The sequence below is a fragment of the Shewanella sp. SR44-3 genome (genome assembly GCF_014163735.1).
GTDB lineage: Bacteria > Pseudomonadota > Gammaproteobacteria > Enterobacterales > Shewanellaceae > Shewanella.
Genome location: NZ_JACJDV010000001.1, coordinates 230,687 through 288,357, shown reverse-complemented (window position 1 = coordinate 288,357; position 57,671 = coordinate 230,687). Strand labels below are relative to the sequence as shown.

Genomic DNA, 57,671 nt, shown 5'->3' with positions numbered 1-57,671 from the left:
GCGTTAAATGATATCGCAGCAACTGAATACGGTGAACATAACAATATTGAAGCTATTCTTCGCAAAGTGATCCCTTATATGGCTGCTGGCGTATCAGTGGCGGTTTAAACTAACTAAAAAAGGTCAAATAATGAGTATTATCATACTGCTTTTATTAGCAATCATAGTGCTATTTGGAGTGCGTAATATCAGGATGCAGTTTATCACTCGTCCTGTTTTTGCGTTTTTCAAAAAAGTGCTGCCTCCTTTATCAACCACAGAAAAAGAAGCCATGGAAGCGGGCGACGTGTGGTGGGAAGGCGAGTTGTTCCGCGGTAAGCCTAATTGGAATACCTTGCACAGCTATGGCAAACCAGCGTTAAGCGCTGATGAGCAAGCCTTTATCGATAATCAGGTCATGACAGCCCTGACCATGATTGATGATTTTGATATAGTGCATAACCGCAAAGACTTACCTCCTGAATTGTGGTCATATTTCAAGGAAGAAGGCTTTTTTGCGCTGATCATTCCAAAGAAATTCGGTGGCCGCGAGTTCTCTGCTTACGCTAACTCGACCATTGTCAGCATTATTGCGTCGCGAAGCGTCAGTGCTGCTGTGACAGTCATGGTACCGAACTCATTAGGCCCAGGCGAGTTATTGACTCACTATGGTACTGAAGCGCAAAAAGAGCGTTGGTTGCCAGCACTGGCTGTCGGCAAAGAGCTACCTTGTTTTGCATTGACAGGTCCAGAGGCGGGCAGTGATGCGGGTGCTATTCCGGATATCGGTGTGGTGTGTCGTCAAGAATTTGAAGGCGAAGAAGTGTTAGGTTTAAGCCTGACTTGGAACAAGCGTTACATTACCTTAGCGCCTGTTGCTACAGTGCTCGGGCTTGCATTCCAAATGCGCGACCCTGACGGCTTACTTGGCGACACTAAGAATATTGGTATCACTTGTGCGCTTATTCCTACCGATCATCCTGGTGTTGAAATTGGTCGTCGTCACAACCCTATGATGATGGCGTTTATGAACGGTACGACTAGCGGTAAAGATGTATTCATTCCACTTGATTGGATCATCGGCGGCCCACAATACGCAGGCAAAGGCTGGCGTATGCTGGTTGAATGTTTGTCAGCCGGTCGCGGTATTTCTCTGCCAGCCCTTGCTACCGCATCAGGTCACGTAACCACTAAAACTACCACAGCATACAGTTATGTGCGTCAGCAGTTTGGTATGTCAATTGGTTTATTTGAAGGCGTACAAGAAGCCCTTGCGCGGATCATAGGTAATACCTATCAGTTAGAGGCTGCGCGCCGTCTAACCACCACAGGTATCGATCTTAAAGTTAAGCCATCAGTGGTCACGGCTATCGCCAAATACCACATGACAGAACTTGGCCGTGATGTCTTAGAAGATGCCATGGACATTCAGTCAGGTAAGGGTATTCAGCTAGGCAGTAAAAACTACTTAGGTCATGCCTTTATGGCAAACCCTATTTCTATTACGGTAGAAGGTGCTAACATCTTAACCCGTTCATTGATGATTTTCGGTCAAGGTGCCACTCGCTGTCATCCATACGTGCTGGCAGAAATGGAAGCCGCCGGTATGGAAAATGAGACCGATGCCCTAGACAGATTTGACTCTTTATTGATGGGGCACATAGGTTACGCTTGCCGCAACGCTTTGACAGCCTTTGCCAGTGCCCTCACTGCGAGCCGTTTCATCAAAGCGCCAGTAAGCGGTGCTACCCAGCAGTATTATTCAGACATGACACGTATGTCAGCGGCGCTAGCCACCATGACAGACTTATCTATGCTGATCATGGGCGGTGATTTAAAGCGTAAAGAAATGATGTCTGCCCGTATGGGTGATGTATTGAGCCAGTTGTATTTAGGTTCAGCGACCTTAAAGCATTTTGAAGATAATGGCCGTCAGCAAGACGATTTGCCTATCGTGCATTATGTGATGCAACAAAGACTTCATTTTGCCGCTAAGGCACTTGAAGAAGCGAGCCGTAACTTCCCTAACTTGATTGTACGCGGCTTATTAAAAGTGCTTATTTTCCCGTTAGGTAATCACTTCAACCTGCCAAGCGACAAGCTAACAACTGATGTAGTAAAAGGTATGCTGCGCCCAGGACCTGCTCGTGACAGATTGACCTTCCTGTGCCCCGATTTTGAAGGTGATAAAGGCGGTATTGCAGAAGTAGAACAAGCATTCCTTGCCAAATACGCCAGCAAAGACATTTACAAAAAGCTTAAGCAAGCTCAACGTAATGGCCACCTTAAGTCAAAACAGCCTATGCCAGTGTTGTTTGAAACCGCGCTTGAAAAAGGCATTATCAACGACAGCGAATATGCTCAGTTGCAAGATGCCGACGCTAAGCGTTTAGCCGCCATCAATGTGGATGATTTCGATAAGCTATAAGCCTATTTGAATAGCATTTGCACATAAACAAAGCGCCGACTTAAGTCGGCGTTTTTTTTTGCTTTAATCAACAAGGCTGAAACTCTGTCATACAGGCTTGCCATGGCATTTTTATTCCACAAGAAGTCTTTGACACGTCGTGCTTTTGATTTAAACCGGAGTCCGTCCCTGACTCTTGATTTAAACTTATGTCGGCCGACCCGTCCGTGGGGCGGAAGGTTGGCTCACAAATCGCCATGGTTCACCTTTTTAGCATTCGCGTAACGAAAATATTACCCGGTATTCCAGAAAAGGTTATCATCAATTGGCTTATTAAACGGAAGCATCTAAAAGAGGTTGGAGTGAAAAGCATTCAAAAATTGAAGCTGAAGTTCGCAAGCTTGCTATAACCATCAATGCACCAGATTCACTTTTAAGGGTCTACGATCGCCCTAAAGGTGATAGGACACCACATATCGAGATACACGGGGATGTATACCACTATGTTTCTACAGAGCGAGGTTATGAAATATTTAGGAAAGTAATCAATGATGAGTGTGAACTGTTTTTTATGATTTTCCAGAGGATTACTCGAACAATGTCAGGTGATGATGAACTCAAGAGCAAAGGTGGTCATAGAGACTGTAGGAGAATTATTTTTTCTAGAATGACCGAATTACTCGGAATGGTTGATAGTGATTGGGAGCTAAAGCAAAAAGAAATTTTCGAACAAGTGTTAATTGTTGCCCCCTTTGAAGATGAAGAAGGAGGGCGTTGATAATTCAGTGTCAGGCTCGTTTTATAGATAGATATATTCGTCCAAACGGCCTTCGAAGTGAATTGATAACTGATATTGTTACTGTGAATGATACAAAAATGCCGCTAAATTTAGCGGCATTTTTTACTCTAAGTAGGAGCAGGAGCTGACGTTAGTCAGCTTACAAGGTGATTAAGCAACCACTAAGACTTTACAAGTGTTAGTGCCACCCACAGTTTCCATACTGTCACCCTTGGTCATTAATACCATGTCGCCACTCTTTAGGTAACCTTTAGCGGTTAGTAATGCTAAGGCTTTTTGGGCAACTTCATCAGCAGGGAAAGCAGTTGAATCAAATTCAACTGGCTTAACACCGCGGTAAAGTGCCAATTTGGCTAAGGTACGCTCATGACGGCTTAAGGCAAAAATCGGTAGTGATGAGCTGATGCGTGACATTAACTTAGCTGTCGCGCCAGACTCAGTCAGACTGATAATCGCTTTCACCCCTTCTAAATGGTTTGCCGCATACATAGTAGAAAGGGCAATGGTTTCATCAATACTGGTGAAACGCTGATCCATTCTGTGCTTAGACACAATAACACTTGGGTGTGATTCAGCGCCTTTACAGACAGACGCCATGGCCAGTACGGTTTCTTCAGGGAAGTCACCAGCTGCAGTCTCTGCTGAAAGCATAACAGCGTCAGTACCATCAAGCACAGCGTTAGCCACGTCCATGACTTCGGCGCGTGTTGGCATTGGGCTGGTGATCATTGACTCCATCATTTGAGTCGCAGTGATCACTATTTTATTAAGCTGACGAGAACGCTCAATCAATTTCTTCTGCACAGCAACTAATGCCGCATCGCCAATCTCAACACCTAAGTCACCACGGGCTACCATGACAACATCAGATGCTAAAATAACATCATCCATAGCCGCTTCAGTTTCAACGGCTTCAGCGCGTTCAACTTTAGCAACGATTAAGGCATTGCTGCCTGCTTCTACAGCCAGTTTACGGGCAAGATCTAAGTCAGCACCAGTACGTGGGAAAGAAACCGCTAAGTAGTCAACTTGAATAAGCGCAGCTGTTTTGATGTCTGCCATGTCTTTTTCAGTAAGCGCTGGCGCAGTTAAGCCGCCGCCTTTTTTGTTGATGCCTTTATTGTTTGATAAGGGACCAGCAACAGTCACAGTGGTGAATACCTTACGGCCTTCGACACTGTCAACACGCAACTGAACACGGCCATCATCTAGCATTAAGATGTCGCCGATGATGACATCGTCAGGTAATTGTTTGTAATCAATACCGACTTGCTTCTCATTGCCTTCGCCTTTGCCTAAGTCAGCATCAAGAATAAATGCATCGCCTAAGTTAAGCTGAATTTTCTTGTTGTCTTTAAAGGTGGATACACGGATCTTTGGACCTTGTAAGTCACCCAGTACAGCAACATGAACCCCTAATTCTTTAGCGATTTGACGTGCATCTGTGGCGCGTTTTAAATGATCTTCTGGCGAACCATGAGAAAAGTTTAAACGCACAACGTTAGCGCCAGCTGCAATAATCTTGCGTAGGTTGTCGTCGCGGTCAGTAGCAGGACCTAGTGTGGTCACGATTTTAGTTCTGCGGAACATAAGACACTCCGTTAATGATAAGAAAAAATTGGCTTACAAATTTGGCTGTTTGTTGAACAAATCCGAACTTGGCATGTCTCTGTGGTTGGGCATGCCTGTTGTTTGTCTCAAAATTCTGGCGCTATATTAGCAGATATAAAAACAAATGTAGTAAAGTTACATACAAATTACCCTGAAACTGGGGGTTATTTTTGTGACAGATAAGTCAATTTCGTCATAAAAAAAGCCAGACTAAGGTTTTAGCCTGGCTCCAATAGGATTCTAGTCGAAAAAATCCCCTAGAGAATAGAATCTTTATTAACCCGTGATTCTTTTAATACTTCTTTTACGCGCTTGAGATTTTCTCTGAATCTTGGTCCACGCCTTAAGGTAAAGCCGGTCGCCAGTACGTCTATGGTGACCAGTTGCGCTAAACGTGAAGCCATAGGTAGATATAAATCGGTATCTTCTGGTACTTCCATGGTTACAGGCAGGGTGCATTCCTGTGACAAAGGCGAGTTTCTGGCTGTAATGGCAATCACAGCGGCGCCATTTTCTCGTGCGATACGGGCAATTTCAATTAGGGATTTTGTGCGTCCAGTATGAGAAATCAATACCACAACATCGCCTTCGTTACAGTTAATGCAGCTCATGCGTTGCATTAATACATCATCGAAACAAATGACCGGTACGTTGAAGCGAAAGAATTTATTCTGCGCATCGTGGGCCACAGATGCCGAAGCTCCGAGGCCAAAGAAGGAAATGGTTTTCGCCTGAGTCAGTATGTCTACGGCTTTGTGAATAGCTGCAGTATCTAAGCTCTGGCGGGCGGTATCCAAGGATGCCATGGAAGATTCAAAAATCTTGGTGGTATAAGAATCAGTGCTATCGTCTTCTTCAACATGGCGACTAACATAAGGAGTACCATTTGCTAGGCTTTGAGCTAAATGGAGTTTAAAATCAGGAAAACCTTTAGTGTCTAGACGGCGGCAGAAGCGGTTTACTGTCGGCTCACTTACATCAGCCATTTTGGCTAACGTTGCTATGCTTGAATGGATAGCGGTTTGGGGTGATGAAAGGATCACCTCAGCGACTTTTCGTTCTGACTTACTAAATTGGTTTAGACTGTTTTGAACCTTTTCAAGGGTATTCATAAGCATACGTCCGCTATAAAAAGATAATGTAATTTACTATCATAAAGGCAGATGTCACGGTGAAAATAGTTGTTTTGTTACCTCTGACACCGTTTTGTAGTAAATTTCCAATAACATATTGTGTAGGAAAGTGTGTAACTGAGTCATTTAACTAACGAATAATATCAGATTTGCTATAGAAATGCCTATATGTGTTCAGCAATCAATAATTGCAAAATATAGATGCATTAAGCTAATTCTGTTGTTATATTACAACAAAAGTGTGTTTTTATTCATCGTAAGGCTGAATAGAGCATGGCTAAATAACAAAAGGAGCGCTTTTTGTAATGGGCAAATCAATTAAAGGAGCCAAAGCCTGTGACTTTGTGCTGTTTGGTACCAAGGGTGATTTAGCGAGGCGTAAACTGTTACCCTCATTGTATCAATTGGATAAAGCCGAACTGCTAGACAAAGATACTAAGGTTATCGGTGTAGCAAAAGATGCCTTTAGCAAAGATGAGTTTGTTGAACTTGTCACTAAAGCGTTAACCACTTTTGTCAAAGAGCCATTGTGCGAACAGACCTTAGCGCGCTTCGTTAGCCGCTGCCATTATATCGGCACAGATTTCACTGACGCTGAAGGCTACAGCGCATTTCACGCGTTACTTGAGCCAAGTCAGCGGGTGATGGTGAGTTACTTTGCCACTCCACCTTCTATTTTTGGTGACATTTGTCGCTGTCTGCATGAGCAAAAACTTATTCATCCTGATACTCGTGTGGTGCTTGAGAAACCTATAGGCACAGATCTCGAATCATCGAAAGTGATCAACAATAAAGTTTCTGAATACTTTAATGAAAATCAAGTTTACCGTATCGATCATTACCTAGGTAAAGAGACGGTGCAAAACTTGATAGCGCTGCGTTTTGCTAACTCCTTATTTGCTTCTAAGTGGGACAACCGCACCATAGACCATGTGCAAATCACGGTTGCCGAAGAGGTGGGTATTGAAGGCCGTTGGGGCTATTTTGATACCGCAGGCCAAATGCGCGACATGATCCAAAACCATTTATTGCAAGTGTTGACCTTGGTTGCCATGGATCCGCCTGTCAACCTAGATGCGGACAGTATACGTGATGAAAAAGTCAAAGTACTTAAGTCCCTAAGACCTATCAATCTTGATAACGTCTATGAGAATACCGTGCGTGGTCAATACAGTGCAGGCTTCTTGAAAGGCTCACCCGTACCAGGTTATTTAGAGGAAGAGGGCGCCAATGTCCGCTCTAACACTGAGACCTTTGTGGCACTGCGTGTTGATATTGATAACTGGCGCTGGGCAGGAGTTCCCTTTTATTTACGCAGCGGTAAACGCATGCCATTTAAGAGCTCAGAAATTGTGGTGTATTTTAAAAATCCACCGCACAACCTTTATCGCTCCAGCTACCGTAATTTGCCGCCAAACAAGCTCACTATTCGTCTGCAGCCCCATGAAGGGGTAGAAATTCAGATGATGAACAAGGTGCCAGGTTTGGAGCAAAAAATGCGTCTGCAAACCACAAAGCTCGATTTAAGTTTCTCAGATACCTTTAAGAATGAGCGTATTGCCGATGCCTATGAGCGTTTGTTGTTAGAAGCCATGCTAGGTAATCAGGCGCTATTTGTACGCCGAGATGAAGTGGAGCAAGCTTGGACTTGGGTTGATGGCATCATTCAGTCTTGGGAACAAAGCGGTGAGAAGCCAAAGCCTTATCCCGCAGGAACTTGGGGGCCCGTCGCTTCGGTTGCCTTGATAACCAAAGATGGCCGTTCTTGGGACGAGTAGGAATAACCATGATTAAAGATACAGTATTTAAAGCCTTTGACAGTCCAAGCGCACTCGAAGCTAAGCTTGCAGAGGCTATTGCGCGCCAACTTCAAGATGCGGTGGACTCAAGAGGTAAAGCAAGCTTAGTGGTATCGGGCGGCTCAACGCCGTTGAAATTATTTGATCTACTTAGCCACAAAGCTATTGATTGGGCGCAGGTTTACATCACTCTTGCCGATGAACGCTGGGTTGATAACCATGAAAAAGATTCTAACGAGCGCTTAGTTCGTGCCCATTTACTCCAACATAGAGCCGCTAGCGCCAAATTTACTGGCCTTAAAAATATGTTCTCAACTGCAGTTGCGGGTTGTGAAATGACCATCAGCTCACTGGCGCACTTTCCGCGCCCGTTTGATGTGGTGGTGCTAGGCATGGGCACTGATGGCCATACCTGTTCTTGGTTCCCCTGCAGTGAAGCGCTCGATAACGCCCTTAATACTCAAGATTTATGCGCTGCAGTGACACCCACCACTGCGCCCCATGAGCGTATCACTTTATCAAAAATGGCGATTTTAAATAGCCGTCAGATCTATTTACACTTAGTAGGTGAAGCTAAATTATCCGTTTATCATCAGGCACTTGCCCATGATGATGTGTCCAAAATGCCAATTAGAGCCGTTCTTGGCCAGCGTAAAACGCCGGTCGACGTGTTTTATAGTGCGTAAGGAGTAGTAACATGAACTCAGTCGTACAAGCTGTCACAGACAGAATTATTGCCCGCAGCCAAAAGTCACGAGCCGCGTACCTTGCAGCTTTAAATGACGCACGCCTTAAAGGCGTGCACCGCAGTGCATTAAGTTGCGGCAATTTAGCTCACGGCTTTGCAGCCTGCTCTCCAGCCGATAAAGACTCGTTAAGGCAGCTGACCAAAGCGAACATAGGCATAGTGACAGCCTTCAATGACATGTTATCGGCTCATCAGCCCTATGAGCATTATCCTGAGATGTTGAAAAAAGCCTGTCAGGATGTTGGTAGTGTTGCTCAAGTTGCCGCTGGCGTGCCTGCCATGTGTGATGGCGTGACTCAAGGTCAGCCAGGCATGGAACTTAGCTTATTAAGCCGTGAAGTTATTGCGATGTCATCAGCTGTGGGCTTGTCTCACAATATGTTTGATGGTGCCTTGTTACTGGGTATTTGCGACAAAATCGTGCCAGGATTGTTGATTGGTGCCTTAAGCTTTGGTCACTTACCTATGCTATTTGTGCCAGCAGGGCCGATGAAATCAGGTATTCCTAACAAGGAAAAAGCCCGTATTCGTCAGCAATTTGCTCAAGGCCAGGTGGACAGAGCGGCCTTGTTAGAAGCTGAATCTGGCTCTTATCATAGCGCGGGTACTTGTACTTTCTACGGCACAGCTAACTCTAACCAGTTAATGCTCGAAGTGATGGGGTTGCAGTTACCTGGCTCATCTTTTGTTAACCCAGATGACCCACTGCGTGATGCACTGAATAAAATGGCCGCGAAACAAGTGTGCCGTTTAACTGAAATGGGCACTCAATACACACCAATTGGTGAAGTGGTGAGTGAAAAATCAGTGGTTAACGGCATAGTTGCACTATTAGCAACGGGCGGCTCTACCAACCTAACAATGCACATAGTGGCCGCCGCGCGCGCCGCTGGCATTATCGTCAATTGGGATGATTTTTCTGAGTTATCAGATGCAACGCCACTGCTTGCCCGCGTATACCCAAATGGTCACGCCGACATTAACCATTTCCATGCTGCTGGTGGTATGGCACTGTTAATTAAAGAATTGTTAGATGCAGGCCTGTTGCATGAAGATGTCAGCACTGTGGCAGGTTTTGGCTTACGTCGTTACACCCAAGAGCCAAGACTCATAGACGGTGAGTTACGCTGGGTCGATGGCCCAACTGAAAGTTTAGATAAAGAAGTGTTAACCCATGTAGCAACGCCATTTCAAAGTAATGGTGGTCTTAAGCTAATGAAAGGTAATTTAGGCCGCGCGGTGATCAAAGTGTCTGCAGTTAACGAAGAAAATCGTGTGGTTGAAGCGCCTGCGGTAGTCATTAACGATCAAAACGAAATTGATGCCTTGTTTAAATCTGGCTCGCTTGATAGAGATTGCATCGTGGTGGTTAAAGGCCAAGGCCCTAAAGCCAACGGCATGCCTGAACTGCATAAACTCACGCCATTCTTAGGCACCTTGCAAGACAAGGGCTTTAAAGTGGCTTTAGTGACAGATGGCCGCATGTCTGGCGCATCAGGCAAGGTGCCTGCTGCGATTCATTTAACCCCTGAAGCCTTAGATGGTGGGCTTATCGCTAAAGTGCAAAATGGCGACCTTATCCGAGTAAACGCGCTTACCGGTGAGTTAAGCTTGTTGGTGGATGAAGCGGTATTAGACGCTCGTGAAGCCGAAAAAGTTGATTTACATCATTACAGTTATGGCATGGGTCGTGAGCTATTTAGCGCACTGCGTCGCAGCCTTAGCAGCCCAGAAACCGGTGCAAGAAGCACCAGTGCCATAGATGAACTCTATTAATAAGGAATAATTACTCATGCTAGAGAATAACTGGTCTTTGCAACCGCAAGATGTTTTTAACTGCAGCCCTATTGTTCCTGTAATGGTTATCAATAAAATAGAGCACGCTGTACCTTTAGCCAGAGCTTTAGTGGCGGGTGGTATTAAGGTACTAGAAGTGACATTGCGTACTCCTTGTGCCTTAGAAGCTATTGCTCTTATCGCAAAAGAAGTTCCTGAAGCCTTAGTGGGCGCTGGCACGGTATTAAACGAAGCTCAGTTAAAGCAAGCCGTTGATGCGGGCTCACAGTTTATTATCACGCCAGGGGGCACACCTGATCTATTAAAAGCTGGAATGAAAGGCAAGGTGCCATTAATTCCAGGCGTGGCAAGTATTTCAGAAGTCATGGTGGGAATGGAGCTGGGTTACACCCACTTTAAATTTTTCCCAGCTGAAGCGTCTGGCGGCGTTGATGCACTGAAAGCATTTTCAGGCCCATTAGCTGGCATTCGTTTTTGCCCAACAGGCGGGATCACTCCAGATTCTTACCAGCGTTACTTAGCATTGCCGAATGTGGATTGCATTGGCGGTAGCTGGATTGCGCCAACCGATGCAGTCGATGCGCAAGATTGGCAGCGGATCACTGAACTGTGCCATGAAGCATTGAGCCCATTAAGCAATGCCTAATTGCTTTGGTTAACTGTGACTTAGGCCGCTGTTAAACATAAAGCCCATGGCTCCATTAATCAGGAGCCATGGGCTTTTTTATTACCTGACTATTTTATTAGCTCTATGTTTGATGACAGGGATAAATGAGCGAGTCGCAGTGCTTAGGCATTTTAAAGCCATCCTAGGATGGCTTTAAAATCATGCCATTGAGTTAACAGATAAAGTCAGAATTACTGATAACTGCTGGTGTGTACGTTTCTCACCGCGCGGCCTGATGGGTCGATAATCCCTTGTAAGCTCTCATCCCAAGCTAAGGCTTCTGGGGTTGAGCAGGCAACAGATTTACCACCTGGCACAGTTTCTGCCGCGCCAGAGATATTATAAAACTCTTCAAAGAAACAGCGGTAGAAATAGGCCTCCTTGGTTTCAGGAGTGTTATAGGGGAAGCGGAATTTAGCGTTAGCCAGCTGTAAATCGTCCACTTTTCCCGCTGCTTGCTCTTTTAAGCCATCAATCCACGAGTAGCCAACCCCATCACTGAACTGTTCTTTTTGACGCCAAACCACTTCTTTAGGTAATTTGTGCTCAAAGGCTTGCCTTAAAATGTGCTTCTCCATACGGCCATTTGTAGACATTTTAGCTTGTGGGTTGATGCGCATTGCTACATCCATAAATTCTTTATCTAGGAAGGGCACACGGGCTTCCAAACCCCAAGCAGCCATGGCCTTGTTGGCACGTAGGCAGTCGAATAAATGCAGTTTATCTAACTTACGCACTAACTCTTCATGGAATGCTTGGGCATTGGGCGCTTTATGGAAATATAAGTAACCACCAAAGAGTTCATCAGCGCCTTCACCTGAAAGCACCATTTTAATGCCCATGGCTTTGATTTTTCTCGCCATTAAATACATAGGTGTTGCTGCACGAATGGTAGTGACATCGTAGGTTTCTAAGTGGTAGATGACTTCCTTAATCGCATCTAAGCCTTCTTGGAAAGTGAAATGAATTTCGTGGTGAATAGTGCCAATAGCATCGGCGACTTTTTTAGCGGCGATAAGATCTGGCGCTCCTTCAAGACCGACGGCAAAAGAGTGCAGCTGTGGCCACCAAGCATCAGATTTATCATCATTTTCAATGCGATGCTTAGCAAATGTTTGAGTGATAGCAGAAATAACCGATGAATCTAAGCCGCCAGAGAGTAGTACCCCATAAGGTACGTCAGACATCAGTTGACGCTTAACAGCCGCTTCTAAGGCGTCGCGTAATTCATCGACACTGGCTGGGTTGTCTTGCACTGCCGCAAAGTCGCGCCAGTCTCTGTGATAATAAGTGACTGGGTGTTCATTTTGTGAGAAGTAATATTGCCCTGGCTGAAATTCAGCCACTGTCTTACACACTGGCATTAGGGCTTTCATTTCTGAGGCAATATACAAGTTGCCTGTGCTATCGTGGCCTGAGTAAAGCGGAATGATCCCCATATGATCACGGCCGATAAGGTAGCTGTCAGTGGTTTTGTCGTAAAGCACGAAGGCAAAAATACCGTTGAGTTTATCGAGAAAATCACAGCCATACTCCTGATATAAAGCCAAAATAACTTCGCAATCTGAGTTAGTCTGGTAGCTGTACTTGTCACCAAGCTCAGCTTTTAGTTGCTTATGGTTGTAGATCTCACCGTTCACCGCCAGCACTAGGTTGCCATCTTGGCTGTAAAGTGGCTGAGCACCGTGCTCGATATCTACAATCGCTAAACGCTCGTGGGCAAGAATTGCCTTTTCACCGGCATAAATACCTGACCAATCAGGTCCACGATGACGCATGAGTTTTGACATCTCTAAGGCAACTTGGCGTAATCCTTTCGCGTCTGACTGTATATCTAAAATGGCAAATATTGAACACATGGGCGACTCCTAACAACACAGTAAAATTAATTTATTGGCGCTAACACCGTTTCTTGAAACCACAATGCCACTATTTTTGATTACTGCCAAATGTAATTTTTATTAAAACCTCAACTTAACCTGCTTTTTAACATGAGATATTGGTGCTAATTGCTTTAAAAAATGATGGATCCATATTTATTTTGTATTTTTATTGATGAATGTTCTTTTTTATTGCAGATGTTGATAGTCTGCTTAGTGATTACTCAGTGAAGGGCTAAAGATTGCGAATAGCTTAACTGGGTCAGTTAATGGGCTTAGATAGCTGGTATTGGTAGCCTGTATTGATAGCCCAGTTCTATACCTCATTGATAAGCCAATAATAACCATGGTGACTGCAATTAAGTACCAGGTTAAGTATCTTGGTGGCACAGGCGTAAAAAAGCCCAATCCTAAGATTGGGCCATCAGAGCATTAAATCAGTAAGTGGATTTAAACCTTTGATTTAAAAGCCGCGCGGTAAGGTTTGGCCGGCGATGTTGGCAAGTTTTTCACGCCATAACTGTTTTGGAGTTAAGCCTTTATTTTGTGCGTTTTTAGATGCATTTGCAGTCGCTAGCGGCTTGTTTGTCGAAGTCTTAGGGGCAGGTTTCTTTACGGCTTTACTCGCAGCAGTTTTTGCTGCAGGAACCGTTTTTTTCGCAGGGGCTTTTATCGCAGTTGGGGTGACAGCGGCGCCAGAATTGACTTCTGCTAACATCTGCTCGAGATCGCTAAAACGCAAGGACTTACCTTCGTTTATCTTATACCAGCTGCCTTTTTGTACTATTTCAATCTTCTCGGAAGATTGCTTTTCAAGGGCCAGTTGCAGTTGGGCGATAACCTCTTCTTTAGTTAAATTTGACATGTTAATAACCTACTCATGTTTTTGTTAAAACTTATGATTACAATTTGCTAGGTGCAATTTTAGAGTGAAACTAGGGTAAAAGTCCAATTTGAGGCAGTTTCGGGCATTAAACGAGCGTTTTAATCTCTTTTTGTGACATATATACAAATTTATTAGGCTATTTGTATATAATCAGTTTTATTGAACGCCTTTGAAAACAGCAAGTTTGGAGCAAAAGATGACGGCAAGCGACGGCATAACACGTACTCAGTTAGTGGCCTATTTGGATGAGTTTTTAAATGTCAGCCAATTTAAAGACTATGCACCTAATGGACTGCAAGTAGAAGGTAAAGATAACATACACACAATCGTCACTGGCGTTACAGCGTGCCAGCCCTTAATTGAACAAGCCATAGCGCTCAATGCAGACGCTATCTTGGTGCATCATGGATTTTTTTGGAAGAATGAAGTTGAAGTCATCACCGGCATGAAGCATAAGCGGATAAAGGCATTAATCAATAATGACATCAGCTTGTTTGGTTATCACCTGCCGCTAGATGCGCATCACGGCGTGGGCAACAATGCTGAACTTGCCAGAGTGTTAGGCATTATTAGTCCTCGGGTTTGCCCGCAAGTGTCACAAGATTTACTGTGGCACGGCCATTTAGATGTACCTATGTTACCTGAAGCTTTTGCCGCCCATTTATACACAAGCCTTGGCCGTGAAGCTTTGCATATTGGTGATAAAAGCAAACACATTCGCACAGTGGCGTGGTGCACAGGCGGCGCACAGGACTACATTGATGAGGCGGTAAGGCTTGGTGTGGATGCCTTTATCAGCGGTGAAGTATCAGAGCGTACTTTTCATAGTGCCATGGAGCAGGATATTCACTATTTTGCCGCCGGACACCATGCCACAGAGCAATTTGGTATTCAGGCGTTAGGCGAGCACTTAAGCCGTGAATTTGGTTTAAAGCATCATTTCATCGATATTATCAACCCAGTGTGATCTGTCTTTAATTGAGAATAATAGTCAATCCCTTGTTAACCCTGCCTTAATTCATGTCCTGCAGGCTCTAATAGCTTTTCTACAAAGAATCGCTATATAAATAAAAATGCCAGCTGATGCTGGCATTTTTATCGTTCTAGTCACTCCCGTAACAGAGAGCTTTAGCTCTGAGCGCCAGTTGAGGCGTGTTCGGAGGCTTCTGTTGGCGTATAAATGCCAATAAGCTTGCGCATCATGGCTTTGCTGTCTTCGATTGCGATATACAGGCAAGGGATCAAGCATAAGGTCACTACGGTCGCAAACAACACACCAAAGGCCAAGGATACTGCCATCGGGATCACCATCTGCGCTTGCATGCTGGTTTCCGCCATAATGGGCACTAGGCCAATAAAGGTGGTGAGTGAGGTGAGCATAATGGCCCTAAAGCGGCGACATCCAGCATCAATGACCGCTTGCTTTAATGGCACGCCTGCGCGGCGAGAGTTATTGACATAATCCACCATCACAAGTGAGTCGTTGACTACTACACCCGCGGCGGCAATGATGCCAAATACTGACAAGGCACTTAAGTCTATGCCCAGTATAATGTGACCCAACACTGAGCCAATCACCCCAAAAGGGATCACTGACATTATCATAATTGGCTGTAAATATGACTTAAGCGGAATAGCCAACAAACTGTAGATCACCAGTAGTGAGATAATAAAATCACGCATCTGAGTATCAGCGCTGTCGAGCTGCTCTTGTATGCTGCCAGACACCTCGCTATGAACTCTTGGATACTTGGTCAGAAGCTCAGGCATAAAGTTATCGCGTATGTCTTTGGCGAGCTTAAAGGGTTCTGCTTGCTCAGCATCGACCGAGGCCCACACATTAATGGTGCGATTGCCGTTTTCGCGGCGAATACTGTTGACACCTTGAACTACAGTAATTTCAGCCACTTCAGATAAAGGTAACTCTGCGCCTTGAGAAGTTCTTATGCGCACATCTTGCACTAAGGCAATAGAGTTTCTTTGCTCTTCTGGGTAGCGCAGCATGACTTTGACTTCTTCGCCGTTACGTAAAATACGCTGAGCTTCAAGGCCGTAGAAACTATCGCCCACTTGGCCTGCAACATTGGCTAAGGTGAGCCCTAGGCTGCTGGCTAAGGGTTTAAGCTTAAACTGCACTTCTTTGGCACTGGATTGACGGCTGTCGTTAACGTCGCTAACGCCTTTAAGTGAATTGAGCTTCTCTTTTAGTGCGATAGATGCAGCTACCAGTTGTCCTTCATCTTTGCCTTCCAATCTAAAGCTAATATCTCCGTCTTCACGGCCGCCGCCAAAGAGACTGTCTTGGATAGTAAATGACTTCACCCCAGGGATTTGGGGTATGGCTTGACGCCATAATTCAGCCACTTCAAAGGTGTTCAGTGGACGCAGTTCAGGGTCAACCAGCTTAGTCATCACCTCAGCGCTAGTGCGGCCACGAAGGTCAACTTGCATGTCTGAAATCATGCTTTGGCCATACTGCTGCTTAAGATCCTGATCGACCTTGTACAAAGCACTTTCAATGGCGAGAGCTGCTGCTAAGGTGGATTTTTCTGAAGCATCAACATTCATTTCAAGCTTCACCCGCGGAAAATCGTGGGGGATTTTAGGTTGACCAATGAAACGCACAAGACCGCCTGTGTACAAACCAATACAGATTAAAATCAAGCTAATAAATACCATGATAACGGTATAACGGTAATGCACTGCAAGCACTAAGCTTGGGCGATAAACATGGGTGATAAAGCGGCTTAAGTTAACTTCAACTTTACCTTGAACAAAGTTAACGCCGTTTCTAAGCCAATCCAGTGGATTTTTAGAACCTGGTTTGACGACTTTAGGTTTTTTCATGTGTGCCAAGTGAGCAGGCAAAATGAGTTTTGATTCTACAAGTGAGAACAACAAACATAACACCACAACAAAACCAATGGCTTGACCAAACGCAGAGGAGGGGCCGTCATCCAGAGTGATAGGTAAGAAAGCCGCGATGGTGGTCAGTACGCCAAAGGTTGCCGGCATAGCTACGCGCTTCACACCTCTTATGACAGAGTCGATATTCTGGCCTTTTTCTTCACACTCCGTATGGGCACTTTCACCCATAACGATGGCATCATCGACCACAATACCCAGCACTAGAATAAAGGCGAACAAGCTAATGACGTTAATAGTGACGTCAATGAATCCCATCGGCATAAATAATAAAGTGCCAAGGAAACACACAGGTAGCCCCATCATTACCCAAAAAGCCAAACGCACTCGTAAGAATAGGGCAAGCATGAGAAACACCAATACTGCGCCGCTTTTCATGCTGTCGAGCATCAATTCGAGACGACCATCGAGGTAGTAGGTCATGTCCACCCAAGGTTCAAACTTAACCCCTTGCGGTAGGACTTTTTGTTTCTGGGCAACATAGTCACGAATGGTGGCCGCTACTGCGGTAATACTTTGGTTTTTAGCGGCGCCTATGAAAAAGGTCACCGAGTTTTTACCATTAAATTTAGAGTATTGAATGCCATCTTCAAAGCCATCATTGACTTTGGCAACATCACCAAGCAATAAATTGGTGCCATCTTCTAGGGTTAATAGTGGTAAGTCTTCAAACTCATAACCAACATAGGCTTGGTTTTGTACCCGTAAATTGATGTAACCGTTTTCAGCTTTGATTTGGCCTGCTGACATATTACGTGAATAGCCACGTACAGCGTCGGCAACATCATTAAAGGTGAGGCCGTATTCACGCAGTTTATCTTTACTGACTTCAATGGCAATTTCATAGCCTAGCCCGCCGTAAAAATCGGAAATATTAACCCCAGGTAGCTGCATGATTTCATCGTGAACTCGCTCCCCTAACTCTTTAAGTTGTCGCTGCGACAAATCACCATAAAGACTTAAGTACATGACTTCTTGTCTTATTTTAATGCGCTCTACTTTTGGGCTTTCCATGGTCGCAGGAAAGGTAGAGATGGCATTAATTTCAGACTTAACTTCTTCTAATACTTCCTGTGGATCGTAAGAGTCTTCAATCTGAAAATAGCCGCTGGCCACATTACGGTCTGAATAGCTTATTATCCGCTTAAGTCCTTGCACGCTTTCTAGGGCCTGCTCAATCTTGATGGTAATGCCTTCTTCCACTTCTTGCGGTGCAGTGCCAGGATAGACGGCACTGAATTCAATCCAATTGATTTCAACTGCGGGAAAAAACTGTTTACGGATGGTGTTTGCTGTCAGTAAACCACCGACTAAAATGATAAACATCAATAAGTTGGCTGCAACAGGGTTACGGGCAAACCAGGCAATGAGTCCTTTGTGGGTGTCTTCCATGTCTACTCCTCGTTACTCATGGCTAAATCAGTTGCGCTTGGCTCTTTTGCGGGCTCTTTTTGCAACACTTTGTCACCAGGAAGCGCAAGTTTCATGCCTTCAACAGGATAATCTAACGCGGAAGTGATAAGGCTAGCACCATTTTCAATGCCTTCGGCAATCACCACATCGGCGCCTTGTTGACGAATAATGTTAACGGATTTGTAACGTAAGGTTTTGTCAGTATCTAAGATTGCGATTTGGCCATTAACGATGAGGTGGCGAGGTACAACGGCAACATTGCCGGCATGGCTACCATCGATTTTGGCGGTAACATAAGTGCCGTATCTCAGCTCATTAGTGTGCAGCGGTGCAGTTTGTTGTAAACCATAAGGGTCGACAATTTCTGCAATCAAATAGGTCATGCGACTTTTATTGTCCACCACCCCTTCACTGCGAACAATTTTGCCATGCCACTGTTGGGCACTGCCTGCAAAGTTACCGGCAAGGGTGACCTTAGCGCCAATCCCCATATTATGCAGGAATTGAATTTCTTTATCGGCAAGGGGCAGGCGTACTTCGGCTTTATCTGTACTTAAAGTTGAGCCAATGATGCTGCCTTTACTGACATAGGAGCCTAGGCCAATGGCACGGCTGGCAATTAAGGCATCATAGGGAGCGCGGATAACGGTGCGCTCAAGATTACGCTTGGCGCGATTAAGGCCAGCTTCTGCGCTTTTTTGGCGGGCAATTTCTTGGGCAAGCTGCGGCTTACGTAAGCTTAGTGCTGTCGGAGTACCATTGGTAATTTGTGCCCATTCTTTTTCGGCCACTTTAACGTTGGCTTTCTCTTGCACTAATGAGGCTCGACTTGAGGCTAGCGTTGCTTGGGCATCGAGAAGGTCTGACTCATAATCACTGGGATCGATTTTGGCTAGTATGTCACCTTGTTTAACAAAACCACCTTTGACGAAGCTCTCTGATAAGTAAAGAATCTCACCGTTAACTTGGGATATCAATTCAGTTTGATATTTAGCACTCACCACCCCATAAGAACTGACTGAGAAAGTCATAGGTTGATAGTTGATTTCTTCAACGGACACCAGTGGAGTATTGTCCACTTTAGGTTTTTCTGCCGGAGGCTCTTTTAATGCCGAGATCCCAACGAGTCCTGCGATACCTAACCCTATCACTGCAATAGGCAATATAATCTGTTTTTTAGTCGCCACAACACGTCCTCTTGTTAAGCTTATGTATTGTTTTTGTTATTCTTGCAAAGTCATGTAGACCAGCCTAGTGTGTGTATAATAAAGGATTTTTTACCAGCATGTGATCTCAATATGTAAATGTGTATGTTCTACTAAAGAATAAATATAACAATATGGCTAAATTATCTACAATTTGCTTCGAGCTGGCATTAATGTTCTTGAATGAAAGGCCTTGTTGTTTGAACGAGAGCAAGACCAAGCCGTGATGAAATTGAACTTGAAAATAACTTAGGCTTAATTCAAGTAATGAAAAGTCGGGTAGGAGGTTTGTAAAAAAGCCAGTCAATAATTTTAACTGGCTTTTTTGAGGCTGTTATCGCAAATTACACTGCTTTATAGGTGTATGACTACTTTTTAGCATCTAGCCTTTTGCGTCAAGATAGCGCTCGGCATCTAATGCGGCCATGCAGCCGGTACCGGCAGAGGTGATCGCTTGGCGATAATGCTGATCCATTACATCACCACAAGCATAAACGCCTTCTATACTGGTTTGAGTCGCATTGCCTTGTAAACCACTGTTTACTTTTAAATAACCGTGGTTCATTTCAAGTTGACCTGCAAAAATACCGGTATTTGGACTATGGCCAATGGCAACGAACACCCCGGCAACCGCTAAGTCTGTGACAGCGCCATTTTTAGTGCTCTTTTTCTTAAGGCCAGTGACGCCCATGGCATCGCCTGTCACTTCTTCAAGGGTTTCATCTAAATGCAGAATGATATTACCGTTGGCGACTTTATCCATTAAGCGATCGATTAAGATTTTCTCAGAGCGGAAAGTGTCACGACGGTGAATTAAATGCACTTCTGAAGCAATATTACTTAGGTATAAGGCTTCTTCAACGGCGGTGTTACCGCCACCAATAACGGCAACTTTTTGGTTACGGTAGAAAAAGCCGTCACAAGTCGCACAAGCTGACACGCCGCGGCCCATAAAGGCTTCTTCCGAAGGCAGACCTAGGTATTTCGCAGAAGCACCCGTTGCAATGATCAAGGCATCACAAGTATATTCGCCGTTATCGCCTTTTAATCGAAACGGACGCTCAGTTAGTGTGACTTCGTTGATATGATCAAATAGGATTTCGGTATCAAACTTTTCAGCATGCTCTTTCATGCGGTCCATCAAAGCTGGACCGGTTAAGTCATGGGCATCACCTGGCCAGTTTTCCACTTCAGTGGTGGTCGTCAATTGACCACCTTGCTGCATCCCTGTGATCATCACAGGCTTTAAATTTGCGCGTGCAGCATAAACAGCAGCGGTGTAACCAGCAGGGCCTGAACCTAAGATAAGAAGGTTACTATGACGAGCTTCACTCATTTTTTATTCTCCGTGGATATGCCTTAAGCAATTTGCATCAGATTGTAGGGAATTTAATGTCTTGGGTAAAGACCAGTTCAGGTAACAAAAGCGATTGAGATAATCTGAAGTGTCAATTAATACCATTGGTGCAAGGTCTATAGAGCAGCTTTTGTTAAATACTCATGTACTCACTGACTTTCGTCTAGTTCTGTATTTGGCGGTAATGATATTGCAGCGGTGTTGGCCATGGCATCGTTAAATCAAAAAGCCCGCAGTATTCAGTGAATAATACGGGCTTTTTTAGTGTCTAGCGTTACAGAGATTATTGGGCTTGTTGGGCGGGCTCCCAGGTTAACCACTGTGGATCAAAGTCTTGTTGGAGTGTGATAATGCTACCGGATGCCAGTGCATTGTCTGCTTGAGTCACATCTTGGGTGACCACATTTATGCCGCCTGCCAGTATGGTTTCTAATGAACCGGTTTCAATTTGAGCACCAGAAAATAATCCCACATCAATTTTAATCCCTGAGGTATTCCAGAATAAGCTCGTTTGGTTTACAAGGTGGGCGTACTTGCCTTGAATATGGGCAAAAAGCTGTACTTTATTTCCAGCAGCATTTAGCTGGACACCATCAATTTGTCCAATGGCAATACCGCGATAGAAAATTTGCGAGCCGGTTTTTAATGAACCCAGCTCTTTATCTTCTAAGGTAAATGTCAGCGCATCTTCAGCGAGATTGGCGTAATGCCTTGGTTTGCTTTGCACGGCAAAACTTAACGCATCATCTGTACTACTGCCAGGGGTAACACCTATATAGGGACCGGTTAGCAAGGTCTCGGGGGCCTTGATGCCAGACAGTGAAATAAGCGCATCGACAACAAAATACTCACTGTCACTGCGACTGAAGTGCTGGGCATACTCGCCGTATAAATAGGCTTTTGCGGTTAACTCCTCAAGATTTGGGCTGAGCTTAACGCTTTGCACTTGACCTATTTGATGGCCCTGATAGCGAATCGGTGCTTTGGCAGTCACTTTTGCGCTGGCGGGTAAGGTGAGGCTGATAGCTTTAGCTTGCACCAGTGCAAGTTGGCGGTCCTCATAAAGGATACCTGTTTGCTGGATTGTGTTGGCATCTTCATTTGAGATATCAATAAACCCAAGGCTAATGCTGCCTTTTATTGCGCCCGCAAGTGGCGCTATGTCGAGTTCAATACCGGCAAGGCTTGCATCAACTGACATGGCTTGATTGCGCCAAAATACCCGATTAGGTTTAAGCAGTGCGTTAAATTTCTTATCGATAGCAAGTTTTACCGAAAAGGTGTCACTTGCGGCTTGCCATATGATGCTTTCCACTTCGCCTATGGCCATTTTTTTATAATAAATCGGCGCGCCAGCACTTAAATCAGCACCATCTTGACTGGTCAGGGTTAGGTAGGTTTTATGGGCTTTGTCTTGTTCTTGCTGGGCGGCAGCGTTCGATGCAAATAAAGTAAATTGGTTTTGCTTCGCTAATTGTTTGCTGCTGCCGGGAATAAGGCTGATAGCGCCGTCGACCAAAGTGGTCAAGTCACGAGTTTGTACTTGTACGCCCTCTAAAGAGGCACTGATATTAAGCGCTGATTCAGGGATAAAGTAACTGCCTTGAGTTAATAAGGCGGCAAATTCGGGAAGAATTTCAACTTGATACTCAACTTGCTCAAAGTTTTTACTTAAGGAGACCTTGTTGACTTGGCCGATAGGCAGTTGCCTAAAGCGCAGTTGAGAGCCGGCTTTCACGCCATTATTCTCTTTGGCGACCACAGTTATAAAACGCTTTTTGGCCCACAATAAATCAGGTGCGCTGGACTCAAGAACAAAGCTGTTTTTGCTTTTGTCTGTGGAGACTCCAGGGAGAATGTTAATCACATTGCCAGTAATTAACCGCGCTGCATGCTTAACCCCTGATAAGGATATTTCAGCACCTGATAACCAAAATCGACTGTCACTGTTGAGCAGCATTTGATGTTCAGCATTAAGTTCAGCTGTTAAGGTTACGCCAGCATCACTGAGCTTTTTATCAATAATTTTCCCCACATTTATTCCGCGATAAATAATATCAGCGCCTTTACTGACGTTTTCGCCATCTGTTGCTGTTAGCGTAAAGCGGTGGCCCGTTGTGGCCTGGGCTTCATCGGCAAATAATAAGAAACTGTCGCCATTTTCAGCTAAAGCTTGGGCTTCTTCTGAGTCAAAACTGATCCCGCCAGCAAGCATTGAAGCTAAACTTTCTGTGTTAATTTTTATTCCAGATAAAGAAGCGTCAATACTTACGCCAGAGACGTTCCAAAAGCGTGAATTCTTTTTAACTAACTGGGCATATTGTTCTTGAATAAACACGCTTATGACGATGAGCTGGCTGTTTTCAAGGCGATAACTGACTACGCTTCCCACAGGAATTTGATGATAAAACACCTGCGAGCCAACATCGATGGAGCCCAATTTATGGCTGGTGAGCTCGATGACTAAGCCTTCACTACTGGGTAAAATGCTCGGTGTTTCACGTTCGGCTTCAAATTGAGTCGCGGAGCGGCCACTGCCAGGCTGCAGGGCAATATAATTACCAGAAAATAGTGCATCGAGTCCTTCGACCCCGGTAATACTGGCTTTGGGGGTGACTAACCAAAAGAGGGTGTCTTTACGCAAGAAAGGGTCAGCGCGGTAATCCATCAATACTTTGACATTGACGCCTTTAAGGTCATCATCAATGCTGATGTCACTGACTTTACCCACGGTTAATCCTTGGTATTTTACTAAGGTTTTACCGACATCTATGCCGGTAGCGTTAGGGAAGTGAATTTGGATTTCTATGCCGGATTCGCGAATGCTTTTAAATCCGAGCCAGCCGCCCAAGATCAGCGCCACGATTGGTAGTAACCAAATGGGGGAGAATAGTTTTTTCTTAACAACTTTTGGTGATTCAATGTGTGTCATTATGAGTTTCCAAACGATCCCAAAGTAAACGAGTATCTAGCACTTTAGCAGCAAGCTGCGTCAGTAAAATAACCAGTGCAAACGCTGTCGCTGCTGGGGCTGGCTTGGCATCCAAGAGTTGCCCCATATTGACCAGCGCGACAGTGAGTGAGATGACGAACAAATCTAACATGGACCAGCGGCCGATCCATTCTATGACATGAAAACCCACCATCATTTTGCGCTTAGAAATAGGGATATTGTAGCTAATGGCGCAAAGATAAGCCCCGAGGCCAAAAATTTTAAGCCAAGGTACTAAAATACTGGCAGTAAATACGATAACAGCAATGGGGTAAAGCTCAAGGTGCACTAAATGGGTGATGCCACTTAAGATAGTGTCATGGGTGACCTTTCCTTGATTGGTTAAAGTGGTAATCGGGTAAATATTGGCAGGGATCAATAAAATGGCGGCGGTAATTAGCAGTGCCCAACTTTGTTGTAAACTGGCCTTGTTACGGACAATGATGGGGCTGTCGCAACGTGGGCAGTGAGTCTGACTGGTCTTATTCAGCTTTTTACACACAGTGCAAATACACAGGCCTAATGTGATGCCCAAGGTTGATTTTACTGACTGCTGTTCAGTGTCCATGACTCAGGCTCCACATATGTTCTAGGCTGTATTCTCTTTGCAAAAACAAGGCGACTAAGAACAGCATAGTGAATGAAAACGTACCAAAGCCAAAATAAATATCGGCAAAGTCAGACAACTGAAATGCTGAAACTAAAAAACTTATTACGTAAATTTCCAGCATAGTCATTTGAGAGATTACCCCATGGTGGCGCAATAGCTGTTTATAAATGCTTTGCCAAAAACGTCCGCTTAAATTGAGTTTGACGATGAGGATTTGCGCTAATATCGATAAAATAAGTAATCCCGGCGCGACCACGGCTGCCGTCAACACCGCAAGCCCAACCACCCAGTAGCCCTGAGTCCAAACCGATAACGCTGCGTGTAATACTGTGGTGGTGCGCACGCTGCCTAAAAATTGGATCTCAAGCACAGGTAATAAATTGGCGGGAATATAGAAGATTAATGCTGTGATGCAAAGGGCTAACATGCCATTGAGTGAGCAGTAGGGCGCATCATACAAAACGGTATGGCAGCGAGGGCATAGGGCTCTCACACTCGATGGCAATGCCCGCTTGCGTACAGCTAAATCACAAGAGCGGCACAGTACAACACCATTGGGTTCACGAGTTGCTTGCATAAGTGATAATCAATTATCCGCGGTTGATGTCTGAGTAAGATAACGCCTGAACAGCATAGTTGAATTTCTATTTCGCCGCAGGACGGTTTAAAGGGTGAATGATACCTTGATGAGGTTCATTTCCTAGCGCCTGATTTTACTAAAGAATACTTAAAGATGATAAATGATATCAGAATAACTGAAACACTTGCATATTAACTTAATCATGTGACACTCTACGCACTGTATATAAAAACAGTAAGAGGTGGAGTATGGCTGTCGTTACACAATTTGTCGTGGTCAGAGAAGGGGTAGAGAAGATGACATTCACATCGAAAAAGGAGGCTGATGCCTTTGATAAGATGTTAGATATCGCTGATAACCTGATCCCATTCCTGTTAGAATCGCCGTTAGCACTTGATGATAGCCAATGTGAACAATTAGCGTTTTACATGGCGAAGCAAAAAGACGCATTAACCGGTCTACTAAAAGGGGCTAGCCCTGTAGTAGCATCGAGTAAGCCCTTAGCAGTTAAAAAGCCTGCTAAAAAAGTATCCGATAAAGAATCATAGTCATGGCCGAAGGGCCATCGTTAGGGAGCACCGCAACAGATGAAAGCTGATTTCTACCACACCTTAGAACGTCAAGCCAGTGCACTATTAGCTGGGGAAGACGATATCATCGCCGCCATGGCTAATTTTTCAGCCCTGTTAAATGATAACTTAGATGACTTAAACTGGGTGGGCTTTTATATCATGCGTGATAGCCAATTAGTGCTTGGACCTTTTCAAGGAAAAGTGGCTTGCACTCGTATTCCGTTAGGAAAAGGCGTTTGTGGCAGTGCAGCAGAGCAAAATGCCACCTTAAGGGTCGCTGATGTGCACCAATTTGATGGCCATATTGCCTGTGATAGTGCCAGCAATTCGGAAATCGTTATTCCGGTTCGCCGTGGAAATGAAGTGATAGCTGTGCTTGATATCGATAGCCCATCTTTAGACAGATTCGACAGTGAAGATCAACTTGGGCTAGAAAAACTGGTTAAAAGCTTAGAATCTTGCTTATTTGCTCAATAAGCGAACAATATTGGTTAAATCTAGGTCGCTTTCGCTGGCGTGAACCTTATAATATGTCGCGATAGATATTTGAGCTGGATTTCTTGATTAGCTATGAATAAGCTAATGAGCCACTTAGGATAATTTGTTAAGCTTTGTTTCAGAGGCTTTAGCTATCGTGCACTAAGTGCTAATTTGTACGTTGAGCGTAAGCTTGGCGAAGATGAACGACTACGGGCAGTACCTTGCCTAATGTCCCCTTATTTAACGTGGAAGTAAAAATGGAATCAACAGACAAGTTGACCGACACCAACGCAATTTTAGCGTATTTATATGAAACATTTCCTTTATGCTTTATTGCAGAGGGCGAGACTAAACCATTAAAAATCGGTTTGTTTCAAGACTTGGCTGAAAAGTTGGCTGATGATTCTAAAGTCAGTAAGACTCAACTTAGGGTTGCTCTGCGCCGTTATACTAGCAGCTGGCGCTACCTTAAAGGCGTAAAGCCTGGTGCTCAACGTATCGATTTAGACGGCGTTGATTGCGGTGAGTTAGAACAAGAACATATCGACCACGCCCAAGCTACGCTCAAAGAAAGTCAAGAGAAAGCCAAAGCTAAGCGTTTAGCTGTTGCTGCTAAAAATCCAGCGAAGAAGCCAGCTAGACCAGCTAAAAAGGCAGCGCCTAAAACGCAAGTTAAAAAACAACCTGCACCAGCTGAAAAAGCCGCGCCTGTGGTTGAGCTTGTGCCCGCTAAGCTTGAAGAGCTTAAGCAAAAGCAGCGCGTCAATATCAAGTTAGGCCAAAATCCAGTGTCAGGTGTTATCACTGATATTAATAAAGAAGATGTGCATGTTCAGTTAGACACTGGCTTAACAGTCAAGGTACGTGTTGAGCACATATTATTATAATGTTCTAAAAGGAGTAACTTGTTGATGGGAAAACTTACCTTAGCCGTGTCGATTGCCGCTTTGTTTGCTGGATTGCCAGCGTGGGCTTTTGAACCAGCGATTCAAATCAACGAGTTACCCAGCTTGTCTCAGGAGCCACAACATAAAGTGGCGAGCAAGCGAGTGGCCAGCTTGTTCACTCGCTCGCATTATCATAGATTTGCCCTCGATGATGCGTTTTCTGAGCATATCTTCAATCTCTATTTGGAACAGCTAGATTATCGCCGTAATGTGATGACTCAGAGCGACCTTGATAGCTTTGATAAGTATCGACATAGTTTTGATGACATGGTCACCAGTGGTGAGTTGACGCCGGCTTTTACCATGTTTGATTTGCTGCAAAAGCGCCGTTATGAGCGCTTTGCTTATGCATTGAGCCTGCTCGATAAAGAAAAACCCTTCGACTTTACCCAGGCAGGCGATAAATATCAGTTTGATCGTGAAGATGCACCATGGGCTAAAAATGATGCTGAATTGGATGAGCTTTGGCGTCAGCGTGTTAAATATGATGCGCTAAACCTTAAACTTACCGGTAAAGAATGGCCTGATATCGTTGAAGTACTGCAAAAGCGTTATAACAATGCTATCAAGCGTCTAAGTCAAACTCACAGTGAAGATGTGTTTCAGGCGGTAATGAATGCGTTTGCTCGCAGCGTTGAGCCCCACACCAGTTATTTATCACCACGTAATGCTGAGCGTTTTCAAATGGAAATGAACCTAAGCCTTGAAGGCATAGGTGCTGTGTTGCAAATGGATGATGACTATACCGTGATTAAAAGTTTAGTCGCAGGTGGTCCTGCAGCACTGAGCGAAAAGCTTTCACCAGAAGATAAAATCATAGGTGTTGGTCAAAAAGACAAAGAAATTGTCGATGTTATCGGCTGGCGATTAGATGATGTTGTTGAACTCATCAAAGGTCCAAAGGGCAGTGAAGTGGTGTTGCAAATTCTGCCTAATAAAGGTGGCGCAAATGCCAAAACTTTTGAAGTTATGATAACTCGCGATAAAATCCGACTCGAAGACAGAGCTGCAACCTCTAAGATTATCGAACCTAAAGAAGGTGAATACGCCAACCGTAAAGTGGGCGTTATTCAAATCCCAGGTTTTTATATGAACCTGTCCCAAGACGTCACCAAAGAATTGGTCAAGCTTAATGAAGCCAATGTTGAAGGTGTGGTTGTGGATTTACGAGGCAATGGCGGCGGCGCATTAACTGAAGCCACGTTACTGACAGGTTTATTTATTGATAAAGGACCAGTGGTTCAAATTCGTGATGCTAACGGCCGAGTGAGTCAAAATAGCGATAATGATGGTAGCAGCGTTTACGGCGGTCCATTAACGATAATGGTCGACAGATACAGCGCCTCAGCGTCAGAAATTTTTGCAGCAGCTCTGCAAGATTATAACCGTGCGCTAGTCGTCGGTGAATCGACCTTCGGTAAAGGGACAGTGCAACAGCACAAGAGTCTTGGACGAATTTATGACATGTACGACAAGCCAATCGGCCATGTCCAGTATACTATCGCTAAGTTTTACCGCATTAATGGCGGTAGCACTCAGCTTAAAGGCGTGACCCCAGATTTAGCATTCCCAAGTGCACTTGAACCAGGTGAATACGGTGAGTCTGAGCAGAAATATGCACTACCTTGGGATAAAGTACCGGTTGCCAATTATTCATCTCTTGGACAAATTAACAGCGAATTAGTTAGTGTACTCAATACTAAGCATCAAGGGCGTATTGGCCAGAATGTTGAGTTTGGTTATATTAATCAAGATATTACCGAATACAAGAAACATCATGAAGACACTACTATCTCACTAGTTGAAAGCGAGCGTTTAGCTTCCCGTGCAGAGGATGATAAACGTGTGCTAGATAGAACCAATGAACGCCGAGTAAAATTAGGCCTAAAAGCCGTGGCGTCAATGGATGATATCGAAGATGAGATTGAAAACCCTGATGCTTTTTTAGATGAAACGGTTTATATCACCTTAGATATGGTTGATTCGGCTAAAATGGCCAAAAACAGCGTAAAATAAGCCACATACTCAATAAAAACGCGCTAACTAGCGCGTTTTTTATTTGCTCATTTTTATAAATCCGTTAAGTTCATGTTCAGTATTAACCCAGTAAGGATTTCACATGTCCCAGTCACAAGCTAAATACCTTAAAGATTATCAAACACCTGCCTATACCATTACTCATGTCGATCTTGCTTTTAATTTAGATGAAAGCCGTACTCAAGTGAGGGCAAAAAGTAAGGTGGTACGTTTAGGGTCTGCGGATGAACCTTTGGTACTTGTGGGTGAGCAACTTAACATGCTCAGCGTCACCATTGACGGAAAAGCCGCCAGATACCAAGAAATTGACGGTGAACTACGTATCGAGACTCAGACTACAGAGTTTGAGCTGGAAATCATAACTGCCCTTGACCCTGAAAAAAACTCAAGCCTTGAAGGCTTATACATGTCAGATGGTGCTTATTGCACTCAATGTGAGGCTGAAGGCTTTAGGCGGATTAGTTACTTCCTCGATCGCCCCGATGTACTGGCAACTTACACTGTGCGCATTGAAGCGGATAAAGCGGCGTTTCCCTTTTTGCTCAGTAACGGTAATTTGATGGAGCAAGGTGATGCTGACAATGGGCGTCATTTTGTGTGCTGGCAGGATCCTTTTCCAAAGCCTAGCTATTTGTTTGCCTTAGTGGCGGGAGATTTCGATTTATTGGAAGATCAATTTGTTACCATGAGCGAACGCACCGTAAAATTACAAGTGTTTGTTGATAAAGGCAATCTTCACAAAGCTTCCCATGCGATGGCGTCCCTTAAAAAATCCATGAAATGGGACGAAGAACGCTTTGGCCTTGAGTACGATCTTGATATTTACATGATAGTGGCGGTGGACTTTTTCAACATGGGTGCCATGGAAAACAAGGGCCTAAATATTTTTAATACCAAGTATGTGCTTGCAGATACTGCCAGTGCGACCGATGAAGATTATCATGGTATTGAGTCTGTGGTGGGTCATGAGTATTTCCACAACTGGACAGGTAACCGTATTACTTGTCGTGATTGGTTTCAGTTGAGCTTAAAAGAAGGCTTGACTGTGTTTAGGGATCAAGAATTCAGCTCCGATGTTGGCTCTCGGGCGGTAAATCGTATTCATGCGATTAAAGTGATGAAAAACCAGCAATTTGCAGAAGACTCAAGCCCAATGGCGCACCCCATTCGTCCTGAATCTGTAATTGAAATGAATAACTTTTATACTGTGACCGTATACAACAAGGGAGCAGAAGTTATCCGTATGCTGCACACCCTTTTAGGTGAGCAAGGTTTCCAAGCAGGGATGAAAACATACGTTGAGCGTCATGACGGTCAAGCGGTAACCTGTGATGATTTTGTGAATGCCATGGAAGATGCCAGCAGCAAAGATCTGAGTCAATTTAGACGCTGGTACGCGCAAGCTGGCACACCGGTAGTCAAAGTAGAACGTGATTTTAATCAGGCATTGAGCCGCTTTAGTCTGACCTTAAGCCAATCAGTGAAAGGTGTTGATGGAAAGTTAGGCCTGCCACTTCATATTCCTTTCAGTATCGAATTGCTAGATAGACAAGGTAAAAGTCTTGAAAACAAGGTGCTGGAGTTGACTCAAGCATCACAGGTGTTCCATTTTGATAACATCACTCAGGCACCAGTGGTGTCTTTGCTGCAAGATTTTTCTGCGCCAGTAAAACTGGATTATCAATATAAAATTGAAGAGTTAGTGCACTTAATGGCGTTTGCTAGCAGTGAAGTTGCCCGCTGGGAAGCTTCAGTGTCACTCATTAGTCACGCCATTTGGCAAAGTGTGCAGCAGCGTCAATCGCAGACTGTGATGACCATGGCATCAGAAATTATTGATGCCTTTAGAGGCGTTATTCTAGATGAAAGTTTAGATCCTGCCTTGGTTGCTGAAATGCTAAGTTTCCCTTCAGCTGCGGCATTGATTGAGCAAGTGGATAACGTTGAATTGGATGCTCTGGCCCAAGCACGGGAATTTATCCTAGCGCAACTTGCCGCAAGTTGTGAGGATGAGCTTGCCGCTCGTTACCAGAGCTTAGTGAATAAAGATGATGCAGCAAGCCGCGCGTATAAAAATACCTGTTTACTATTACTTTGTCAGGTGAGTGACAGTTATGAAGTTACAGTGCAGCAGCAATATGATAATGCCAGCAACATGACAGACAGTTTAGCTGCCCTAAAAGGCGCTGTAAAAGGACAGTTTGCTAACAAAGGCGCTTTATTGGCCGACTTTGAAGCAAAATGGCACCATACGCCTTTGGTGATGGATAAGTGGTTTGCATTGCAGGCTATGGATGACAGTGAAGATGTTATTCAGACCTTAAAAAGCTTAAGTAAACACCCAAGCTTTAGCTTTAACAACCCTAATAGAGTACGGTCATTAATAGGAACCTTTGCTATGGGTAATACTTATCAGTTCCACAATAATAACGCCAGCGGCTATCAGTATTTGACTGAAATTTTGATAAAATTAAATGACATTAACCCACAACTAGCTTCTAGAATGGTGACGCCGTTAATTCAATTTGCTAAATTTGATCTTCAAAGACAAGGGCATATTCGTACATGTTTAGATCAGTTATTAGTACTGCCTGGCTTATCCAAAGATGTGTTCGAAAAAGTATCGAAAGCATTAGCTTAAGCGTTTTCTGACTGTGAATAGAGTATGACGGATTTAGGTTTCTCACTAAGCTTGACTTAAAAGAGTAGCCAAGAGCGATATTCTATTGCAGATATAAGGCTTTATTATAAAAGGGAGTCATGTATATGACTCCCTTTGTTGATTGTTAAACATAGGGGGCATTGTGGAGTTCTATTTCTCACTTAGGGTAAGTTATGATGACTTCTTACCTTATTATCAAGGCACAGCATCTAAAGTATTAGTTAAAGACAGCCAAGGTAGAGAGCTGTTAATTAATGGCCGCTACTTTAGGCCTTTTGTTAATTCTTTGGGGGTTAACGGCCATTTCAAACTCTGCTTAGATAATCAAGGAAATTTCCTTGCCTTGGAGCAAGTTTAAAATTAATTCCGTTAGAGCAATAACTCCAAACACTCAATTGATTTAAACAGTAGCCTAATTTGTATTTTACTCTGTAAAGGCTGATGATTTTATTGCAGTTTTAATCAAGCTTAACCTTTCTATTAACCTTTCTGTGACAAGATTCAAATATAGCCGCTGAACTAACAGGCAAATATTTCGCAAGCGCTTTAATTTTATAATAAATTTTCTCCGGTTACGCCTTGCTCAACTAGGGTAAATGCTGTAACAATGGTGTTGCCTATAGGCTAACAAGATGTTGGTTCACATTCCTATAACAACGGATCCAGCAGGTTACGGAGAGATGGAAAAATGAAAATTGTTAAAAAAAGCTTTAACAAGTCGGCACTTGCTTTGGGGGTGGTGTCGGCACTGTATTTAGGGATGAGTGGCAGTGCTTCTGCGATTTCATTCGATTGGGGCGATGTTCAGGGAACATTCGACTCCACATGGACTGCTGGCGTGAGCTGGCGTGTATCTGAGCGTAATTATAACGATCAGATTGGTAAGGTAAATCACCCTCAGTTCGACTGGTCTGGTTACTCTGCTTTAGGAGACAATTTTGGCTCTCTTAAATATGATAAGTTTCAAATTTGGACCCAAGATGGCTCGTATTCAAGTAATAACGACATCAGTAACTTACTTTACTCTCAAGGTGATACTACCTCTGAAATAGTAAAAGGGTTACATGAATTATCATTAAAATATAAAAATTACGGACTCTTTGTACGTGGAATGTATTTTTATGATCGCAAACTCAGTGATGGCGATTTTGGTTTTAACGATCCACTCACGGGTAAAGAATTTGACCCTTGTAAAGACAAACGCGCCAGCGAAGTTCAATGTAAAGATATTCGCTTATTAGACGCCTTTGTTTATGCTGATTGGGATTTTAACGACGGGGCGAATCCCTTGTCGGTACGTGTTGGTAATCAAGTGATATCTTGGGGTGAAAGCTCGCTTATCTCCCATGGTATTTCTGAAATTAACGCTGTTGATTTGAATATTCTTAATGCGCCAGGTTCTGAATTAAAAGAAGCCTTTATTCCTCAAGGCATGGTGTCATTGTCTTTAGGCTTGACTGAAAACTTGTCTGTTGCAGGTTTTTATCAATATGACTGGCAGCAATTGTGGGCGCCAACACCTGGCTCTAACTTAGCCTCTAATGACTTTGTGGGTTTTGGCGGCTATGAGCAAAATGCTCAGCTTGGTTTTACTGCAAATCCTGATATCAACTTAGACTTTTTAATTTCTGAGTACCAAAAGATTTACGCTGCAGCTGCAGGCGCTAATTTCTCTCCAGCATTGGCAGGATTAATGGTGCCTTATGCAACCAGAGTTGCGCTACTTAAAGATGATGCGCCGGCAGAAGATGGCGGCCAGTACGGGGTTAAATTAGGTTATTATTCACCAGAGCTTGGTGAAACTGAATTCGCGCTGTATTACATGAACTACCACAGCCGTCGTCCACTTATCGCAGGTACAGGTTCTAACTTCAATGTTGAAGCTATAGGCCGCGATTATGGTCGTCTTGCTGCAAGTGGTGGCGAAATCAACCGTGAATTATTACTGAATATGGAAACTTTCACTAAAGCTCAATTAGTCTTCCCTGAAGACATTAAGCTTTATGGTTTTAGTTTCAATACTTTAGTTGGTGACACTTCTGTTGCTGGTGAAATTTCTCACCGTCAAGATGAACCACTGCAAATCGATGATGTTGAATTGTTATTTGCGGCAATGCCGCAACAGCTAGCTAATTCAAATCATCCAAGTGTCGTACGCCCAGAACTTGATGGTGTATCGCAGATGTCTGTGTCAGCGCCTGGCGCTAGCGTCGATGGCTTTGTACGCTTAGACACTACTCAAGCTCAGGTGACCTTTAGTCACTTATTTGGTCCACGCTTTGGTACTGATAATTTAGTACTCGCCACTGAAATTGGCGGCGTATGGATCCATGATATGCCTGGGTTTGATGAGCTGCGTTTAAATGGTCCAGGTACAGCGCGTTCTGGTGGTAACCCTGAAATGCCTGGCATTATCATGGCGTTGCATAACGGCCCAGAAACTAACCCATTCCCAACTGACTTTGCATGGGGTTATCGTGTGGTTGTTAAGGCGGATTACAACAACATATTTGCCGGCGTTAACATGTCACCGAAAATTCAATTTGCCCACGATGTTAATGGTATAACGCCTGATCCTATGTTCTTGTTCACTGAAGGACGTAAATCGATGGCAATGTCCTTAAGCTTTGATTATCAAAGCCGTTGGGGCGCGGAAGTGTCTTACAATAGCTTCTTTGGCGGAGTGGGCACCACCAACGCGATGGAAGATAGAGACTACGTTTCTTTTAACGTCAAGTATTCGATATAAGGATAATAATAATGAAGAAGATGACGATATTATCGGCAGCAGTGGTTATGGCACTCGGTGCTCCTGTTGCGATGGCGAAAGTATCTGAAGCTGAAGCTGCCAAGTTAGGCGCTGAGCTAACGCCTCAGGGCGCAGTGAAAGCGGGTAATGCCGATGGCTCCATCCCAGCTTGGGATGGCGGGATCACTAAGCCTGTTGCGGGTTACAGTAAAGGCATGCATCACCCAGATCCTTTTCCAGCAGACAAGATACTCTTTACTATTACTAATGCTAATAAAGCACAGTACAAAGACTTTTTAAATCCAGGTCAGCAAAAGCTGTTCGAGCTTTACCCTGAAACCTACAAAATGAATGTCTATGAGAGCCGTCGTACTGCTTCAGTACCTCAATATGTCTACGATGCCACTAAAGCTAACGCCACTAGGGCTGAACTTGTGGCCCAAGGTAACGGTATTTCAGGTGCAACCATTGGTGTCCCTTTTCCTATTCCAGCCAATGGATTAGAAGTAATTTGGAACCATGTACTGCGTTTTCGTGGTGTTGACCTAGAGACTAACCGTAGTCAAGCATCACCGACTTCAAGTGGTTCATACACCTTAGTTGAAACCGCAGAAGAGCTACGTTTTGAATACAGTCGCCCAGAAATTACTCTTGATAAACTGAAAGAAACCAACACCTTGTTTTATTTCAAACAAGTTGTGACTCAGCCTGCGCGCCTAGCGGGTACTGCGTTGTTAGTTAAAGAGACCATGGATCAAGAAGCGCTGCCGCGCCAAGCTTGGACCTACAACACAGGGCAGCGCCGGGTTCGTAAAGCACCTAACATTGCTTTTGATACACCAGGCACTGTAGCCGATGGTCTTCGCACCACAGATGATTTCGATATGTTTAACGGATCGCCTGTACGCTATAACTGGGAATTGATTGGCAAGAAAGAAATGTACATACCGTACAATGACTACAAGTTGCACTCTGATAGTCTAAAGTACGATCAAATCTTAAAGCCAGGTCACATCAACCCAGATCTCGTTCGTTGGGAAAAGCACCGCGTTTGGGAAGTTAAAGCCACCCTTAAAGAAGGCATGCGTCATATTTATAAAACACGTGTGTTCTATATTGACGAAGATTCATGGCAGGTTTCATTAACGGATATGTACGATAACCGTGATGAGCTATACCGTGTCGCTAATGCTCATAGTATTAACTATTATGAAGTACCCACATTATGGACAACACTAGAAGTATTCCATGATTTACAGTCACGCCGCTATTTGGCAATGGGTCTAGATAACGAAGGTCGCATGTACAACTTTGAAGCGAACTTAACTGAATCTAACTTTACCCCAGATGCCCTAAGACGCGCAGGTATTCGTTAATAGTCAAACCTAAGGGGGCAAAATTTGCCCCCTTAATCTTGTAAGGAAGTTTGTATGTCGTTTAGCATGCTTCGCGCAGCAATGATGTTAGGATGTATTGGCTGTGTATTTAGCTCACAGGTTAATGCTCAGTTAGATCCACTTACCGTTCAAATCCAACCTTTAGCTCAATCCTCTTTGCTTTTAGATTTAGCTAACGTAGGTGATAAACTCATTGCCGTCGGTCAAAAAGGCCATGTCCTAGTGTATGACAACACCTGGACTCAAGTACCAACCCCCGTGTTAAGTCAGCTCACCAAAGTATTTTTTCTCGATGCAAAACTAGGCTGGGCTGTAGGCCATGATGCCAGCATTATTCACACTCAAGATGGTGGCTTAACGTGGCAGTTACAGATGCAATCGAGCGAGATTGAAAAGCCATTTCTTGATATTCGTTTCTTTAATGCCAATGAAGGCATTGCCATAGGTGCCTATGGACTGTTTTATCGCTCATTAGATGGCGGAAAAACTTGGGAACCTGAATTCCACCAAGAATTATTGTTCGAAGAAGACGTGTCGTATCTTGCGGATTTAAAAGCCGAAGACGAAGCCTTGTATTTATCCGAACGGGCCGCATTATTGCCGCATTTTAACCGTATTATTCGCCTCGATGATTCAAGGCTTTTATTAGTGGGCGAGCTTGGTTTAGTGGCTGAGTCAAGTGACAATGGCTTAAGTTTTACTCGCACAGACTTTGATTATGATGGCTCTATGTTTAATGCTATCCAAGTGGGTGAGCAAATCTATGTGATGGGCCTGCGCGGCCATGTGTTTAAAACAGATTTGAGTTTATCTGATTGGCAACAAGTTGAATTACCTGTCAAGTCTTCTATAAACGGCGCTTTAGTACACCAAGGAGAGCTCTACATAGTCGGTAATGCGGGTGTTGTGCTGCGCTTAGATGGCAAAGGTCACGCCGAGATAGTGGCACGACGTCAAGGCGAAAATATTGTCGCTGTTGCAGAAAGCGCCGATAAACAATTATGGTTTGCTGGTAGCAACGGTCTTTTTCAGCTTAAATAATTAGTTTAGGAAAAATTAATTTAGGCAGTCACTTTAAAACATAACAATAACAGGGCCGTAAGCGATGTTAGAAAAACTGGTCAATGGATTTGAAACTCACCTATTTCGTAACCGCATGTGGGTAATAGTGTCATTTATTTTAATGACATTCTTTTTAGGTTACCAAGCCAGCCAATTAAAAATGGACGCGGCGTTTAGCAAAAACATTCCCCTTAACCATGAATACATGAAGGTTTACCAAAAGCATCAAAAAGATTTTGGTGGCGCCAACAGCATCATGGTGGCAGTAGAGGACACCAGTGGTAACATTTTTAACCCGGTGTTTTTCGATGCCCTGAAAAATGTTCATGATCAGTTATTTTTTATTCCTGGCGTTGAACGCTCACAGGTGAAATCTTTGTTTTCGCCTTCGACCCGTTTCACAGAAGTTGTGGAAGACGGTTTTGCCGGTGGTCCGGTCATTCCTGCCGATTACAATAACTCTCAAGCCAGCCTTAATTTAGTGCGCGATAATATAGAAAAAGCGGGCATTGTTGGGCGCTTAATTGCCAACGATTACTCGGCGGCTATGGTGTCGGCGCAGTTGATGGATTTCGACCCTGATACAGGTAAACCTCTGGATACCATAGCGTTTGCCAATCAATTAGAGCAAGAACTCAGAGTTAAGTTTGACACTGATACCATCAAGGTTCACATCATAGGCTTTGCTAAAATGGCCGGAGATGTGGCTGAAGGCGCTAAGGGCGTGTTGCTGTTCTTCCTTATTGCTATCGCAATTACCGCTGTGATGGTGTACTTGTTCTCTAAATCACTAATGCTAACCGTACTGCCTTTGGTGTGCAGTATTGCGGCCGTTATTTGGCAGTTAGGTTTGCTCACTGTGATCGGTTTCGGTCTTGATCCTATGTCCATCTTGGTGCCATTTCTAGTGTTTGCCATTGGAGTGAGCCACGGCGTACAGATGATAAACGCCGTGCGCCGCCGTGTGCTCGATGGCCAAACCACAAAAGCGGCCAGTGCCAGCGCATTCAGAAGTTTATTAGTACCAGGGGGCGTTGCACTGTTATCTGACACTGTAGGTTTCTTAACCTTATTAGCGATTGATATCGGTATTATTCGTGAGTTGGCCATTTCTGCGTCATTAGGCGTTGCGGTGATCATTTTAACTAACTTGATTTTACTGCCTTTGGTCATTTCATATACCAATCTAACTTTGGTTAAAGATAATCCTCAAACCAGCGAGAAAATAGAGCAGCTTTGGCGTAAGCTTTCGTGCTTTGCCACCCCCAAGTACGCCGTTGTTGTATTGACCGCGACTGCACTTTTATATGCAGTGGGCTATATGCAGTCAACCAAAATGCAGATCGGTGACTTGCAAGGCGGCGCGCCGGCACTGCATCAAGATTCCCGTTACAATTTAGATACTTTCTTTATTACTGACCATTTCTCTATCACCACAGATGTGATGACAGTGATTGTGGAGGCAAAGCCTGAGGCTTGCACTTATCATTCACTGCTTAACCAGATTGATCAGTTCGAATGGATGGTGGCCAATACTGAAGGGGTAGAATCAACAGCAAGTCTTGCTTCAATTGCTAAGCAAGTAAACGCTGGCTTTAACGAAGGCAATCCTAAGTGGCAGATGCTGCCGCGTACCACAGCAAGCCTAGTACAAGCTGTGGGGCAGGTACCAACAACGTCGGGTTTATTAAACGGTAATTGTTCTGTGATGCCTGTGTATCTATTCCTTAAAGATCATAAAGCTGACACCATTAATACTGTGGTTACTAAAGTCAAAGCGGTTGCGGCGGAGCTTAATAATGATGAGTTAAGCTTTAAGCTTGCATCTGGCCCAGTGGGCGTAATGGCAGCAACTAATGAAGCCGTTAGTGAAGCTCAGTTGCCTATGATGATTTATGTTTATGGCGCAGTGTTTATTTTGTGTTTAATCAGCTTTAAGTCATTAAAAGCTACCGTAGCTGTGATTATTCCACTTTATGTGGTCTCGACCTTGGCGCAAGCCTTAATGACATTGCTAGATATTGGCTTAGCAGTGAGTACTTTACCTGTTATTGCCTTGGGGGTGGGTATTGGTGTGGACTACGGTATTTATATCTTATCGACTATGTCTAATAAACTCAGTAATGGCATGGCGGTACAGCAGGCTTACTTTGAAGCCTTGGTTGAGCGGGGCAGTGCAGTTATTTTCACCGGCCTTACTTTGGCCATAGGGGTGAGCACTTGGTTCTTCTCTGCGCTTAAGTTCCAGATGGATATGGGAATTTTATTAACCTTTATGTTTTTAGTAAATATGTTAGGTGCGATAATTATCCTACCAGCACTCGCGGCCGTTTTTTGGCGTAAACCGAGCTAAATCAAGCTGCAACCTAGGCCTATACTGGGTATGAAGAAATGAAACAGGGAGCTTAGGCTCCCTGTTTTTTTGCATAGTTAGGCTGATTTAGCGGGTTTATTGTCACCAGTAACAAGAAAAACCTGTAAATACTGGATTTGCAGAGGATCTACCACTAAAATTTTCCTCGAAATGACACCAAATTAGTAATAGACTTTGTGTCAGTTCTCAGAGGTCATACTTTGAGTCAACAAGCCGAAGCATCCAAATAATGATAAGAGCGCTGCCATAGACGCTTAAGGAATCTGCAAAATGGCCTTGAAAGATGCAATGCCTTCAGTACTACTCGAAAACGTAGTGCAATTAATTCATACCAAAATCCCTAATTCACAAGCAACTCAAGTGGAGCAATTTGCCCATTGCCTCTACGCTCACATGTCTAAAGATGATTTAAACGCACGAAATGACAGTGATTTATATGGCGCCGTAGTGAGTCTATGGAATGCCCTAAACCAAACCACTGAAAAAGAAACTCATATCCGCGTGTTTAACCCCAGCCAAGCTAAGCATGGTTGGCAATCGACCCACAGTATTATTGAAATTATTCAGCCAGATATGCCGTTCTTGGTCGATTCTATCGCCATGGCATTAAAGCGTTTAGGTGTAACGGCTCACGTGATGTTACACACGCCACTGGCGGTTGTACGTAAAGATGATCAAGTATCACAAGTGACATTTGTTAACGAGGCCTCTAAGGGCGCTGACAATGTTGCTGTATTCTTAGTGGAAATTGATCGCCGTAGCAATGATGCTGAAATCAAGGCCATTGAAAAAGAATTGGCTTCGGTATTAGGTGACGTCGCTGATTCTGTGAATGATTGGCAAAAAATGTCAGACACACTCACTGAGACGATTAAGCAGCTACCTAAGCGTCCTTTCCCTGGACCGAAAGCGGAAATGGATGAAGCGGTTAATTTCTTAACTTATCTTAATAACCATCACTTTACCTTGTTAGGTTACCGTTACTACGAGCTTAACCGAGTCGAAGGCGATGTGGAGCTAGTCCCCGACCTCTCATCAAGCCTAGGATTGATGAATAAGTCGAGTAAAGCCAATGTGGTTGAAAAAACCTTAAAGCTTTCTAGTTTCTCTGAATCTGCCCGCAAAGAAGCCTTAGATGAAACTCTATTAGTATTAACTAAGAGCTCTGCCAAAAGCCGCGTTCACCGTCCCGCTTATGTGGACTATATCGGGGTAAAGCGTTTCGATAAGAAAGGTAACGTGGTCGGTGAAGATAGATTTATCGGTCTTTATGCCTCGAATTTGTATAACCGTTCACCACGAGAAATTCCGTTACTGGCTGAAAAAGTCCAGCGCATTCTCGATGGTTCTGGATTAGCACCGCGTTCACATGACTATAAAGCCATGATGAATATCTTGGAGAACTTCCCAAGAGATGAGCTTATTCAAGCCAAAGACAAAGAGCTGGCAAACATCGCCCAAGGCGTGCTTGAAATGCAAGACAGAGACAAACTGAAATTGTTTGTTCGTAAGGACGGTTTTGGCCGCTTCTTGTCTTGTTTAGTCTATGTCTCAAAAGATAGATATAACACTAAGTTACGTCAAGATACTCAGCGTATCTTAGCTCAGCATTTTAAATCAACAGAGGAAGTGGAATTTACCACTTATTTCTCTGAATCAACTTTGGCTCGTACCCATTACATTATCAAAGTTGACAATAACAATATGGATATCGATGTGGCCGCAATCGAGAAGAATTTATTTGAAGCAGCTCGTTCGTGGGAAGATAAACTTAATGCCTCACTAAACAATGCTTTAGGTGAGCAAAAAGGCACTGCACTTAGTAAACGTTACTTGAGTTCATTTTCACCAAGCTATAAAGAAGATGTGTTACCAAGTTCAGCGGTAGTGGATCTTGAACATCTTGAAGCGCTAGATGATGAGCACAAGCTGGGCATGTTGTTTTATCAGCCACAGGAAACAGCATTAACCGACAATAAAGTGCGTTTAAAACTGTTCCATAAGGATGAGCCTATTCATCTATCTGATGTCTTGCCAATGCTGGAAAACTTTGGCTTGCGGGTAATTAATGAGCGCCCTTATGAAGTAAAAACCACTGATGGTGCCACCTTCTGGATCTTAGACTTTTTAATGACAGTCCAAGGTGCAGCTAAACCAAATATTGCTGATAGCCAAGACAGATTTCAAACGTCTTTATCGCAAGTGTGGCAAAAGCATCTTGAAGATGACGGCTTTAACCGCATGGTGTTATCAACGGGTTTAACTGGCCGTGAAGTGTCGATTTTACGTGCTTATGCTAAATACATGCGTCAAATTGATGCCACCTTTAGTCAATCATACATAGAAGAAACATTCAGCCGTTATCCAAAGATTGCTGAGCTGTTAGTGAAGATGTTTGTGCGTAAGTTTAACCCTAAGTTAAAGACCCGCACCCTAAACAAATTCCTAGAGCAAATTAATAAGCAACTCGATGATGTGTCTAGCCTAGATGACGACAGGATCATTCGTCGTTATTTGGACTTAATCAATGCAACATTGAGAACAAACTTCTACCAGACCACTGACACTGGTGATTATAAAGCCTCAATTTCGTTTAAGTTCTCACCTAATCTTATTCCGGAAATGCCAAAGCCATTGCCTAAGTTTGAGATTTTTGTCTACTCGCCAAGAGTTGAAGGTGTGCATTTACGTGGCGGTAAAGTGGCCCGTGGTGGTTTGCGTTGGTCTGACAGACGTGAAGATTTCCGTACCGAAGTCTTAGGTCTGGTAAAGGCACAGCAAGTTAAAAATACTGTTATTGTTCCTGTGGGTGCTAAAGGCGGTTTTGTCTGTAAGCAGATGCCTGTTGATGGTGGTCGTGAAGCTATTTTTGCTGAAGGTCAAAACTGTTACCGTATCTTTATTCGCGCACTATTAGATATCACAGATAACATAGTTAATGGTCAAGTGGTGCCTCCGATTGATGTGGTGCGCCATGATGAAGATGATCCTTACTTAGTGGTTGCAGCCGATAAAGGCACTGCAACTTTTTCTGATATCGCCAATGCTATCGCCTTAGAGTTTAACTTTTGGTTAGGTGATGCGTTCGCCTCAGGTGGCAGTAACGGTTACGATCATAAGAAGATGGGCATTACCGCTAAAGGTGCGTGGGAGTCAGTTAAACGTCACTTCCGTGAAATCGGTACCGATTGCCAAACCACAGATTTTACCTGTGTGGGCATAGGCGATATGGCGGGTGATGTATTCGGTAACGGCATGTTGTTATCTGAGCACACTAAGCTTGTGGCTGCCTTTAACCATATGCACATTTTTATCGATCCAACGCCAGATGTTCCAGCCAGTTTTGCTGAACGCCAGCGCTTGTTTGTGTTACCACGCTCAAGCTGGGAAGATTACAACAGCAAATTAATTTCTAAAGGCGGCGGCATTTTCTTGCGTTCAGCTAAGTCGATTAAGCTCACTGCTGAAATTCAGCAGATGCTTGAAACAGACAAAGAAGCCATGACTCCAACTGAGCTGATGAAAGCCCTACTGAAAATGCCAGTAGACTTAGTTTGGAACGGCGGCATTGGTACTTATGTTAAAGCTACCCGTGAAACTCATGCTGAAGTTGGTGATCGTGCTAACGATGCATTGCGTGTTAATGGTAATGAGCTTAGAGCTAAAATCATAGGTGAAGGTGGTAACTTAGGTTGTACTCAGTTAGGTCGTATTGAATATGCCGCTAACGGTGGACGTATTAACACTGACTTCGTGGATAACGTAGGCGGCGTGGATTGCTCTGACAACGAAGTTAACATTAAGATTTTCTTAAACACGCTCGTCGCAGAAGGTGAATTAACAGTTAAGCAACGTAATACTTTGCTTGAAGAAATGACCGATGAAGTGGGCGAAATTGTACTGCAAGACTGTAAAGATCAAACCCGTACAATTTCTGTGACGCAAGTTCATGGTGCATCACAACTTAAAGAGCATATCCAGTTTATTCACCATCTTGAAAAAGAAGGTAAGCTAGATAGAGCGCTTGAGTTCCTGCCAACAGAAGAAGATTTGACTGAACGCTTAGCCAATGGCCGTCCATTAACGCGCCCAGAGCTATCTGTGTTAGTGGCGTATGCCAAGATGGTGCTAAAAGAACAATTGGTGACCCCTGAAATCACTGAAGACACTTTCTTAAGTAAACTGTTGGTTGCATATTTCCCGAATAAACTGCAGAAGCGTTATGCATCTAAGATGACGCATCATCCACTTCGCGGTGAAATTATTGCCACCTCGCTTGCCAATGAATTGGTTAACGATATGGGCTTTAACTTCGTGCAGCGTATGCAAGATGAAACTGGTGCTACGGTTGCTGAAGCCGCGATTTGCTACACTATGGCTCGAGAAGTCTTTGGTCTGGCAGATTTGACTAAATCAATCACAGATTTGAACGGCATAGTGCCAGCTGTGGTTCAAGGTGAGATGCTGCATCAATTGCGCCGTAACATGCGCCGTGCATGTCGCTGGTTTATTCGTCATCGTAACCGTGCGCAAAATATTGAACAAACTGTGGCTTTCTTTAAGCCTGTGTTTGAGCAGCTAAAGCTTGATGTGGATAAGTACATGATAGCGGCAGAAGTGAAAGCCATCTCTGCTGAAATTAACTCGTTAACCAAAGAGAATGTGCCTAAGCCTGTGGCACAAGTGATTGCTAAGATGAGCACCTTGTTCTCAGCTTTAGATATCGCGCAAATTGCCCAGATTGAGAATAAGCCTTTAGAACTTGTGTCTGAGACTTATTTCAAGCTTGGTGCCAAAGTTGAGCTACATTGGTTCTTAGCACAGATCAGTGCGCAGCCAGTCGCAAACCATTGGCAAGCATTGGCTCGTGCCGCGTTCCGCGAAGAGCTAGATTGGCAGCAAAGGGCGTTAAGCTCTGTGGTATTACGTACTTGTACTGATACTTGTGATGCCGATAGCGTGATCAAGCAGTGGATAGGGGCTAACCAAGCTTTACTTGCTCGCTGGTTCCACATGCTGGCGGACTTCAAGGTTTCACAAAGCCATGAATTTGCTAAGTTCTCAGTGGCACTTCGAGAACTTAACTTGCTTATCCTTCACTGCGAAGCCGTGAAGTAGTTTTATCATCCTAATAAGCCCTGGCCAATGCCGGGGCTTTTTTTAGCCTGAGGAAAATCGATGTTGTACTCATTAGCACAAAAAATGATGTTTCAAATGGATGCAGAGCAAGCCCATGATCTTGCTCTTAAAAGTTTGAAATTTACCGCTAATTCTCCCTTGGCATGTGGCTATAGCCAAGCATTGCCATCAAGTCCTGTAAAATGCATGGGAATATCCTTTCCTAATCCTGTGGGCTTAGCTGCAGGTCTTGATAAAAATGGTGAAGCCATAGATGCGTTTCATGCTATGGGCTTTGGCTTTGTGGAAGTGGGCACAGTGACACCTAAACCCCAGGCAGGTAATGATAAGCCAAGATTATTTCGGTTAACTAAGGCTAAGGCCATTATTAATCGAATGGGATTTAATAATAAAGGTGTTGATAATTTAGTCCGTAATTTACAAGCGAAAAAAACCGATATTCTTGTTGGGGTGAATATCGGTAAAAATAAAGACACGCCGGTAGAGCAGGGCAAAGAAGATTATTTAATTTGCATGGATAAAGTGTATCCCTATGCAGCTTATATTACGGTGAACATTTCATCACCTAATACTCCCGGGCTTAGAAGCATGCAATACGGGGCTTTACTCGATGATTTACTTGCATCGATTAAAACTAAACAGAGTGAGCTTACTGAAAAGTACCGTCGCTATGTACCGGTCGCATTAAAAATTGCACCGGATCTAACGGTTGATGAAATTGAAAGTATTGCCTTGAGTTTAATTAACAATCAATTTGATGCTGTGATAGCGACAAACACTACCTTAAGCCGTGATGGGGTCGAGGGCTTAACTCATGGTACGGAAATGGGTGGATTAAGCGGCGCACCATTGACCTCAGCCTCAACGCTAGTGATCAAACAGCTAGCTGGATTTTTGGATAAAAAGATCCCGATCATTGGTGTGGGCGGAATTAATACAGCCCAAGATGCGCTGGATAAATTTGATGCTGGTGCAACTTTAGTGCAAATATACTCAGGTTTTATTTATCAAGGCCCGAAATTAATTAAACACATAGTTAATGCTTATAAGGCTAAATAATATTTTTTTAGAGGGAAAGATCATTTGTCAGATCGTGCGATCAAAATTTTTGATCGCACGATCAGTATAAGATATTGATCCATAATAACAATATTTAAACTTTTTTTGATATTGACTGAAATATCATCTATTATACTCAAGTATTGTTATTATTAGGTGCGGGCTATGTTATTAATGCCAACCAAAGACTGGCACTGGGAGTTTAATGAAGAATACGGCCAATTGGCATTATCATTAGACACTGAGATGTCTTTCCTTACTGCGTTTAAAACAAAAATGCTGATCCCAGATGCATTAAAGGGAATGAAATTTAGTGTTGAACACGCTAAGTTTTATATTCGCATGCTCGAACGTCTGCCTAAAGTATTAATGCTATCTGATGCTGCGATTGTCCAAACTGCGCTTAACGCTACGGCGGCCCATTTTTTATTAACACCTCAAATGCCAAAATCATGGTTTTTTGATGTTAGCGATGAATGTGTTTTTTTTGACGAAGGCAAAGTGTTTCAGTTAAAAAGTAATAATCAGACCCTATTGGTACTGGTTATTGATGTTGGCATACAATCAGTATTGGTGATGAATCTATCTAGCGCTTATCAGTTGTCCGATACTAAATCACTGGCTCAGTTTGATACCATTAAAGTGATGCATAATCGCCTGCATCCACTTAAACGGGTAAAACAAATCGCAGCAGCATAAGTGTGCAATATTTAAGCATTTTAAGATGACAATCTAAGCTCTGCAGCTCAGTAATATTACTTCAGCTTTATTTAGTCTTCTCAAGCCATACTGTCATTTTCATCCCACTCCTTAAAAGTCATACCTTCACTGCTTGATCCTTAATGGATCATTTAGCTCTTTTCATCTGTATTTGGCAGCTTATAAAACAATATTGGTGATTCAACACACGTAAACATCTTAGGTTAGTGCTGATTTTACTGAGTGAGATGGTTGTTTTTTAACTAAACGGAAAAACAGTTATATGAATTTTTTTTGAATTTCATTCATTAATTTGTATTTAATACAATGTGTTGTGGTGTTATTTTGATATTGTCGTATTATGTGATATTACTCAAAAAAATGCTTGATCCGCGATGATTTTTAGTATTTTATGAGCCAGAGTTTACTGAGGCAATTGTGTTAATTTTAATCAATTACGCTAAGGTCTGTACTAAGCTTGAAATCACCTTATGGAACTGAATTATTCGCAGTAAATATCAGGGTAGTTTCGATCACCAGCTTATGTAAGAGGAATGCAAAACGTGGCTCGATAATATCGATATAATAATGATGTTTAGCTCGAAAATCCGCCGCAGTTAATGCGGCATGCTGCACTGTTGATGCGCTTGCAAAAAGGGCACAAATTGCAGCAACGTTAAGCCTAATGGCTTGTTGCGATATACAAAGGAAATTAACTATGGTTGAACACATCACAGGCATGCTTGCTGGAATTGGTGTGCTGTCTTTACTCTGTCAATGGCTTGGCTGGAAATTACGCTTACCAGCAATTTTACCTTTGCTATTGTGTGGCTTATTACTTGGTCCTGGGTTAGGTATTCTTGATCCCGATGCTATTTTCGGTGATTTATTGTTCCCGATTATTTCTTTGGGCGTAGCCGTCATTCTTTTTGAAGGCGCATTGACGCTTAATTTTAAAGAAATAAAAGATCATGGCCGTATGGTGACCAATCTTGTCACCATAGGCGCGTTTATCACTTGGGCATGTATTGCACCCGCGGCGCATTATATCTTAGGTTTCGATTGGCCGTTAGCGCTGCTGTTCGGTGCACTTGTGGTTGTAACAGGCCCGACAGTGATTGTACCTATGCTGCGCTCTGTGCAGCCTAAATCCAATTTGTCTAGCATATTGCGCTGGGAAGGCATTGTCATTGACCCGATAGGTGCTTTACTTGCAGTATTGGTTTATGAATACATTGCCGTAACTGCTGATCCTACCACCCACGTATTGAATGCATTAGGTTTGACCTTATTACTTGGCTTAGGACTGGGTGCATTAGCAGGTTACTTTATTGGGGTGGCGTTGCGTAACAACGTGTTTCCACATTATTTACGTAACACGGCAGTACTTACCATTATGCTTGGGGTATTTGTTGGTTCAAACATCATTCAGGAAGAGTCAGGTTTGTTGACTGTGACTGTGATGGGAATTTGGCTTGCCAACATGCGCGGTGTAGACATTGCTGAAATTTTAGAGTTCAAAGAAACTTTAACTGTGTTATTAATCTCAGCCTTATTCATTTTGCTTGCAGCACGCCTTGATTCTAGCGCCATGTTAGATCTTGGCTGGGGCGGACTTGGGGTATTAGCTGTGGTAATGGTTATCGCCAGACCATTAAGTATTTGGATCTCAGGTTTGGGAACTTCATTAACCTCAAACGACAAATGGTTTTTAAGTTGGATGGCACCGCGCGGTATTGTTGCTGCGGCGATTTCATCGTTATTTGCCATTAAACTTGAAAGTTTAGGGATTGAAGGTGCAAGCTCAATTGTGCCATTAGTCTTCTTAGTGATTATTGGTACTGTTGTTATTCAGAGTTTAACCGCTGGGCGTTGGGCTAAGTTTCTTGGGGTAAAAGCTGAATCATCACAAGGGTTGCTGATCTTTGGGGCCTCTAAATTTGCCCGTGAACTTGCAAGTTTATTGCAAACTAAGCAAGTCAAAGTGGTATTAGCCGATAACAACTGGGATAACATTCGCTTAGCACGTATGGAGAATATTCCAGTGTATTTTGGTAACCCAGCCTCAGAACATGCTTCTACCTACCTTGATTTAAGTGGTATTGGCCGTGTGCTAGTGATGTCGCCATACCGTCAGCTTAATCCATTGGTGAGTTTCCACTTCCAGGATTTATTAGGCACAGAGAAAGTCTATGGCCTTAATAATGCAGAAGGCGTGAGTGCACGTCACCAATTGTCAGAGAACTATTTAAAGCGTTTATGCTTATTTGGTGAATCAGTCTCCTACGCCAAAATTGCCAGCATGATGGCAAAAGGTGCGGTACTCAAGGTGACTAACATCACTGAAAACTTTACCTTTGAGCATTTCCGTCAGCGTTATGGTGATACGGCAATGCCGTTACTTTACCTGACTAAAGATGCCAAGTTGAAGATTGTCTCTGGCACCGAACCGTTCGAGTTTCCTGTGGGTATCGAGCTTATCAGTTTGTTGCCTATGGATGCACAAGAGCAAGCTGTGGTTCAAAAAGCCATAGCCGATGAAGCTGACCGCGCAGCTAAAGCTCAAGCTGAAATTGAAGCCAAAGCCGCGGCTGAAGCCCGTAAAATAAAAGAAGCGGAAGAAGCAGAACTAAGGGCGATTGCCAAGGAACAGGCGCGTTTAGAAGCCGCTCAACTGGCTGAAGAAGCCTTAAAAGTGCAAGCTGAAGAGGATGCTCTTAAAGCCCAGCAAAAGATTGATGCAGAGGCACTAACGCTTAACGATGAAGCTATCCTTGAGGTGACAGCCGCCGAACAAAGTGATGCTGCAATCATTGAGGCCAATAAGCCAAAGACGTAACAAACAGCTTATCATCTTGACTCGGCGCACCAGCATCAAGGTGCGCTATAGAAATAAATAAGTATAAAAAAGGCTTAACCTTAGGGTTAAGCCTTTTTAATTGCGCGCATTTACTTCAAGCGATTGGTTTTAGCAATCAGTAATAATACCAATCATATGAATTACGATAAATGATCTAATACTACTTGATGGTGATCTTTGGTTTTAAATTTATCGAACAATTTGACCACTTTCCCATCGGTGCCGATAAGAAAGCTTAATCTGTGAATACCGTCATAAATTTTTCCCATAAATTTTTTCTCGCCCCATACGCCAAAGGCATCGGCGATAGCATGGTCTTCATCGCTGAGTAAGTCAAAGTTAAGTGCTTGCTTATCGTGAAACTTTTTAAGCTTTGCCACAGGATCTGGGCTTAAACCCAGTACACTCACTTGCTTGCTTTGCAGCTGCGCTAGGCTGTCACGTAACCCTTGCGCTTGTACTGTGCAGCCAGGGGTTGATGCCTTAGGGTAAAAATAAACTAACACAGGCCCTTTGGCCAATAACGCGGTTAATGCAACAGGGTGTCCATCTTGATTATTAAGGGTGAACTCTGGCGCTGATTGTCCCGTTTGTAAGGTGTTCATTGACTCTCCTATGGGGCTGCTATCCCTTGCATGCGCTTGATGCTGCATTGCAGTGATAGATTGGCAGCTAATGAATGAATGTTGTGTTCAAGTTTTTGTAGATCAATGTCTTCTGGAATATTAATTGCCAGAAAAACCGACTGAGTTAAGCTGGTTTCATTGCCATCGGCATGGGAGCGGACGGCGGCGAGATCAAGAGACTGAGCCGCTAAAAACTCGGTGATTTTCTGCATGGTACCGCGTTGGTCTTGGCCATTAAAGGTCACTTCAATACGGGAAATATAATTTTTCGGCGTATGTTTTGAGGTGCGCTTCATAATGGTCATTAACTCAAGCTCAACACTCAGATTTGGCAATAAACTCTCAATTTTAGTTATTGCGCTCCAGACACCTGAAATCATCATGATTAAGGTAAATTCATTGCCAAAAATCGCCATGCGACTGTCGACGATATCACAGTCACAATCACTGGCTAGGCGGGCGAGGCGGCTAACTAATCCAGGGCGATCTGTGCCCATGGCAGTGACGACCAGAAAATGGGTCATGCAGAGTCCTTATTGGCTAATTTTTTGATTAAAAATGCATCACTTAAGGGCGTGTTGCGCGTTAAGTCTAATGTTAACATAAGTATTTCAATTTGAGATCCCTGTTAAGGCTTGTCATTAGCGGTAGGGCTAAGTAACATAGCGAATCCTGAAATTCTGGGGAAGTCAGATGTTAAAAGGAAGTATCGTAGCCTTAATCACGCCAATGAACCGTGATGGCTCAATAGATAACGCTAGCCTAGAAAGGTTAGTGGAGTTTCATATTAATCAAGGCACAGATGCCATTGTTGCCGTGGGCACCACTGGTGAATCTGCGACCCTGAAGCAGTCAGAACACCTTGCAGTGGTTGAGCAAGTGGTATCTTTTGTGGCTGGACGCATTCCTGTTATTGCTGGTAATGGCGCTAATGCCACAGCCCATGGCGTTGAGCTCACCCAAAAACTCGCTAAGTTAGGCGTCGATGCCATGCTAGGAGTCACCCCTTATTACAATAAACCGTCACCTAAAGGCATCATTGCCCATTATACGGCTATTGCTAATAGTACCGACATCCCACAAATTCTTTATAATGTGCCTGGGCGTACTTGCCTTGATATGCAGCCAGAAGTGATTGCTGAGCTTGCTAATGTCAGTAATATTATCGGTGTTAAAGAAGCGACTGGTGATGTGAGTCGAGTGGAAACTTTGCGTTCTTTGTGTGGCAATGACTTTTTACTTTACAGTGGCGATGATGCTAGTGCTAAAGAATTCTTACTGTTAGGTGGTGATGGGGTTATTTCGGTTGCCAATAACATAGTGCCTAAGGCATTTAAAGCCATGTGTGATGCTGCGTTAAGTGGCAATGCTGCCCTTGCAACGCTCCATGACGAAAACCTAAGAGGGCTATACAGTTCTCTTTTTTGTGAAGCCAATCCTATCCCAGTAAAATGGGCGAGTCATCAGTTAGGATTGATTACTAATGCTTATATTCGTTTGCCTTTAACTGAACTTTCAGAGCAGTTTCATGGTCTGTTGTTAGAAACAATGAAGCAAGCACAGCTTAAGGTCTAATTATTCATGTTAGTAAAAGTAAAATTAAAACAAGTGACGCCGATCCTTTTAGTTGCGGCAGTATCAGCAGCCTGCAGTACGCCTATTGATCGTCGCCAGGTGAATGGCACTGATGAATACATTAATGCAGAAGTGACAGCTGGGCTTAACATTCCAGCTAGCTTAAACACACCGCCGTACACCAAAGAATATGACATCCCTCCTGTAGGCACTAAGGCAAATACGGCTATTGTGGGCAAAAAACTTGATATCCGTGCGCCATTGCAAGTGCTACCAATGGCAGAGGGAACTCGTGTTGAAGAAAATAGTGACAACATCCGTGTGGTTATTGAGTCAATTGATAACAGCATAGATCTTAAACAAGAGATTTTTGACACTATTCGTGGTTCACTTACCGAGTCTGGAATTACAGTCTTGGCTGAAAATTTCACCACAGGTTTTATTGAAACCGATTGGATAACCAACGAAGAAGTGATTGAATCTAACTGGTGGAGCGCCGACAAGATATACCAGTTACGTCAACGCTACCGTTATGATATCGCCATTAAGCCCCATGGCCGCACTGCTGATGTCACCATTAATCTTGTTGAGCACGAAGAACATTATAACGGTGAAAATCAAGGTGTGTTACTCAGTGGTGAAGATAAACGCCGTTACACTATAGACAGACTGAACAGCAGTGTTGCTTACATGAGTGCTAAGCGTGAGCAATTGCTAAAAGAAAACCGTTTACGTCAAAGCCGAGGCATCGAGCTTCAGCTTATCGCTGCACAAGGTAAGCAGGGGGCGTACTGGTTAGCTAATGGTAAGTTTAAACAAGTGTGGGATAGATTACGTATCGTGTTGCCTGAGCTTGGATTTGATGTACTGGATATGGACATGAACAAAGGCCTGTATTACGTCAATCTAGAAGAAAGCGGCGGTTTCTGGAGCTCTCTCTGGGGTGATGAAAGCTTAGAACTTGATAAAGGCAATTATCGCGTAGTGTTAACGGTCAGCGATGATACTGATAAGACTAATATCTATTTGAAAGATGTGGCCGGTGAACCTGTTGATGACGAAGTGATGGCTCAGGTATTTAAGAGTCTTGCTGATCTGATGCAAACGGACCGTAAAGTACGCTAATACGTCAGCATAGATTAGTTGCAGCTATTTTTATGGCAAGCAATAGCAAAAAGAGACCTTAGGGTCTTTTTTTATTGCCGCTGTTTGGAAAAATCATAGGTTGGAATAGCATAAATGTAAGCAGTTGTTATTTTGTAAGGAAAAGTAAAACCCCTATGCCTCAAGAGTTTGGCTAAGTAAACTAGCCAGACTTTGTCTCTATATTAGATGTATATCCAGCTTGTAAGCTGGCATACGAGGTCATAATGAAAAAAATACTCCTCTTGGTTGCCCTGTCGGCACTGGCTTGGTTTGGTTATCAAGCTAGCCTTTCTCCCGCTACAGTGACTGCTAAAGCCCGCCCTTTGCCTAATGTGGTGGTGGCAAAAGCTGCGATGCAAACCGTCCGCGATGAAGTGGAAGCCATAGGCACAAGTAAAGCATTTGATTCTGTCACTATTACGGCCAAGGTGTCTGAGATTATTTCGACGGTGAATATTGTTGATGGTCAAAATGTTAAGCAGGGCGAGCTATTGATACAGCTGCAAAATACTGAGCAGCAGGCCAAAGTTAGGGTTGCTGAGGTTAAACTTGCTGAGCACAACAGAGAGTTCGCTCGTATTCAAAGCTTAGTCAGCAATAAAACCATTGCTGAAAATGAGCAAGATAGACTGCAAACTCTGATTGATACCACTAAAGCGGAGTTGATCCAAGCAGGTTCAGCCCTTGCTGACCGTGCCATCACAGCACCATTTTCCGGTCGCCTGGGGTTAATTCAGGTGAGTACCGGAAGCCTGGTGACCCCAGGGCAGCAGATCACCACCTTAGATGATGTCAGTCAGATTAAATTAGATTTCTCAGTGCCAGAGCGTTTTATTAATGAAATCCAAGTTGGCAAGCAAGTAGAAGCCAAAGCCATTGCCTTTCCCGGAAGACTTTTCAGCGGTAAAGTAACCTCTATTGATAGCCGAGTGAACCCTACAACACGGGCAGTCATAGTACGCGCTATTATAGCGAATGCCGATTTTGCGTTATTGCCAGGCATGTTGATGAAAGTAAAGCTAATTAAACAGAGCCGTGAAGCCTTGTTATTACCTGAATCGGCCATTATCCCAATCCAATCTGAACATTATATTTATACCTTAGACAGCGACAATAAAGTGGTACGTCAACAGGTTACCTTAGGAGCTCGCACTCGTGGTTGGGTAGAAATTACTCAAGGGGTGGAGTTAGATCAAGCGGTGATTATTCGCGGGATTTTAAAAGTGCGTCCAGGGGACAAAGTCCAAGTGGAGCTGCAGGAGCGATTTAAATTCGTCAAGCTTAACAGCGAGGATGATGTAGCATGATCCTCACCGATTTATCTGTAAAGAGACCAGTATTTGCCTCGGTTATCAGCATTTTACTTATCGTGCTGGGTTTAGTGGCGTTTGATAAACTGCCATTAAGGGAATACCCCAATATCGATCCCCCCGTCGTCTCTATCGAAACCAGTTATCGCGGTGCCAGTGCTTCAGTCGTTGAAAGCCGCATCACCCAGCTTATTGAAGACAGGCTTAGTGGCGTTGAAGGCATTCGCCATGTGAGCTCATCGAGCAGTGATGGCCGCTCTTCGGTGACCTTGGAATTTGAAATAGACCGCGATATTGAAGCCGCGGCCAATGATGTGCGCGATAGAATATCTGGTCTCTTAGACAGATTGCCCGATGAAGCCGACACTCCTGCGATTTATAAAGCCAATGGCGGTGATGAAGTGATTATGTGGCTTAATCTGGTGTCCGATCAGATGTCCACCTTGGAGCTTACCGATTACGCCAGCCGTTATTTAGTGGACCGCTTCTCAGTTATCGATGGGGTCGCGCAAATTCATGTGGGTGGCGGCAAAGTCTACGCCATGCGAATTTGGGTCGACAGAGAAGCATTAGCGTCTCGCAGTTTGACTGTCGCTGACGTTGAAGCTGCGCTGCGTTCAGAAAACGTTGAGTTGCCAGCAGGTTCTATCGAATCTAAAGAGCGCCACTTTACCTTACGAGTCGAACGCAGTTTTAGAACCGAAACTGACTTTGCTAATCTAGTCATAGCTCAAGGTGATGATGGTTACTTGGTACGCCTTGGGGATGTGGCCAAAGTTGAGATTGGCTCAGAAGAAGAGCGGATCATCTTTCGTGGCAACACTGAGTCTATGATAGGCATAGGGATCACTAAGCAATCAACGGCCAATACTTTGGATGTGGCTAGAGCGGCTAATGCCTTGGTGGATGTGGTTAATCCTACGCTGCCAGCTGGCATGGAAATTAAACGCTCTTACGATAGTTCGGTATTTATCGAAGCCTCAATTGATGAAGTGTATCAAACCCTGTTTATGGCGATCATTCTGGTCATCATAGTAATTTACTTATTCCTTGGTAGCGTGCGGGCCATGTTAATCCCTGCCATTACAGTACCTGTATCCTTGCTTGCGACGTTTATCGTCTTGTATGCCCTAGGTTACACCATTAACTTGTTGACCTTGTTAGCGATGATCTTAGCCATCGGCATGGTAGTGGATGATGCTATTGTGATGTTAGAAAACATTCACCGCCGCATTGAACAAGGTGACTCGCCCTTAAAAGCGGCATTTTTAGGGGCAAGGGAGGTGGCTTTTGCCGTGGTGGCGACCACACTGGTCTTAGTCGCGGTATTTATGCCTATCACGTTCCTTGAAGGGGATTTAGGGAAGTTGTTTAAAGAGTTTGCGGTCACCATGAGCGCGGCGGTTATTTTCTCAAGCATAGTGGCGCTAACATTAAGCCCTATGATGTGTTCAAAATTGTTAAAGCCTGCGGGGGAAGATCCTTGGTTAGTGCGCCAAGTTGATAAAGGCATGACTCGGCTAAGTAAGGCCTATGAGCGCACCTTAACTCAAGCCTTTAATCGCCCTTTTATGGTGTCGCTTATCATTATTGCTGCCATAGGGTTAAGCGCCTTCTTGTTAAAACAGGTGCCTCAAGAGTTTGCCCCCCAAGAAGATAGGGGCTCTATGTTTTTAATGGTGAATGGGCCGCAAGGTGCAAGCTTTGAGTACATAGAAAAGTACATGGATGAAGTGGAAGGCCGCTTAATGCCTTTGGTTGAAAGTGGCGATATCAAGCGCCTGCTTATTCGTGCACCGCGTGGTTTTGGCCGCGCGGCTGATTTCTCTAACGGTATGGCGATCATCGTTTTAGAAGATTGGAGTAGCCGTAGGCCTGCTGCGGTGATCATCAATGATATTCGCAGCCGTTTGGAAGATTTAGCCGGTATTCGTGCTTTTCCTATTATGCGCCAAGCCTTTGGCCGCGGTGTAGGTAAGCCGGTGCAGTTTGTGCTGGGCGGCCCAAGTTACCCAGAGCTTGCCCAGTGGCGCGATATTATGCTTGAACACGCCAAGGATAACCCAAACTTAGTCGGTCTTGATCATGATTATCAAGAAACTAAGCCACAGCTTAGGGTCATCATCGACAGGGACCGAGCCGCGTCCTTAGGGGTGTCTATCTCTCATATTGGCCGCACTTTAGAGTCAATGTTAGGCTCACGCTTGGTGACCACCTTTATGCGTGATGGCGAAGAGTACGATGTGGTGATTGAGGGCGATCGCGATAAGCACAATACCGCCAATGATTTAAGTAATATTCATGTGCGCTCAGACAGAAGTAACGAGTTAATTCCGTTATCTAACTTAGTCACAGTGGAAGAGTTTGCCGATGCTAACTCGTTGAATCGCTATAACCGCATGCGGGCGATTACCTTGGAAGCCAACTTGGCAGATGGTTACAGCCTAGGTGAAGCGCTGGATTACTTGAACGGCATAGCCGCAGCCTACTTGCCTGCAGAGGCGGTGATAAGCTACAAAGGACCTTCGCTAGATTATCAAAGCTCAGGCAGTTCGATGAACTTTGTGTTTGTGCTCGCTCTTGGGATAGTGTTCTTGGTACTGGCTGCGCAATTTGAGAGTTATGTTCATCCTATGGTCATCATGTTGACTGTGCCGCTTGCGACCCTGGGCGCTTTAGTCGGATTGTGGGTAACAGACCAAAGCCTTAACATTTACAGCCAAATTGGCATCATAATGTTAGTGGGGCTAGCGGCTAAGAATGGGATTTTAATTGTCGAATTTGCCAATCAACTGCGTGACCGTGGACTTGAGTTTCAACAAGCGATTCTACAAGCATCAAGTCAGCGTCTTAGGCCGATATTGATGACCGGGATCACAACGGCTGCCGGCGCTATTCCGCTGGTGATGGCAACGGGTGCTGGCGCAGAAACCCGCTTTGTCATTGGCGTGGTGGTATTAAGTGGTATTTTATTGGCGACCTTCTTCACTTTAGTGGTGATCCCAGTGGCTTATAATCTGTTTGCTCGCCACACCAATTCACCCGATACTGTGGCTAAACAATTAGAGCAAGAGCTGTCTGAGGATTAACACTGTCAATTGTTAGGTAAATAAACGCACCTAAGTGGACGTCACACAAAGGTATGTCGAAAGATGTACCTTTTTTATTGCAGGCAAGCCTTGCTCTTAACACCGCACTCTGCTCAACGCAGAGAAAATGAATACTTGCTATGACCATACTTACCTCCTATGATCCCAGCGTTTTTTCTGACTTAACCTTAAGAGTGACCCCATGCTGACTTATCCACTATCTGGCAGTTCATCAGAACTTGTGATCAATATTCTTTCCATGGTGCTTAGCCAAAATAAGCCGCTGGATCGCGCCTATTCTCAGCATTTTTCTGGTCTTACCCTACCGCCATCTGAGCAGGCTAGGGTGACTCAAGTTGTTGGCGATATTCTGCGTAAATTGAACTTGTATTGCTATTTAGCCGACATTAAGCCAGAAGAGTTTGAGCGCTTAGGCTCAAAGCTACTCAATGCTTGGCATATCTTCCATGGCCTTGAATTGCCCAATATGCAGTATGCGCTGCAAGTAAATACTGAAGATTTTGAAACTCGTCTAGCCCACGCTAAAACTCAGCCGGCGTTGTGGGATGGTTGTCCACAATGGCTTGATGAATTAGGGGCTGAGCAACTTGGGGATGCTTGGCCTGCTGAGCGTGCTGCGCTAGCCCTAGCACCAAAGCGTTTTATTCGAGTCAATGAACTTAAATGCAATAAAGTGCAACTGATTGAGCGTCTAGCAAAAGAAGCCGTTGAGGCTGTTGCTGTTGAAGGGGTTGAGAGCGCCTTAGAAATTATTTCTGATTCGGCGCTATTTAGAACTGAGACCTTTAAAGCGGGTTGGTTTGAGCAGCAAGATGCAGGCTCACAGCTGGTGGCCGCAGCATTAGATGCAAAACCGGGAATGCGAGTTGTTGATGCTTGTGCTGGCGCTGGTGGTAAAACTCTGCACATAGCCGCGCAGATGCAAGGTAAGGGACGTTTGCTCGCCATGGATGTAGAGCAATGGAAACTTGATAACCTTAAAATAAGGGCACGCCGCGCAGGGGCGCACAATGTTGAAACGCGCATTATTGCTAGCAGCAAGACCATCAAGCGGATGAAGTTAACCGCGGACCGAGTGT

Annotated in this window: 39 protein-coding genes (2 of these 39 running past the window's edge); 27 read left to right on the top strand and 12 right to left on the bottom strand. The window is 44.0% G+C overall.

Features of this window, described 5'->3' with window-relative positions; genetic code table 11:
• From H5073_RS01135 to H5073_RS01125, 3 genes are all read left to right on the top strand, one after another.
• Nucleotides 1-108, top strand: the final stretch of a protein-coding gene (locus H5073_RS01135; protein WP_182676267.1) for a TetR/AcrR family transcriptional regulator. 525 nt of this gene lie to the left of the window's left edge; only the last 108 of its 633 coding nucleotides appear in the window; its start codon lies off the left edge, out of view; its stop codon occupies nt 106-108.
• A gap of 19 nt (nt 109-127) precedes the next feature.
• A complete protein-coding gene (locus tag H5073_RS01130; protein ID WP_182676344.1) occupies nt 128-2,407 on the top strand; it encodes an acyl-CoA dehydrogenase in 2,280 nt (759 codons plus the stop codon).
• Nucleotides 2,408-2,765: 358 nt separating this feature from the next.
• Nucleotides 2,766-3,164 carry an Imm63 family immunity protein gene (locus H5073_RS01125; RefSeq protein ID WP_182676343.1) on the top strand — a complete coding sequence of 133 codons (399 nt, stop codon included), beginning with the start codon at nt 2,766-2,768 and terminating at the stop codon, nt 3,162-3,164.
• 171 nt (nt 3,165-3,335) lie between these two features.
• Here the strand turns inward: H5073_RS01125 and pyk are convergent, their stop codons facing one another.
• Nucleotides 3,336-4,775 carry a pyruvate kinase gene (gene pyk, locus H5073_RS01120; protein WP_182676266.1) on the bottom strand — a complete coding sequence of 480 codons (1,440 nt, stop codon included), beginning with the start codon at nt 4,773-4,775 and terminating at the stop codon, nt 3,336-3,338.
• Nucleotides 4,776-5,053: 278 nt separating this feature from the next.
• Nucleotides 5,054-5,908: a MurR/RpiR family transcriptional regulator gene (locus H5073_RS01115; RefSeq protein WP_182676265.1), complete on the bottom strand. Its 855-nt coding sequence runs from the start codon at nt 5,906-5,908 to the stop codon at nt 5,054-5,056.
• Between the two features lie 326 nt (nt 5,909-6,234).
• Here H5073_RS01115 and zwf point away from each other — a divergent pair, with 326 nt between their 5' ends.
• The 4 genes from zwf to H5073_RS01095 are packed head-to-tail and all read left to right on the top strand — an operon-like array spanning nt 6,235 to nt 10,919.
• Entirely contained in the window at nt 6,235-7,707 is a 1,473-nt protein-coding gene (zwf, locus tag H5073_RS01110) for a glucose-6-phosphate dehydrogenase (protein WP_182676264.1), read from the top strand.
• An 8-nt stretch (nt 7,708-7,715) separates the two neighbouring features.
• Nucleotides 7,716-8,414 (top strand): 6-phosphogluconolactonase, encoded by a 699-nt coding sequence (gene pgl / locus H5073_RS01105; RefSeq protein ID WP_182676263.1) that lies wholly within the window; start codon nt 7,716-7,718, stop codon nt 8,412-8,414.
• 11 nt (nt 8,415-8,425) lie between these two features.
• Nucleotides 8,426-10,252 carry a phosphogluconate dehydratase gene (gene edd / locus H5073_RS01100; protein ID WP_182676262.1) on the top strand — a complete coding sequence of 609 codons (1,827 nt, stop codon included), beginning with the start codon at nt 8,426-8,428 and terminating at the stop codon, nt 10,250-10,252.
• Nucleotides 10,253-10,268: 16 nt separating this feature from the next.
• Entirely contained in the window at nt 10,269-10,919 is a 651-nt protein-coding gene (locus H5073_RS01095) for a bifunctional 4-hydroxy-2-oxoglutarate aldolase/2-dehydro-3-deoxy-phosphogluconate aldolase (RefSeq protein WP_182676261.1), read from the top strand.
• Between the two features lie 212 nt (nt 10,920-11,131).
• Here the strand turns inward: H5073_RS01095 and asnB are convergent, their stop codons facing one another.
• Both asnB and H5073_RS01085 read right to left on the bottom strand, forming a co-directional pair.
• On the bottom strand, nt 11,132-12,799 hold the full coding sequence (asnB, locus tag H5073_RS01090; RefSeq protein ID WP_182676260.1) for an asparagine synthase B: 1,668 nt from the start codon (nt 12,797-12,799) through the stop codon (nt 11,132-11,134).
• A 484-nt stretch (nt 12,800-13,283) separates the two neighbouring features.
• Nucleotides 13,284-13,685, bottom strand: coding sequence for a hypothetical protein (locus tag H5073_RS01085; protein WP_182676259.1), 402 nt, complete (start codon nt 13,683-13,685; stop codon nt 13,284-13,286).
• Between the two features lie 235 nt (nt 13,686-13,920).
• Between H5073_RS01085 and H5073_RS01080 the strand changes: the two genes are divergently transcribed.
• The gene (locus tag H5073_RS01080; protein ID WP_182676342.1) at nt 13,921-14,673 is read left to right on the top strand and encodes a Nif3-like dinuclear metal center hexameric protein; all 753 of its coding nucleotides are present in this window, start codon (nt 13,921-13,923) and stop codon (nt 14,671-14,673) included.
• A 161-nt stretch (nt 14,674-14,834) separates the two neighbouring features.
• Here H5073_RS01080 and H5073_RS01075 read toward each other — a convergent pair whose 3' ends face one another.
• The 6 genes from H5073_RS01075 to H5073_RS01050 all read right to left on the bottom strand — a co-directional run bounded on the left by H5073_RS01075 (nt 14,835) and on the right by H5073_RS01050 (nt 24,785).
• Nucleotides 14,835-18,023, bottom strand: coding sequence for an efflux RND transporter permease subunit (locus H5073_RS01075; protein ID WP_182676258.1), 3,189 nt, complete (start codon nt 18,021-18,023; stop codon nt 14,835-14,837).
• A gap of 2 nt (nt 18,024-18,025) precedes the next feature.
• A complete protein-coding gene (locus H5073_RS01070) occupies nt 18,026-19,231 on the bottom strand; it encodes an efflux RND transporter periplasmic adaptor subunit (protein ID WP_182676257.1) in 1,206 nt (401 codons plus the stop codon).
• Between the two features lie 400 nt (nt 19,232-19,631).
• On the bottom strand, nt 19,632-20,585 hold the full coding sequence (trxB, locus tag H5073_RS01065; RefSeq protein ID WP_182676256.1) for a thioredoxin-disulfide reductase: 954 nt from the start codon (nt 20,583-20,585) through the stop codon (nt 19,632-19,634).
• Between the two features lie 304 nt (nt 20,586-20,889).
• Complete coding sequence (locus H5073_RS01060; RefSeq protein ID WP_182676255.1) at nt 20,890-23,538, bottom strand: PqiB family protein; 2,649 nt, start codon at nt 23,536-23,538, stop codon at nt 20,890-20,892.
• A complete protein-coding gene (locus H5073_RS01055; RefSeq protein ID WP_182676254.1) occupies nt 23,525-24,166 on the bottom strand; it encodes a paraquat-inducible protein A in 642 nt (213 codons plus the stop codon). Before H5073_RS01055 ends, H5073_RS01060 begins: the two co-directional genes overlap by 14 nt.
• Nucleotides 24,156-24,785: a paraquat-inducible protein A gene (locus H5073_RS01050; RefSeq protein ID WP_182676253.1), complete on the bottom strand. Its 630-nt coding sequence runs from the start codon at nt 24,783-24,785 to the stop codon at nt 24,156-24,158. Before H5073_RS01050 ends, H5073_RS01055 begins: the two co-directional genes overlap by 11 nt.
• A 251-nt stretch (nt 24,786-25,036) precedes the next feature.
• On the opposite strand from H5073_RS01050, the gene H5073_RS01045 reads away from it, so the two are divergent.
• The 14 genes from H5073_RS01045 (at nt 25,037) to H5073_RS00980 (ending at nt 48,804) form a co-directional block, all read left to right on the top strand.
• On the top strand, nt 25,037-25,336 hold the full coding sequence (locus H5073_RS01045; protein ID WP_182676252.1) for a YebG family protein: 300 nt from the start codon (nt 25,037-25,039) through the stop codon (nt 25,334-25,336).
• Nucleotides 25,337-25,375: 39 nt separating this feature from the next.
• A complete protein-coding gene (locus tag H5073_RS01040) occupies nt 25,376-25,837 on the top strand; it encodes a GAF domain-containing protein (protein ID WP_182676251.1) in 462 nt (153 codons plus the stop codon).
• A gap of 260 nt (nt 25,838-26,097) precedes the next feature.
• The gene (gene proQ / locus H5073_RS01035) at nt 26,098-26,727 is read left to right on the top strand and encodes an RNA chaperone ProQ (RefSeq protein WP_182676250.1); all 630 of its coding nucleotides are present in this window, start codon (nt 26,098-26,100) and stop codon (nt 26,725-26,727) included.
• 24 nt (nt 26,728-26,751) lie between these two features.
• Entirely contained in the window at nt 26,752-28,803 is a 2,052-nt protein-coding gene (prc, locus tag H5073_RS01030; RefSeq protein ID WP_182676249.1) for a carboxy terminal-processing peptidase, read from the top strand.
• Nucleotides 28,804-28,906: 103 nt separating this feature from the next.
• On the top strand, nt 28,907-31,465 hold the full coding sequence (pepN, locus tag H5073_RS01025) for an aminopeptidase N (protein WP_182676248.1): 2,559 nt from the start codon (nt 28,907-28,909) through the stop codon (nt 31,463-31,465).
• A 163-nt stretch (nt 31,466-31,628) separates the two neighbouring features.
• On the top strand, nt 31,629-31,844 hold the full coding sequence (locus H5073_RS01020; RefSeq protein ID WP_182676247.1) for a DUF2835 domain-containing protein: 216 nt from the start codon (nt 31,629-31,631) through the stop codon (nt 31,842-31,844).
• A 330-nt stretch (nt 31,845-32,174) separates the two neighbouring features.
• Nucleotides 32,175-34,235, top strand: a complete 2,061-nt coding sequence (locus H5073_RS01015; protein WP_182676246.1) for a DUF1302 domain-containing protein — start codon at nt 32,175-32,177, stop codon at nt 34,233-34,235.
• An 11-nt stretch (nt 34,236-34,246) separates the two neighbouring features.
• Entirely contained in the window at nt 34,247-35,611 is a 1,365-nt protein-coding gene (locus H5073_RS01010) for a DUF1329 domain-containing protein (RefSeq protein ID WP_182676245.1), read from the top strand.
• A 54-nt stretch (nt 35,612-35,665) separates the two neighbouring features.
• A complete protein-coding gene (locus tag H5073_RS01005; protein WP_182676244.1) occupies nt 35,666-36,673 on the top strand; it encodes a YCF48-related protein in 1,008 nt (335 codons plus the stop codon).
• A gap of 64 nt (nt 36,674-36,737) precedes the next feature.
• Complete coding sequence (locus H5073_RS01000) at nt 36,738-39,047, top strand: RND family transporter (RefSeq protein ID WP_182676243.1); 2,310 nt, start codon at nt 36,738-36,740, stop codon at nt 39,045-39,047.
• 291 nt (nt 39,048-39,338) lie between these two features.
• Nucleotides 39,339-44,186, top strand: coding sequence for an NAD-glutamate dehydrogenase (locus tag H5073_RS00995; protein WP_182676242.1), 4,848 nt, complete (start codon nt 39,339-39,341; stop codon nt 44,184-44,186).
• 60 nt (nt 44,187-44,246) lie between these two features.
• Complete coding sequence (gene pyrD / locus H5073_RS00990; RefSeq protein ID WP_182676241.1) at nt 44,247-45,266, top strand: quinone-dependent dihydroorotate dehydrogenase; 1,020 nt, start codon at nt 44,247-44,249, stop codon at nt 45,264-45,266.
• Nucleotides 45,267-45,431: 165 nt separating this feature from the next.
• Nucleotides 45,432-45,965, top strand: a complete 534-nt coding sequence (locus H5073_RS00985) for a cell division protein ZapC (RefSeq protein WP_182676240.1) — start codon at nt 45,432-45,434, stop codon at nt 45,963-45,965.
• A 718-nt stretch (nt 45,966-46,683) separates the two neighbouring features.
• Nucleotides 46,684-48,804: a sodium:proton antiporter gene (locus H5073_RS00980; protein WP_182676239.1), complete on the top strand. Its 2,121-nt coding sequence runs from the start codon at nt 46,684-46,686 to the stop codon at nt 48,802-48,804.
• Nucleotides 48,805-48,965: 161 nt separating this feature from the next.
• Here the strand turns inward: H5073_RS00980 and bcp are convergent, their stop codons facing one another.
• Entirely contained in the window at nt 48,966-49,430 is a 465-nt protein-coding gene (bcp, locus tag H5073_RS00975) for a thioredoxin-dependent thiol peroxidase (RefSeq protein ID WP_182676238.1), read from the bottom strand.
• Nucleotides 49,431-49,438: 8 nt separating this feature from the next.
• A complete protein-coding gene (locus H5073_RS00970; protein WP_182676237.1) occupies nt 49,439-49,975 on the bottom strand; it encodes a glycine cleavage system protein R in 537 nt (178 codons plus the stop codon).
• 169 nt (nt 49,976-50,144) lie between these two features.
• On the opposite strand from H5073_RS00970, the gene dapA reads away from it, so the two are divergent.
• The 5 genes from dapA to H5073_RS00945 form a co-directional block, all read left to right on the top strand.
• Nucleotides 50,145-51,026: a 4-hydroxy-tetrahydrodipicolinate synthase gene (gene dapA, locus H5073_RS00965; RefSeq protein WP_182676236.1), complete on the top strand. Its 882-nt coding sequence runs from the start codon at nt 50,145-50,147 to the stop codon at nt 51,024-51,026.
• A gap of 6 nt (nt 51,027-51,032) precedes the next feature.
• Nucleotides 51,033-52,151 carry an outer membrane protein assembly factor BamC gene (bamC, locus tag H5073_RS00960; protein ID WP_182676235.1) on the top strand — a complete coding sequence of 373 codons (1,119 nt, stop codon included), beginning with the start codon at nt 51,033-51,035 and terminating at the stop codon, nt 52,149-52,151.
• Between the two features lie 245 nt (nt 52,152-52,396).
• Nucleotides 52,397-53,479: an efflux RND transporter periplasmic adaptor subunit gene (locus H5073_RS00955; protein WP_182676234.1), complete on the top strand. Its 1,083-nt coding sequence runs from the start codon at nt 52,397-52,399 to the stop codon at nt 53,477-53,479.
• Nucleotides 53,476-56,571: an efflux RND transporter permease subunit gene (locus H5073_RS00950; RefSeq protein WP_182676233.1), complete on the top strand. Its 3,096-nt coding sequence runs from the start codon at nt 53,476-53,478 to the stop codon at nt 56,569-56,571. Before H5073_RS00955 ends, H5073_RS00950 begins: the two co-directional genes overlap by 4 nt.
• Nucleotides 56,572-56,773: 202 nt before the next feature.
• Nucleotides 56,774-57,671, top strand: the 5' portion of a protein-coding gene (locus H5073_RS00945) for an RsmB/NOP family class I SAM-dependent RNA methyltransferase (protein WP_182676232.1). It continues 317 nt past the right edge of the window; only the first 898 of its 1,215 coding nucleotides appear in the window; it begins with the start codon at nt 56,774-56,776; the stop codon falls past the right edge of the window.

What these genes read in the sequence shown, in the direction of transcription:
- pyk (WP_182676266.1), bottom strand. Translation starts at nt 4,775, where the DNA reads ATGTTCCGCAGAACTAAAATCGTGACCACACTAGGTCCTGCTACTGAC.
- H5073_RS01115 (WP_182676265.1), bottom strand. Translation starts at nt 5,908, where the DNA reads ATGAATACCCTTGAAAAGGTTCAAAACAGTCTAAACCAATTTAGTAAG.
- zwf (WP_182676264.1), top strand. Translation starts at nt 6,235, where the DNA reads ATGGGCAAATCAATTAAAGGAGCCAAAGCCTGTGACTTTGTGCTGTTT.
- pgl (WP_182676263.1), top strand. Translation starts at nt 7,716, where the DNA reads ATGATTAAAGATACAGTATTTAAAGCCTTTGACAGTCCAAGCGCACTC.
- edd (WP_182676262.1), top strand. Translation starts at nt 8,426, where the DNA reads ATGAACTCAGTCGTACAAGCTGTCACAGACAGAATTATTGCCCGCAGC.
- H5073_RS01095 (WP_182676261.1), top strand. Translation starts at nt 10,269, where the DNA reads ATGCTAGAGAATAACTGGTCTTTGCAACCGCAAGATGTTTTTAACTGC.
- asnB (WP_182676260.1), bottom strand. Translation starts at nt 12,799, where the DNA reads ATGTGTTCAATATTTGCCATTTTAGATATACAGTCAGACGCGAAAGGA.
- H5073_RS01085 (WP_182676259.1), bottom strand. Translation starts at nt 13,685, where the DNA reads ATGTCAAATTTAACTAAAGAAGAGGTTATCGCCCAACTGCAACTGGCC.
- H5073_RS01075 (WP_182676258.1), bottom strand. Translation starts at nt 18,023, where the DNA reads ATGGAAGACACCCACAAAGGACTCATTGCCTGGTTTGCCCGTAACCCT.
- trxB (WP_182676256.1), bottom strand. Translation starts at nt 20,585, where the DNA reads ATGAGTGAAGCTCGTCATAGTAACCTTCTTATCTTAGGTTCAGGCCCT.
- H5073_RS01060 (WP_182676255.1), bottom strand. Translation starts at nt 23,538, where the DNA reads ATGACACACATTGAATCACCAAAAGTTGTTAAGAAAAAACTATTCTCC.
- H5073_RS01055 (WP_182676254.1), bottom strand. Translation starts at nt 24,166, where the DNA reads ATGGACACTGAACAGCAGTCAGTAAAATCAACCTTGGGCATCACATTA.
- H5073_RS01050 (WP_182676253.1), bottom strand. Translation starts at nt 24,785, where the DNA reads ATGCAAGCAACTCGTGAACCCAATGGTGTTGTACTGTGCCGCTCTTGT.
- H5073_RS01045 (WP_182676252.1), top strand. Translation starts at nt 25,037, where the DNA reads ATGGCTGTCGTTACACAATTTGTCGTGGTCAGAGAAGGGGTAGAGAAG.
- H5073_RS01040 (WP_182676251.1), top strand. Translation starts at nt 25,376, where the DNA reads ATGAAAGCTGATTTCTACCACACCTTAGAACGTCAAGCCAGTGCACTA.
- proQ (WP_182676250.1), top strand. Translation starts at nt 26,098, where the DNA reads ATGGAATCAACAGACAAGTTGACCGACACCAACGCAATTTTAGCGTAT.
- prc (WP_182676249.1), top strand. Translation starts at nt 26,752, where the DNA reads ATGGGAAAACTTACCTTAGCCGTGTCGATTGCCGCTTTGTTTGCTGGA.
- pepN (WP_182676248.1), top strand. Translation starts at nt 28,907, where the DNA reads ATGTCCCAGTCACAAGCTAAATACCTTAAAGATTATCAAACACCTGCC.
- H5073_RS01015 (WP_182676246.1), top strand. Translation starts at nt 32,175, where the DNA reads ATGAAAATTGTTAAAAAAAGCTTTAACAAGTCGGCACTTGCTTTGGGG.
- H5073_RS01010 (WP_182676245.1), top strand. Translation starts at nt 34,247, where the DNA reads ATGAAGAAGATGACGATATTATCGGCAGCAGTGGTTATGGCACTCGGT.
- H5073_RS01005 (WP_182676244.1), top strand. Translation starts at nt 35,666, where the DNA reads ATGTCGTTTAGCATGCTTCGCGCAGCAATGATGTTAGGATGTATTGGC.
- H5073_RS01000 (WP_182676243.1), top strand. Translation starts at nt 36,738, where the DNA reads ATGTTAGAAAAACTGGTCAATGGATTTGAAACTCACCTATTTCGTAAC.
- H5073_RS00995 (WP_182676242.1), top strand. Translation starts at nt 39,339, where the DNA reads ATGGCCTTGAAAGATGCAATGCCTTCAGTACTACTCGAAAACGTAGTG.
- pyrD (WP_182676241.1), top strand. Translation starts at nt 44,247, where the DNA reads ATGTTGTACTCATTAGCACAAAAAATGATGTTTCAAATGGATGCAGAG.
- H5073_RS00985 (WP_182676240.1), top strand. Translation starts at nt 45,432, where the DNA reads ATGTTATTAATGCCAACCAAAGACTGGCACTGGGAGTTTAATGAAGAA.
- H5073_RS00980 (WP_182676239.1), top strand. Translation starts at nt 46,684, where the DNA reads ATGGTTGAACACATCACAGGCATGCTTGCTGGAATTGGTGTGCTGTCT.
- bcp (WP_182676238.1), bottom strand. Translation starts at nt 49,430, where the DNA reads ATGAACACCTTACAAACGGGACAATCAGCGCCAGAGTTCACCCTTAAT.
- H5073_RS00970 (WP_182676237.1), bottom strand. Translation starts at nt 49,975, where the DNA reads ATGACCCATTTTCTGGTCGTCACTGCCATGGGCACAGATCGCCCTGGA.
- dapA (WP_182676236.1), top strand. Translation starts at nt 50,145, where the DNA reads ATGTTAAAAGGAAGTATCGTAGCCTTAATCACGCCAATGAACCGTGAT.
- bamC (WP_182676235.1), top strand. Translation starts at nt 51,033, where the DNA reads ATGTTAGTAAAAGTAAAATTAAAACAAGTGACGCCGATCCTTTTAGTT.
- H5073_RS00955 (WP_182676234.1), top strand. Translation starts at nt 52,397, where the DNA reads ATGAAAAAAATACTCCTCTTGGTTGCCCTGTCGGCACTGGCTTGGTTT.
- H5073_RS00950 (WP_182676233.1), top strand. Translation starts at nt 53,476, where the DNA reads ATGATCCTCACCGATTTATCTGTAAAGAGACCAGTATTTGCCTCGGTT.